The following is a 56,606-nucleotide window of genomic DNA, read 5'->3' on the forward strand; positions in this document are numbered from 1 at the left end:
GATCCCTCCTGTACTGAGAGCGACCTAACGAAGAAAACAATCGAATGATGTGGGGCAGGATGAAATCTGAAGATTGGAAGCAGCCGTCCACACACTGCTACAAGCATGGACGGCGAACTTATTTAGACAGGTGGAAGCGGCTTAGTTCAAGCGATTTGAGCCCTGTTTCCACAACGACCTTTTAGACTTATTTATAAAATCGTTCTAATCAATCCATCACGATCAATGACATGTCGTCAATACTGACGCTCTCCCCTGCGCCGTAGCCGATCAGCTGCGCCTGCACGCGCACCCGGTACCAGCCTACGGTGGAGGCGTAGTAGGTTCCGTGGGTTTCATTGCTGGACCAGTTGCCGAGGACGCCATTGCCTTTGCCGGTGCAGAAGGCGTTATCGCTGTTGGAAGGCGCAATGACAGTCACTACGCCGCTGGGGCTGGTGACTTCGATATTGATGTCGTACCAGGTCGAATTATCGTTGGATTGCACGGCGCATTCGCCGTTGAAGAAGATCGCCCGCGTGCCGGTAGTGCTGGCGTAGAACGACAGGTTAACCGGCAGATAGTGCGCTGCGCCGTTGGCGGTGACAACATGACTCAGATAGGTGGTGGAGCCTTCCACATCCGCATAACTGGCGGACGATGCAACGCTGATCGCCGCGCCCATGACGAGAGAAATGAGTGTTGTTTTCATGGTGAACCCCTATATCCATGGAGGTCGATATATATCGTCGAGGCGACTGAGCAGGTCATCATGGCCGTCTCGACGAGTTCCATCTCACTGAGCTGACCGCCGCGCCGGCTAACGCTACTTCCCTACCCGCGCGGCGTTGGTCTCATTCAGGATGTGTTATGAGTGTATGGAGGGGCGGTTTGGCGGGCAGTTAAATACTGGGAGGCGATTTTGTGACTTTTTATCTGTTTTTTTGGAGGAAAATTTTGCGCGTCATGGAACCGCTGTACTGACGCGCACAGAGAGTGAATCGTAACACAGCCAGGTTACACCACCGCCGCCAGCACGCCGCCAAAGGCATTCCTCAGCACTTTCATGATCGCGTTCAATGCCTTTTGCACCGTTATCAACGTAAGTTGGGTGATAGCGACCAGCACGGCTTCACAGGAGGTTCTTTGCATTTTGACCAGTATCTTCGCGGTCTTCGGCGAATAGCCCTGGTTCTTGTCCGCCTGATACAGCGCCACGTTCTGCGCCACATCCGCCAATTGCACGGACATCTTCCTGAATTCAGCGGGGGCGTATGATTTCACCGCCAGCCAGCCTTCTTTGAAGGAGGCTTCCGCCGCCTGGATAATTTTTTCATAGATATCATTCGCGTCTATTTCCATGGCTGTCTCCTTTTCTTTCAAGGGTTAGTTCTTCTCAGGATTAGTTCTTCTTCGCGTTTTCGACGACGGATACGGCGTTAATGGACTGGTTGGCGATAGCCAGCGCAGTCTTGGATGTCGCCGGTCTTAGGCAGGAAAGGTTTTTGGGACCGCATTTATCGCCGTCACGATGAATTTCTTCAATGAACTGCAGTTGGTCTTTCACCAGCGACAACAGCTTCTCATTACAGCCATCCGCATTGCCGTTCGCTTCCATGCCGCTCTGTGCGATTTCAGTAGGTATTTTGTCGCGCATCATGGTGGTCACCCGCTTGTAGAGCTTTTTCTCCAGTTTGCAGGCTTTGCCTTCCGACGCGGCGGAAGCGCGTGCGATCATGGCGTCCAGCTTGGATTCCAGCGCATTATAGGCTGGCCTGTTTTTCTCGTAGGTTCCCTCCGGCGTCCCCGCCAGATCCGCCATGTTCTTCACGTGGGTATTCAATTGCTCGGAAAGCTCCATGCTTCCCCTGTCTATAACCTCATCATAATCACTGACCAGTGAAAGCCCTGAGCAAGCGCTTAAAGCCAGCGCTAAAACGAGGGTAGCCAATGCCTTGTTCATGGTGGTCTCCTTTTCTCCGGGTCTTTTTGCAGGATTTGCGCGTGTGTTATGCCGGTTGCAGTTTGGCGTTGAAACGTTCACAGACGGCTTCGTTCATAAACAGACCGTGCTCGATGATCACGCCGATGGTGATCAGGTAGGCGGACAAATTCTCCGCGTCGGTGATGGCCTGCCCCAACGTCACGATCAATGGCGCGATCACCATGACGCTCAGAGGAATCGCCACTAGAAACTGATGTTTCATAACCAGACTTTGCGGGGAGGGAAAAACGGTTATGCGGATATAGACGCCGAGAAAGTAGGCGGCGAAAGGAATCACGCCCAGCAAGACCATCTGGGTGATAAAAGGCGTAAACTCGTTCATTGTCGTTCCTCCATCAGGATGGACTCGCCGCCGTCCTTACCGATGTAAACCCAGCCGCTCTTGTCGTTCGCAGCCCCGGGTTCGGCCTGCTCAACGTTGATCCAATACTGAGTCCCCGTCAGGGTGTTGATCTTTTTGACTTCTTTCACGACGACGCTGTCGTCTTTCGCCACGGAGCCTTTTTTGTCTCCGAGAATGTAGAGAAAGGTGCTGGGCGGCGAATCACGAACATTGGCGGGCGCGGACAATGAATAAGCGCGGTTAGCCTCCACTTTGGAAGGCTCCGTCGACCACACGACGGTTGAGATGATCAGCGCTGATAACAGACCTGTTTGTCGCATAGCTCCTTCCCTCCTGGTCCGATGTTTTAGGCAAGCGGCGAAAGCTCAGGGAATTCTATGTACAACTTTTATATTGTTTTCTTTGCGGCCAGTTTATGACGCATAAAACCAACCTGTCATCCGGGACATTAGGGCTAAACTAACGCTTAGATCGGTTTTTATTAATATGGCAATGATATTGACATGTTTTTATCTGGCGCATGGATGCGCCTGCGCGGCGGAGAGCCGCGGGAGACAGGGCCTGACATGGGCAGGCCCTGTCGTTGCAGACAAATAGAAGGTTGAAGACAAATAGAAGGAAGCTATTTGTCTGCCTGATTAATAGTTGCAGCTTGCGTCTATCGCGAGCAAGTGGGGGGAAATCTTCGGGGACGCGTTTTGCAGAGGGCTAATTCAGGGAATGAGCGGCGCGGGTTAGGCCGCTCATTTCTTCCATCACATTTCGTCCAGTCGATTGCCGTTCTGCGACATCAACATCGCCTCGTGCTCTTCCAGCTTCATCAGGTTCTCCAATAGCTCCTGAGTGGATGGCGTCGCCGCCTTGGCGTGCAGATAACGATACAGTTCAACAATATGCCGGTGCTTATCCATCACCGTTTCCATAATTTCCGCGGCATTCAGCGTTTCGTAATGGATTTCTCCATCGGCCAAGGGGTGAGTCGGATGCATCTCCAGATATTCGTAACACCAAGTGTTAAGAGCCTTAACCTCACTGGTTTGTTCGAAGCCGTTGATCACGTCGAAGAGCAGCGTTTCGTGCCGAGCCAGATAGTCCAGCAGCAAACGGACTCCTTCATTCTCATGGAGCCCTGCGGACTGAGAAAGGGATTTTGAAAGTCGTTGATGGTATTCCTTGGTCCAGTGCAGAACGTTTCTTAATGTCTCGGCATGCATTCAGAGCTCCTATCAAACTATTTCTCTTAGATTATTAATCTAATACTCAATAGAGAAATCTCAATGTCTCCGGTCATAAAAAACTCAAATCACCAGCTCTGATCGCAACGACCGCTTTTCTCACGATAGCCGCTGTCGCACTCCCAACCGTTGCCGGAGTTATCAAGATGCGCATGCTGGGGAAGTTTAATGGGACTACATGTGTCTCTGTCCGCCTTATAGCCGCGGGCGCATTCCCAGTCGTCGCCTTTTTCCGTCAGGAAGGCGTTTGCGGGCAGGTTGACCGCCACGCAACGATCACCATCCTCCTTAAAGCCCCGCAGACAGGCCCAGCCATTTCCATATACCTCATAGACAGGGTGACCATTGGCGGGAACCTTTACCGCCAGGCAGGCGTTATCCATTTCCCTGAAGCCGCGTTCACATTTCCAGCCTCTGCCATGGGACTCGTAGGTAGGGTACGCATTCGCCGGCACATGCACGGCCGCACACTGACCGTCCTGCTTTCTAAATCCGATCTCACAGCGCCAGCCATGAAAGGCGCTTTTATCCAAATAGCCATTGACTGGAACGGTAATCGCCACGCAGCTTTCGCTCTCCTTGTGAAATCCTCTGTCGCAGTCCCAGGAACGGCCGTAGGCGCTCAGGTAGGCATGTGCAGGAACCTCAACGGCGATACAGGATTTATTCTTCTGACGATAGCCACGATCGCATTCCCAGTTGTCACCATAAGGGAGAGGATGAGAGTTGGCGGGATGCCCGTCTTTAGCATTGGCGCCGCCGACAATGCAGAGCAACAATATTAGGCTGCTTACCGCGCTACGCCAGATCGAAAAGTACTTCATAAATCGCGTCCATTTAGTTTATGGACTCTTAGGAAGCCCTGATTCCTCCAAAATAGCACGCTTTCACTTGGACCGGGCGAATCATTTCAAGAGCGCAAGAAATTTAAGCCGTAAAACGAAAACGGCGCGCCACCGGGCAGTGACGCGCCAAAGGGGAGCTGATCAGAATCAGCGTGCGAGCTCGCTTGAATTACATAGACTTCAAGCCATCGTCCAATGTGAAGGTAAGATTGGTGACTGTGTCATCGTAGCTGTAGTCATCCACGCGTACGATTTCCATCTCCAGGTTACCGCCAAGGCTGCGTTTGGTGCGGGCGGACTGCTGCGCCATCTGCATCTCGTCGCCGTCCAGAGAGATCGGCGCACTGGCGTCGATGTTGAACTGACTGCCGTCGACCGTGGTGAACTTACCAGTCAGCGGCGCAATGAATCGGCGTTTGCTGATATTGCCCACCGCCCACTTCACGCCGCCGGCGCCGTATTCGTTCAACATCCAGTTCCAGTCCCACTGGCCGTAGTTCTGGATACTGCGATGCGCGTACTGGTCCAGGATATCTTCCGCACCGTTCAGATTGTTGCGGGCGCCAAAGGTATAGTTCTCCCAAGGGCGATCTGTGGGATGGTCGTTTCTGGCGTTGCCGCCCCAGCGCAGAAAGTTCTCCATGGCCACGTTGTATCCCAGCACCATTTCCGATTCATAAGGAATGTCGGCTTTCTGCTTGAATACCGTCAGAGTGATGATGCGCTTGGAGTTCGCCGGCATCAGCGCCCGATACTGCGCGGACTGAGTGACGGTTTCGCTGTTGCCGTTGGATTCGCTCCATCCCTGATTGGCGGTAAAGCCTGCTGTAATTTCAGTGCTTCCTCCGAAAATCTTAAGATCAAATTCATATGTGTTTTTGATGCTTATTGTTTCAGAGAAAGAATAATCTTCCTGTTTCGACCAGCTTTTCGTTTCGTCATATTGTAATGTGGCGACGGCGGTATCTTCCGTATCGCCACGGTTATATACCACCGCAGTAATGGTCTTTAACGGCTCGCGGTCATAGACCTGGGGATCGCCCAATTTAAGTGAGCCGGGGTTGGTATAAAACTTAAGATCGGATAGCGACATTTTTAAGCGCTTATCCGCCCAGTATCCTCCAGAGTAAGGATCACTGCCATTATAATTAGCTTGTAACGTATATTGTTGATCGCCATTGCGGGTAATACTGAAATCTTCACCCACATTCTGGGAAGCGGTTCCGCCGCACCAGCCGTAGCCCAGGAAGTGCGCCAGATAAGTCAAAGGAACATAAAAGTCCGGATCGCGAACGATAGTATCCTTCAAGGCGGCGATATCCTGGGCTGCGTATACTTTATCCTGATACTTGGGTATATCGTCATTCGCCTGAGCGGTTGAGACGGGCGCTAGCAGTGAAATCACGCTGGCTGCGAGCGCCGAGGGGACAAAAGATTTCGACAGGTAATGCATAATTAGGTCCTTATATTTATCATCGTCCTTTTATTCATTCAGAGAACGACCCACCAAAACGTTTATACATATCTATCATTGGGCCTATCCTGTTGGCTGGCTGATTAATACATATGGTTTATTTCAGCAATCATTACATCCAAATAAATAAACGCAAATTCAGTTAATCAATCAAAAAATAATCAGGGAATTAGCCTTTAGTCTAACACCTATTGACATTCAAAAATCCTAATTAAGCCACAACTAATTTACCAACAAGATAACTATTACAACTCAAATTATTTAACTTATTGAATATTCATAAGAATAAATTAATCATTGATCAATAAAACTTGTCCAAGCAGACAGATTCTGTTGATCAGGCATACCCATAGAGCAAACATTAAAATTTAAATTATCAATCACACAGAGCGGCGCACCGCCCTATGAAAAGCATTTCATAACAATATATAACTTGTTTCAATATGTAACTCGCCCGGCAACCGGTCACTTATTGATCCAGACGATGAAAATGAGAAGAATGCGACGATGATGAAATGATTAAGTTTCACTATTACGGGTGAGAAGCTCAGAGGTCAGTTCAGTGAGAAAAAGCAGGTTAGGTTAGAAGAAGATAAGAAAGAATAAGGAACGCTCGCCGTTGGAAGCGGGTAAGCAGGTCTCCTGGACCGCTTACACCTTAGGCTATCGGCACCCGGAGAACTTCAGCGCCGCCTTTCGTAAGTATTTCGGTTATTCGCCGAAAGAGCGTTAACATTCGGCGCTTTCCTATCAGTCCCCGCCACCGCCGCCTCCGTCGCCGCCACATCCCCCATCGCCGCCAAAGAAGCCGCCGCCGCCTCCGCCGTCGCGGGAGTAGCCGCGAGAGCCGTTGGTGGCTACGGCGGTTTTCAACGCAATAGAGATTAAAAACAGCGCAATCAGAACAGGACAGATGATGCTTGCAAAAACAGACTCGGACGTCAGATCCGTGAAATAGAAGGACAGACATAATCCAACTACGTTAACTACCCATGAAATCATATCGCCTCCACATAACTATCAGGTTGGCTGTGAGTCTAACTTTAAAACATATCGGCTTCCAGGTAACCAAGCGGTAAACAACAAGATTCCAAGGCCGCAATGGCGCACCTTTTCATGCGGCGCCCATCACGTCACCGCCCTTGCTGTTTCACCAACATCCCCAACTCCTGCAAAGTCGGCACTCCGCCGTCCGCTGATTTATAGATAATTTCCGCCGCCATCGCCGTCCCCCAAAGAGTCATGAGAATGAATAAAATGCATCCCTTCAACCAACTACTCTCCTTCGCCACTTCCCAAAGAACTCCCCGCCAGGGCGATATTCAGCGCGACGGTCTTGGCTTCGGCGTAGTTCATGATTTTACCGCCGGGTTGTGGCATGGCTTTTTCGTATTCGTCTTTGCTGCAATAGAGCGCCAATGCGAAGGCAATGAATTTTTCGGACAATTCCAGGGCGGCCAGGGCCTGTTTTACTTCGTCGCCGCTATAGTATTTTTTCTTGTCGTGCCGCTTTCTCAGTTCGGGTCCCAATACGCCAATATATTTCCGAATGGCGTCTTTTCTTTTTACTTTATCTTCGATATCCATTGATTACCTTGTCTGCTTGTCTACTACGCTTATGCCCTCACTAAGAGTAAAGGTCTTGGAGAAAAAGAAAAGGTTTATACCCGTCATTTCACCATGGCTTCGTTACGCGCAGGTTTCGTAATGCCTTTCAATATCTTGGGTAGCGCTTGTTCTACCGCGCTTAAATCATCATGTGGGACAATATTAATCAGGCAGACAAATAGATAGAAGGAAGGCTATTTGCCCGCCGGATTAACAGGCGCTATGCGGCTCTGTTCTTGTACAGCTCGTATATCTCGTTAGCTTTGTTGAGGCGCTCCTGATCCGCTGAGGAGCCTACCGCCGCCCGTTCGAAATCCTGCCTGAACACCACCATGGCGTCAGCCACCGAGTCCGTTTGCTTCAGCTTGCCGATCACCGCGCTTTCTGAGGTGGAAGACAACTCATGCTTCAGAAAGCCATAGTTGGCGGCGGCGCTGCCCGGGTCCATGCCGTTGTTCTCGGCGAAGGCGATGAGTCCATCCTTACGCGACTCGCCCCACTGCGCCCAGCCATAACCGGTGCTGTCCTGCACCCGGTCGTTGGTGGGATTCCCGAAAGCGCGCGGATCAGAAGCGCCCTGGCTGAACTGAGAGTACTGGTTAATGTGCGGGTTCATGCCGTCGCTCTCCATATACAGATTGCCGACAACGCCCGCCGCCTGCTCCGGCGTCAGACCAAAGTCCTTGATGAGATTATCCATCACCTGCATCGCCACCTCTTTGCCTTCGGAATCGGACAGACGTCCCTTGGGCATGGCGTTGCTCAGGGTTGAATCAAAGCTGATCGGCGTGTCCTGTGGATCAATTTCAGCGATTTTATTGGATTTATGCACGCCCAGATTCAGCGCAGGCGGATCGCTGACGCCGCATACGCCGTCAATGCCTCCGGTCTTCTTGTTTTGGGAATGATCGGAGGCTCCTTGTGAGCCGTCCGCATTCAGGATCATCCGTAGCTGCTGCAGAATCATCTCCAGCAAATCCTGCATGGCGCCCAGGTTGCCGCCGTTGCTTTTGACTTGATCGTATTGACGGTTGAACTCGTCACGATAGATCTCCGTCAACGCCGACACCTGCGAATCAGGACTTCGCTGGCTCAGGTCGTCCAGGTAGGAATTAAAGTCTTTTATATCCATCGCCTTTCCTCATATCTGTTTCTGATTAGCGGTTAAATATACGGGACGGGCGACGATTCCGACCGACAGAGGTCAATCAGGTTAAGGCGTTCAGGCGATCGGAATCTTGGAGCTCCCTCCACCTTGACTCAGTAACCAGGCGGAGGGCGAAGTTGCGGCGCGGATCATTGCGCCGCCGTAATGAGATAAGGGGAGATAAGACTATTGCAGCCAGTTGCGAATGGCGTCTTCGGACAGCAGGCCGCTGCGGCCTTTACGTTCGCCGTTGGAGGACACAAAGTAACTGCGCGGCAACTCCCCATACCAGGAGGGATCAATCGCCTGCCGCAGGCGCGCCGGAACCGGATCGGCGAAGCGCCAGTTATCGGCGGACTCAATCTTATACTGGGCCAGGGTTTCCCTGACCTGCGCTTCGGGCATGTCCTGATCCGTCGACACCAGCGTCACCGCCAGGTCGGGATCATCCTTCAGCAGACTGCCCAACATCTCCAGCTCTTTGTGACAAGGCGGGCAATCAATGGACCACAGCACCATCAGGTAGGGTTCGCCATCCCATTGTTGTTGAATGGCTTTGACGCTGTCCGCGGTGAACGGCTTGACCTCGGCGCTGGCGGCGGAAGCGATCATCCATGCCGCCAGCATCAGCAATACCCGTCGCATTACAACGACTCCTTATGCTTATGATGATCCCCGGCGTCCTTGATCGAGGCGCTGGCCGCCACTTCCGCGCTGGAGTCCAGCGGCGTCAAACGATAGCCTTCCTGCGCCGTCTGCCATGACAGATAAATCTTGGCGCCATCGTTGACCAGCAAGGGATGATCCGACGCGCCTTCGGTATTGACCACTTCGGCGGCGGCGCTCCAGGTATCTCCGCCGTCTTCGGACACCTGCATGAAAGTGCGGGTGCGGTCGTCAGCGAAGGCTTTCCAGGTGAGTACGACACGGTCGCCCAAGGCTTCAATCATCGGTCGCTCCGCGCCAGGGCCGCCGAACGCCATGGGCTTGCTGAAGCCGTCTTGGGTTGAGTGGGCGTAGAACAGTCCCTGACGGTTTTCTCCCGCGGTGAACCAGGCCAGATGTTGTCTGCCGTCCGCCGCCGCCAACGCCGGGCCGTGATGAGGACAGCCATCCAGCTTCCACTGATCGTCGCTGACCCGCTGCGGCGCGCTATGGGTGGTCAGGTCGCTGAAGCTGATCAGCGCATGGTCGCGCACGCCGCCGTCAAACACTTGTCGGTACAAAATTACCGGCAGTCCCTGTTCGTCCAGCTCCATGGCGATGCGGCAGCATTCGCAGGAGTGATCCGACAACTTGCGGCTGGCCTGAAAGGACGCGCCATTGTCCGTGGAGACGCCATAATACAGGGCCGCGCCGGCGTATTCCCTGTTAGCGGCTTTGGCGGCGACCAGATCCCGTTTGTCCACCCAGACCACAAAGATCTCGCCGCGGTCATTCACGCGAAATGTCGGAAAGCGATGGGCGATGACGTCTTTGTCGTCATTTACATTGATCGGCGCGCTGAAGGTGCGGCCGCCGTCCAAAGAGCGACTGAAGCGGATATGCCCGGTATAGGGCTTGTCCAGCTTACGGGTCCACAACAGATAGATTTCGTTTTTCGGGCCCAGCGCCAACTGCGGCCTGTCCTCGCCCTGATCGTCCACCGGCTCGGGGGTCGCATTCACCGCCTGCGGCGCACTGAATGTCGCGCCGTTATCGTCGGAATGCTGAATGTAGATATGACCGCGGGAATACCAGGTGATCCACAAGCGTCCATCGCGGCCAAACGCCGGTGTGGGCGACTTGGCGCAGTTCAGCGACGGCAGCGCCGTGGGGTCGGCGCAAGGACCTGCCGGCGCCGCGGCGCCGTGGTGGCCGCCTTTTTTATCGTCATGGCCGCCATGGGCGCTGACGGCGCCGGATGCGATAGCCGCTGTGGCCGCTATCACAGCGACCCGCAGCAGGCGCAGATTCAATATTTCCATTTGACCTCCGCATAATAGGTTCGACCCGGATACGGGTGATAGACGTAATAGCGTTCGTCGGTGAAGTTATCCACTCCGCCGGCGACAGAGAAATGCTCATTCAGGGCGTAAACCGCGCGAGCGTCGAACACCAGAAAGCTGTCCGTGTAGCCGAAGCCGCTGCGGTCGCCGTCGCTGTTGTCGAGGCTGTCATAGGGGTCGCTGGCGTAACGGACGCCGCCGCCGAAACGCAGCTGCTCGGTGGCCTGATAGCCCGCCAGCAGGTTGGCGCGCCATTTGGGAACCCGGGGAAACTGCTTGCCTTGCGATTCCGGCGACGCGCTGTTTTTCATGATTTCCGCATCGGTGAAGGACAGGTTGAAATCCAGGTCCAGACCCGCCGTCAGCACGTCTTTGAAACCGGTGACCACTTCCACGCCCCGTGAGCGCACGCGGTCGATATTCTGGTAGTTGGTGACGCCGGTGAAGACATTGGTCTGACGGTAGATGGCGTCGTCCACATCGTTTTCCCACAGGCTGACAGTCAACGACGCATCTTCAAAGTGGCGTTTCACAGTCAGGTTCTTGGCGAAGCTTTTTTCTTTCTTCAAATCCGGGTCAAAGCTGGCGTTGAAAGCGCCGGTATTGTCGATAGAGCCCTGGTACAACTCGCCCACGGTGGGATAACGATAGGCCAGCGCCAGCGACAAGGTGGCGCTCCAGTCCGCATTGGGGCGGTAGCTGAAACTGGCTTTCGGCGACAAATCGGATTCGCTTCTCTCTGGATAGGCCGCGCTCACGCGATCGGCGCCGAAGTCCCGCGCCAGCACGCCGTCATAGGCGCGCCACCACTCCTGACGGGCGCCCAGGGTCATGCTCCAGGCCGGCGCCAGCGTCCATTCATTCTCTACGAACAGCGCATGGGTGCGCGTAGTCCCTTCTGAATCTCCGCTCAGGCTGGCGATATCGTCGCTGCGCCAGTGCGAGGTATTGTAGCTGGCCTGATCCAGGCGATAGCGGTCGAAATGGTATCCAAACAGAACGCGGTCGCCCATCCAGCCGCCGTCGTGGCGATGAGCGAATTTAACATCAAAGGTTTCCCAGCCGGTTCCCTGATCTTCCGTCAAGGTTCCCGCGCCGTTGCTTTGCGCCTCTTCGTAGTTCGTGCCTGAGCGACGTTGCTTTTGCTCCAGCACATCATAAAAGGACAAAGCGGATTTGATTTCCCACCCCTGCCCCAGCGCGCCTTCCAGCTCAGCGCCATAGATCAGATCCCGCGCTTCGGATTCGCCCAGACGCTGACTGCTGACTTTATAGCTGGCGCCGTCGATGTCCACTTCGCCGTTGTAAACGGGCTGGCCGTCCGCATCGCGCAGATAGGTTTCCGGGTTGAGGTTATCTTCGTTGCGATCCAGATACGCCAGGGTCATTCTGGCCTGCAGACGGTCGTTGATGTCATAACCGAGTTTGATTTTGGTGACGCTTTCGCCGATGTCGCTGCGTCCGGCGGAGTTGTACAGATATCCGCCCGCCGGATACTCATGCGCGCCGTCCACAGGATTGCCTACTGGCGCGCCGCCGCTGCCGGAGGCGATGCCAAAGCTTTGCGGATGCCCTTCGTTCTGCAGCCAGTCCGTCGCCAGGAAATAGCTCCAGGGGCCCTGTCTGTCGCCAAAGGAAGCGTGGGTTTTGTAGCCGAAATAGGTGTCCTCGGTTCCGTAGGCGCTGAAGTCCTGCAGGAACACGCCAGCGCTCACCTGCGCCTCACGCTGTTCCGGCATGCGGCCGTGCATGATAACGGCGCCGCCCATGGCGTTGCCGCTGTATTCTGCGGAATAAGGGCCGTATAACACTTCGATCCACTCTATCTCTTCCGGTTGCATCAGCCCCCACCGCGGCGCGAAGTTGAAGCTGGAGCCCAGAAAGTTGCTCAGCATAATGCCGTCGCCCATCACCACCGCGCGGGCGGTCTGGGTGGTGTGCGTTTCGCGGAAGGACAAGGTGGCGTTGCGGTCGCCGATATAACGTTTGCGCACGACCAGGTTGGGCTCGTATTTAAGCGCATCGGATACCTCTGGACTGTTGATGTCCTCCAGTTTCTCCGCCATGACTTCCGTTTGTAAAGCCGTCGGCTCCTTCACCAGCGCGGGCCGTTCACCCACCACTTCCACGGTTTGCAATACGGTGGCCTCTTCCGCCGCCGCCCCCAATGGCAGCGCAAGGCTTGCTACAGCTCCAATCGCGCGGTTCAGGCGCATAACGTCCCCTTACTATAAATGTTAGAAAAAGGGCATAGTAATGAAGCCATTACGTGAGATGGATGCGGCAAAATGTCGCAGGGATTTTTAGCTAGTCCGGTTGGGTGAACAGGAATAGCTCAATTCCAATTCCCAACAGCGACCATTTTTCTTCCCGTGTATTCCAGCGGATTCATGCAATTTTATCGAGAGCCGGTGAGATCGTTACTATACTGACTCTAATGGCTGGGAGGAGAATCAATGCGTTATGCTCTGTGGCTCTGGTTTGCGCTGTTTACGCAGGGAGCGCTTGCGCAAACCTTAATTCTCGGCATGGAGGAGGCCAACAATAGGCCCTTTGAATTTGTTGCGGAATCCGGGGAGCTGACCGGCTTTCATACTGAGGTCGTCAAGCAGGCGGCGGCTGGTATGGGATGGAAAGTGGAGTTCGTGCGCCTGCCCTGGACCCGCGTTATTAAGATGCTGGAAAGCGGTGAAGTGAACGCCGTGACCTACATGGCGAAGTCCATTGAGCGGGAGAAATTCGCCCTTTATCTGCCCGACAATCTTCTGCACATTTCACAGAGCACGATCTACATTAAAAAATCCCGCGCCAGTGAAATTCTATACGACCCGCCACTGGAGCATTTCGTCTCTCGCTGGCGCGTCGCCGTCCCCACCGGCTATCACATCAATGACGAGGCGATGGCGTTAATCCGCAACAATTACCCACTGCAACAACGCACCGTCACCATGGCGCAACTTTTCCTTATGCTGGTCAACGACCGCTACGACGCCATACTGGGCGGCTCCAACGCCATGCTGCGCAGTAAAACCGCCATCGAAAATCTTGAAGACGTCGTACAACCGCTGCAAGGCGCCCTCTTCCCCTCCGAACCCATGTACATCGCCTTCAGCCGCCAAAGCGGCTCTAAACTCGCCTACGAATTCGCCATCGCCTATAAACAATTCCGCCAGCAACCGGAATACCGGGAAATCGCCGAGCGTTTTAACGTGATTGCGTGGTTGCCTGGCGAGAGGGATTTTGATTAGGGGGAGCACACGTCGTTTTGGGCGTTTTTTCCGCAGGTTTGGGGGCGCAGCTACCACATGTTTTTTCGTCGGCGTCGAATGTGTGGGGTAGATGAATGAGGCCTGTTTTGTATTGATCGCAAATGAAGCCAATAAACGCTTTGGCTCTGTCCCCTTCCGTTAGATTTCCATAAACTGATGAGCCTTTAGGGACAGAGGGACGATATTCGTCTGGGATCACCAGCGGCTCGCAACCGAAGTAATAAAACGTTTTCGCGATTAACACATACTTACCTGAGATATCTTCCTCCTGACACCCCATATGAGGCTTATCCTGCTTTATATCCCAGTGGCTAGGATTCTTGACCTGCCGATAGTGTGTGTAATCTTTTGGGTCGCCTGACGGCAGTAATTCGTAAATGTTATCTCCGGCTCGCTCTATCGCGCTCTTCGCCGACATATCTGGAATCTTATTCTGAAAGCGAGAGTCTTTATAATAGTCCCCGATGGATAGCCTCTCCGACACTTCCATCAAATAGACAAGTCGCTCGCAACCTACTGCATCGTGATTTAAAGCAACGGATGAAAAGCCAGCAATCCACGTTCCCTTCTCAACGTTATCGTTCATTCGTATATAGGGTTTGCAAGTCGCCAACGTCAACCACTCGCCAAATGGATTGGGCGCAAAGCCTGAATCGTGGGTCATTTTGTAGCTATACAAACGCATAAAACCTCCCTCAGCCAGTATTACCACCGTGTTTAAAAACTAGGCTAGAAAGAGGAATTGGCAAGGGTTTCAGGCCCGGAAAGTTGTTATGTTTGGTTGGCTTTTGCTACAGGACGAAACTGAGTGAGTATTGGCGTATTTGTGGGGTGATGAGAGGGAGCGCCGAGCGGTTATCGAGACCTAGTCGCCTCCTCCACCGCCGCCGCCATCTGACCCCATATCGAACACACCGCCATCCTGACGTGAACTAATGGCCAGGTCGAATCCCTGGTCGTCATTATCATCGCGGCTGGAGTTACGTATAGGACTGGCGCTGTTCAGGAAGCTTTTGAACGGCCATGGGATCAGCCGGTGCGGTATGGCTTCAGGCGAGTACTGGTTTATCAGATAGAGCGCCATTAAGGAGCCGAAAAGAGGAACAATGAGTATGATAAAAACCTGTAGCGCCTTTTGGCCCCGTTCCAATGTGTCATCGTTTTTCACCGCCACAATGGCCATTAACGCCAGCCACAGCCATGCGGCCACTGTTAGGCCAATCAGCGTCATTAATACGACCGCCATCATTCCTCCTCAAATCCTTATTCGCCTGATTTCTGGTTCGATTTCGAATAACGAGGTAAATCAGTGAAGTAGAAACAGATTAATCACCTTATAGGGATTTCTTACTGAATGCTAGCTGGCTGTGGCACGCGCTGCCCTCCAATCACTCGACAACATAACCTTCTAATTTCAAAAGCGCTTTAGGTAAAATGCAGCGTTTTTTTGATTCTAGAAAACCAGTAAAGAAAGGATTTTCGCCGAAAGATGGACCCATATCAGTTATATCAAGCGCACTCATGCGAGTTCTCAGACGACCTGAATTACTATCTGGATTTTTGCCGGGGGCATGCAACGCTTGAGTTGTTCGCCGGGTTTGGCCGGGTCAGCAACTTTCTGGTTAAACAGGGCGTCTCGTTAGAAACCGTCGAAATATTACCCTGCTACTCTGATCAGATAAGCCTGCCAGACGCCTCAAAGCACGTCGGCGATGTCCTGACATTTTCCAGCGATAAGAGGTTTGGTCGCATTTTCGCCGCCTATAACTCATTTTGCCTGCTGACCAGTGATGTAGACCTGCGCAACTTCTTCACCATGATAGACCGACAGTTGCAGCCTGGCGGCAAAGCCTCCCTCAGCTACTTTCATCCGGATTACTGGGATCAGGCGATAGATTATGAGTTCACGCTTAATGGAAAATCCGTGAGAGCGACGCCAGCTTTCGACCTCTCGCGCCGGGAGCAAAAACAAGGCGTTTGGACGGACCTTTACTATCTAAACGACACCGGCGATAAACCTGCTTTGGAAAAGAACGTAGTGGAGTGCAGCTATCCGGTTCGTATTGTTGAAGATGCAACCGACCTCCTTCCCTTCTTGCACGGTTTGGAACTTGAGTTTGTTGAAACGGTAGAGAGTTTTGGTAGGGAGCGAGTCGTTGAGCCGGGGTGGGTGGATTTTGTTTTTGTTAAGGGTTGATGCTGCCTGGGGAAAGTAATGAGAATTGCTGTGCCGTCTTGTTCGTATCACTAGCTGATAAGTCAACGCACCACCGAGATGGAGTAATAGTATGAGCGATTTTTGGCCACAGTTTTGTCCAAGCAACTGGTGTGACGAATATGGCGTCTTTGGAATTCCATTTACCAATGAAGTTTCAATTGGCTTCGTGAAAGTTATCGAGTCTGGCTATTCTTATCTGTTAACGAGCGAATTTGATGGCCTTGGATACAATAGAGACAGTCTCCTGAGTTCATCGATTGACGCTTTGGGAGACGATACGTCAAAAGTTCACATGAAGGTAGCAAGGCCAACAGGAGCGACTGTCGTCTGGCTGGAAGCCGAGGATAACTTTGCAGCTGTTCGCATGCTGCTGCCCGCGGTTCAAGCGTTCGTTAAAAAGCACGTGGGTGATGAAGTCCTTTTTACAATACCAAGCCGTGATTTGGTTTTGCTCTGGAATGCGGATGCTCCAGTTTCATTAACTAATAAACATCGCCTTGAGGCTCAGGAAGACTTTAAGAACGATGATTACGCATTAAGCCCAGATGTCTATAAGTTCACAGCACAATGGCCGTGTATGGCAGTTCGGTAAAAATTCGATAGCTGGTGGCGATTCAAACAACACGAGCAAGGGACCATAATGCGCCCCTCCAATTTTGAGGTTTCGAGATTATGAGCTTAAAAAATACAGATTTAATAGATGTGATTGCTCAAAGCCCTCACTTTGATGGCTACGATATTATTGCCGTTGACTCTGGTGATATTGTTGATGAGATTGAGCGTTACAATCTTATGATTAAGAAACTTTCGTCATATATGGAATACATAGCCAGTGGACAGGTATTGGAGAATAATCCGGATATGGAAGGAAAGAACTTTCGCTTGTGTGTACTTTGTAAAACTGAGCCAAATGAAGCAATGCTGCAAGTGGAGGCGCTGAAAACGAGAACAGAGCCATCCTTTAGATTTCCAGTATTGGTTACAACCCAACAAGCTTACCTTGAGAGTACATAACAAGTTGGTGAAGCACACTTCGATGGCTATCGCCACCTGAGCGGGACAGGGACGACTATTTAACCACCTTAAACGGATTTTTCTTTTTTCTTTTTTTGCCAGGCTTGTTAAACACCTTCCAAGCAAGAACCCCATCAAACTTCCAAACAGGGAGTAAATTTAAGATTATAAGTTTTACATTAACGGTAACCATGAACCAACAGAATGCGAATAATAACCAATTAGCTTTATTAAGTCCTACAGCCATTAATATCGATGACAGAACAAATAATATGAACTGAAATAAAACCCCTCCCCACGCCATAAAATATTTTCTTCTATCATTCTCTGAGTTAAAGCCATTACATGTGCAGGAACCATGTATAATACCGATACGCAACTCCAACACATTCAACCCCAAAAACTTAGCAACGACTGCGTGACCTATTTCGTGAAAAACAATCAACAATAAGTAAAAATAGAATATTGCAACTGTGTACTTAGCATTCGCAAAAAACAAAGAAAGAGGAAGCAAAAATACCGCCACCGCCAAGCTCGCATGTATTTTTATATCCGCCCCATTAATATTTGTTAAATTAAAATATTAAAAAAGCAAAAAACGTAAAATTTTATCGGATATAATCATAAACTATTCGTACCGCGTTACAATTTAGCAATATCATTAACCTTATCTGACAAGTTGAGAAAATCCTTTTGCAGTTGACTTTTAGACAATTTCTCATACTTAAAAGGCACAAACATTATTCTCGAAGCTGGCAAATCAATACTATATTTTCTATCGCCATATAAATTATAGCAGTCCCACTCATATTTCCTCAGCCAGCGGCGAATACGACTCACAGCGTTTCCAGTCTTTCTCTCTGGAAGGCCCTTCGACAGGCTCAGGGCGAACGGTGGAGTAGAAACCTCTCTACATTGTTCTATTTCTAGGAAAGGCCGTTAAGCCGCTCTACTTTCTCGCTCTCAGTTGACCCTAAGTCCCTAACCCTTTGGCTAATTCAAGTTGTAGCCATGTGTGCGGGACAACAAGACTTCCTTCCAATGGGTTTCGCGCGTAATAACTTCATTTTTATTGGCGTGCACATCCGCTACTTCAAGAATTGAAAAACGAAATGCTTCAGCGCTTTTGGCGCCAAGGTTGTTCAAGAGCGTTCGAAGTTCTACATTGTTGCCATGTCCCGAGGACGAGTACTGTGACCAGCGGCTCCATATACCGCCTTCTCCATACGCACAGCCAACATAAAGTTTGCCTGACATCGTGTCTGATATTACATAAACCCCAGAGACTGAGGAGAGCGCGCCTTTCCAAGATGGGATGCTCTGACGAATGACACAATCTAATTCCCGCTTAGACAAATTCACTGATTTAAAACCTGGAAACTCCGATAAGGTGAGTCGCTCTGATTTGAGTTCCGATACCAATAGATCTTCACTCCACCGCTCAGCCAACAAGTATGACGCCCGGAAATTTCGGCTAAATTTAACAACCAAGCGGCCGGAGAGCTCAGCACAGTATTGCACTTGCTCTAAGTCATAATAGAAATCATTGCTTTCTTTCTTGTACTCAACCCCTATTTGCTCGTATAGACCGCCAAAGACCCAGTTGTCCGTGCCATGAATGTTAATTAGAGAGACTACAAACCGGCGCTCAAAATTTCGTTTCGTTTGCCATCGCTGCCACTCCTCGAAATCTCCCGCAAGAAAGACATCAAGGGGATGCTCTTTTCCGTTCCACACGGCCATATGTAATTTACAGTCGGCTGGCGACAGTGTGGGGCTAAGCAACCGTAATAAATCAAATAGCTTGAACAAGTTTCTGCACCTCGTCAGCACTCGATCACCATCAACTTCGATAACATGTCTAGTTATGAGCAAAAGATAGCACACCCTCCAACGTCTGCTTCATTCAACGACAGTGCGGCTCAAGCGCTCCTCGCTCATAAGCCCTGAAAAGCCCTTCGACAGGCTCAGGGCGAACGGTGGTGGGGTTTGTTTTTGGGGATGGGGCTTTAGTTTGTGGGGTTGGGTTGATTGTCTAGCTTAGGTAGGCTTCGGTGGCTATGCGGTGATGATGAACATTGTTACAGCAATCAAGTACACGAGGGCTACGCCTTTGAATGATGTTTTTCTGAATAGGTATGCCAGGCATAGAGCGGTGAATAGTGGAAAAAACCAGTACACAAGCAGAACGTATTCAGTGACATGCGCAGCGATGGTTTCCGTATAGGACTCCAGGAAGCTAAGGCGATCAAACGTCCTCGACGCGCTTCTGGCCAGAATGAAGAAGCCGTGACCCAGAAGGAGTAGTCGGATGATTGTGACTGCGACGTTGCCTGCTGCTTGGTCCCATTGTTTGAGTTTGGCGATGGTTTGTTTTATTTCCAATGTTTGGTCTTACCTCGCTTAGCTTGGAGCGCACTGTTTTTTTTGGCGCTCTGGAAGGCCCTTCGACAGGCTCAGGGCGAACGGTGGTGAGGTTGTTGGTATTTGGGGGATGGTTCTTTGTTTGGTGGTGTTGGGTTGTTCGTCTAGCTGTGGTTGGGTTTCGGTTGTTATGGGGTGAGGATAAATATTGTTATTGCAATCATATGCACGAGGGCTACGCCTTTGAGTGATGCTTTTCTGAATAGGTGCGTCGGGCATAGTGCGGTGAGTACTGGAAAAACGTCTTATGCGATGAAAACGCTCTATGAAAAGTGTCCGGTGAGATTTGATCGGAACACCACTGACGGGCCTCTCATTCTCTGACATAAGAATTCCCTTTTTGGAAGAGCAGGACGCCAGGTTGAAGCTCATGCTGAGCTGAGCCGAGTCAATCAACCTCAGCGACCTGAGTCATTCAGTGATGGCCCGGGGCGACCGAGCCGCCTTGGCCGTCTGGCAGGACAATACTGACGTTCTGCATCATTCCTTGATCCTCATGGTCGAGAATGTGGCAATGCAGAACATATTCGCCGATATAGCGCTGGTAGCGGGTTCGCACCACCACGGTGTAGATACCCTTTGGCGCCTGGACCGTGGGAATAAGACTTTTCACCCACAAGGTATCCTTCCACACCCCCTTCAATCCCGGATATTGGGGATCTGCAGCGCCACTCGCGTCATCCACAGCGTCGGGAGCGCTGACATCCCGGCCGTTAGGGTCGAGAATTTTCACAATTTGAAAAGGATTGACATGGATATGGAACGGATGGCTGGCGTACTGGGATTCCAGCACCCATTCATCCACTCCCCCCAGGGTCAAAAGCCGGTCTACCCGATCGGGGTCGTAGGGATTCGGGTCGATGGGCATGCCAGGCTCGGTTTTCGACATCCCCGTAAAGTTGCTGACTTCAAACTTCACATCGGACGTGGTCGTATCAATAAAAAATGTCAGCTCCTGCTTACCGGTGACTTCACTCTCCGCAATATCCTGATGAGGCGTGAACCTGGTGAATTTCAAATCGTCCTGCAAGTCAGCCACAACGTCGTCGCGCACTGACGCCGGCATAAATTTATTCGCGGAAGCGATCAAGCGTTTCTTCAAGTATTCGTGAATGTCGTGAACTGTCTCCCCTGACGCTACCTTCACCATCCCCAAGAGCTGCCGGCTTTCCGCCGTCTGAGAAACGCTGGCCGCCGCCTGGGCCGAGGTATCGATGACACAGTAATTACCATCATCGGGGAAGACCACCAAGGCATCGACACGATAGCCCGGCTGCAAGGTAGACAGTTTGGTTTGCCAGGCTTTGGCGCGGGTCAGTCCATCATCGGCGATAACATGATAGGGAATAGCATCGCCTGTGCAGTTATCGTTGATGTAGCGATCGGCGTCCTTCGCTTTGAGGGTATTGAAGCTACTCTCTGCGATGCTCGGTTTTAATTTGCGGAATTCCAGACTGATGGTATCGCGCACGCCCGCATGAATCATCCGCCAGCGTTCAATCTCCCCCGCCTTGGCGGTGAAGATAGGTAAGATGACGCCATTGATGCTTGTGTAACGGCCGGAATCCCCCCAGGAACCAGGGCCGAATTGATCGTAGGATTCAACACCGTAGATTGGATTTTTGACGCTCGCTGGACAATCCCACAGGACATTGCCGTCGCTGTCCTCCATTACCTGGCCATTTTCCAAGCAGGCGTACTGTATTTGTTGCAACACCAGGATACGCTCCTGGAAGCTCTTTCCTTCGCTGTCTTTCAACAGCGTATCGATATCCCCATTGCTCGTTTTAGATGGCGGACGATCGCCGTGCATGATCAGTGCGCCCGCCATTCCACTGGAAACCTGTAATGCGGTTGATCCATGTAAATGCGTGTGGTACCAAAATGTTCCGGCAGGGTGATCAGGCGGAATATTGTATTCATACTGAAAACTAACGCCGGGATCGATTTTCAGCAGAACATTATCACTGTTTCCGGTGGGACTGATCCACAGACCGTGGGTATGCAAATTGGTCCCGTTAAAACAATGGGGATCATTGACGTCGCCATCGTGTTTGATACAGCTTGGATCAGCAGGTAGCTTATTATTCAACGTCACACGCACCGTATCACCGGGGGTTACCTCAATCGTTGGGGCGACAAAGGGACGGGTTGGACTGGTGTCGGTTCCTACATAACTGCGCAGGTGGACATTGTCATAACTAGCGGTGGCCGGATTGTACAAGCGACCGTCGGTATAGACGATATCGAGATCCAGATGTCGTTCAGTACCAACCCTGGGCGACCCTGACGTGGGGATCGACTTCAGGTTGGTGGTCGCCAGTGGAGCGCCCTTTTTGAGTTCAAGCACTGGAGGATTCGAGATGCTGCGCCGAGATGTTTCTGCATGAACAGGCAAAACGAGTGCAAGCAGAGTTAGATTTACCAGAATCCAAATAATCCGGGTTCGCAATAACAATGGGTTACCAATTGCCGTAGCCAGACTCCGCCGAACGATTCCACTCATGGTCGTCGCCTCCTTGGACGCATCCAGACAGATTGCAAATCACAAAGAGTGGCACGCGATCACTGCTCAAAGATTCGTGGCGCACAAATACAAAGATAGCAGTTCCACGAATGCCTGCATTGGATCACAACCAGGCATTGCCCACTTGGTATTGACCGGTTTAATAGCACACTTTTCTTATGCGCTTTGGGAGGCCCTTCGACAGGCTCAGGGCGAACGGGGACATAGTGTTAACGGGGACATGGTATTAACGGGGACAGGGTATTGGCGCTCTACGCCAAGGCTTATAGCGGCTCACGATTCAGCTGGTTTATCAGTGTGAGCCGCCTCTACCCTTCCCCCTCCAATAATCTTAGTAGCCGCCTCATGCACTCATCCAGTTGTTGGCGTTCTTCTGGGTTCAGGGGTTGCAGGATGTTGTGTTCGTTTTGTACGTGGGCGTCGACGGCGCGGTCGATGAGTTCGAGGCCTTTGGGGGTGAGTTGGACGAGTTTGCTGCGGGCGTCTTCTTTGTTGGCGGTGCGTTCGATCAGGCCGCTGGCTTCCAGCCGTTGCAGGCGGTGGGTCATGGCGCCGGAGGTGATCATGAGGGTTGAGAACAGGGCTGTGGGGGCGAGGCAGTAGGGTTTGCCGGAGCGTCTCAGGGTGGCGAGGACGTCGAATTCCCAGCCGGTCATGTCGAATTGACTAAAGGTGGCGTCCAGTCTCCGTTGCATCAGGGCGGCGCAGCGTTTCAGGCGTCCGATGGAGCCCATGGGGGTGACGTCCAGGTCGGGGCGTTCTACGTTCCACTGTTGCAGAATCTTATCTACAGCGTCGGGCGGGCGTTTTTCAGTCATCAGAGGCTCCATTTATTTTATCTTGATATCAAGATTTATCTATGCAAAACTGATTTTATCTTGAATTTAAGATAAATGCATTGCTTAGCCGTAAATCAAGGAACCTGATATGTACGAGACCGTAAAAGACCTTATCGAAAACCGCGTATCCACTGGCCGTTACGACGCGGAGAAATCCCTGTCTGAAGAGCAGATCACCGAGTTGGTGAGACTGGCCACCCGCGCGCCCTCCGCTTACAACTTTCAAAACTGGAAGTTCATCGCGGTGCGTTCGCCTGAGGCGAAGGCGCGTTTGCAGGCGGTTTCCTATGGACAGAAGCAGGTGGTGGACGCCGCGGTGACTTTTATTATCTGCGGTACGCTGGCGGCGCATGAAGGTCTGGCCAGTGCGTTGCAGCCTTCCGTCGCCGCGGGTTTTCTGCCGCAGGCGTTCAGTGACGGCTGGGTTGCGCAGGCCAGTTCCTCGCATGAAAACAATCCTGCACTGCAACGGGACGAAGCGTTCCGTTCCGCGTCCCTCGCCGCTATGACGCTGATGTTCGCCGCGCAAGGCATGGGGCTGTCCACCGGCGCCATGAGCGGTTTCGATCCGCAGGCGCTGGCGCAGGAGTTTGGGCTGTCGGAGCGAGAAGTGCCGGTGATGTTGGTGACGGCGGGTTATCCGGCTGAAGGCAACTGGCCGCAGAAGCTGCGTCGTCCTGTGGAAGAGGTGATGGCGTTGGTGTGATCTCAGCCTGGCAGGGACGCGCCTGCGCGGCGGCTAGCCGCGGAAGACAGGGCCTGACCTGTGCCCGACCTGTCGTTGCAGACAAATAGAAGGACGCGATTTGTCTGCCTGATTATTTGTCTGCCTGATTATTTGTCTGCCTGATTAATAGTCCCTTGAGTTTGTAATAGCCCGAGCCCCGCCTATATTTATAACACGAGCGTTTTGGCGTTCAGCTAAGGGAATTTATGTGAGCGGGAAACTCAATCATAAGGCCGGGGGGAGCGGCTTCAGGTCGGAATCCGACAGCCGGGTGCGCGCTATTGTCGAAGCGGTGGCGGATGGCATCATCACCATCGACAACCAGGGCGTCATTGAATCCTTCAACCCCGCAGCGGAGCGCATCTTCGGTTACGACGCGGAAGAAGCCGTCGGCCGCAACGTACAAATGCTGATGCCTTCCCCCTTTCGCGAACACCACGACAGCTACCTCGCCAACTACCTGCAAACCGGAAACGCGCAAATCATTGGCGTGGGGCGTGAAGTGCTTGGTCTGCGCAAGGACGGCAGCCTGTTCCCTCTCGATCTGGCGGTGACGGAAATGCAGGTGGAAGGCCGCCGTATGTTCACCGGCGTGGTGCGCGACATCAGTGAACGCAAAGCGTCGGAACTCGCCCTGCAGGACCGGGAAGCCCGCGTCCGCGCCATTGTAGACACCGTCGTCGACGGCATTATCACTATTGATGGCGCCGGACTGATCGACACCTTCAACCCCGCGGCGGAACGCATCTTCGGCTATGCCGCCAGCGACGTGATCGGCGTTAATGTGAGCATCCTGATGCCGGAGCCATATCACAGCGAACACGATGGCTATATCGCCAAATTCATGCACACCGGGGAGGCGAAGGTTATTGGCGTTGGCCGGGAAGTCACCGGCCGCCGACGCGACGGCTCGACATTTCCCATGGAGTTGGCGGTCAGCGAGATGACAGTCGAGGGCCGCCGCATGTTCACCGGCGTCGTACGCGACATCACTGATCGCAAACGCATGGAGCGGCAAAAAGATGAATTTATCGCTACCGTCAGCCATGAACTGCGAACGCCCCTGACTGCGATTGGCGGCGCGCTGGGCCTGGTGCTGGGCAAGCATGGCGGCGAGCTGCCGAAAACTGTCCTTAAAATGTTGAAGGTCGCGCATCGCAATTGCGACCGACTCACCCTGCTCATCAACGACATTCTGGAAATAGAAAAGCTGGAGTCCGGCGCGCTCAAGTTTGAGCTGGAGGACCAGGATCTGGCGACGCTGATTCAGCGCAGTCTGGAGGACCACAAGGAATTCGCCGGCAAGTATCAGGTAGAACTTCGCTTTTCCAATTCACCACCCAGGCCCTGGGTCCATGTCGATGAGCGGCGTTTCCATCAAGTCATGTCCAACCTGATCTCCAATGCAGTGAAGTATTCGCCTCGCGGCGGCGCCGTCGATATCGCCGTTTCCGATGTCGCCAATAGAGTGCGCGTTCACGTCAAAGATTACGGCAAAGGCATCCCCGAAGACTTTCATTCGCGCGTCTTCGAGCGCTTCTCGCAGGCAGACAGCTCCGATACCCGGGAACAGGGAGGAACCGGTCTGGGATTGAGCATCGCCAAGGCTATCGTTGAACACCATGGCGGCGAAATCGGCTTCTTCAGCAAAACCAACGAAGGCGCTGAATTCTACTTCGATCTCCCCATAAGGAGCCCCGAAAAGAGACCAAAAGTCAGCGCGCGCCCCTGCGCTCTGGTATGCGAAAAAGATAAAGTACTGGCCGATCTTCTGGCCAAGGCGGTGCGCGCAGAGGGACTGTGCTGTGAAGTCGCCTCCGACGCAACGAACGCGCTACGCTGCCTGGAAGAAAACCAATATTGTCTGTTGATTATCGACAGCGCCCTGTCCGATGACGGCGGTTTTACATTCATGAGAACCTTGCGTCATGTACCCGCCGCGGCGCAACTGCCAATGCTGGTGATATCTGACGACGGATACCGCAACGGAGCGGACCCCAGACTGGAACGCGGCGGCCTCGCCCCCCAGGCCTGGTTAAGTCGCTCTCATCCGGACCTGGCGCAGTTCCGCTCAATCATCCACCAAGTTCTGTTGAGACAGGAACGTCCCCGCATCCTGCACGTAGAAGATGATCCGGATCTGGTGCAAGTGGCCCGCTCCGTTCTGGAGGAGATCGCCGATATTCAGCAGGCGGACGCCTTGGAGCAGGCGCGCCGAATGCTGAAGGAACAGAAATATGATCTGGTGATACTGGATCTGGAGTTGCTGGACGGCCCTGGCGACGAGTTGGTGGATGAGCTCAAACCAGAAGAAATTCCCGTGATAATTTTTTCGTCTTACCCTGCCTCCCCGCAACTGTGCGCCAAAGTTCAGGCTACGCTGGTCAAAACCATGGCGGATAACGCCAAACTCAGAATGACAGTGCGTAATCTGCTGAGCGCGCGGGGGCGGGCCAGACCGCCGGACCTGGCAGCCACTTCCGCGCCTGAAACTGATCCAGTCCGTAACGCTGCAGCAGGTGACGCCAGTCAGGATGCTCATTAAGCGCATCCCACTGGGAGTCCATATAATCTCTCACGCCTTTGAGGCCTTTCGTCACCAACATCTTGCGCTCATACTTTTGATGCGGTTTTTCGGAAACATAAAGTTGCGCCCCCACCCGCTCGTTCGCCATTAAATAGAACAGCTCCTCACGGGGAATCATGGTCACATCAATACGGCGCAAGAGCAGTTTGCCAAAGTTACTGGAGAAGGAAGAGGCGTCTTCGCGCCTGATGAGCCCCTCCGCCACCAACTCGTCGATGCCGACATAGCGATGTCCCAGCACGCCGCCAAAACTTTTCCCTATCAAGGATTCCGGCCCGGTGTATTCCACTGGCTGCGTCTTAAGAGAGACAATCTCGTTGCGCCCCGGCGCCACACCCCGCGTCCAGTCGTAGCGCGTCTCATCCATATCGCCGAACCAGGAGGGGTTCACCCAGACCACCACCGCCTGATCGCCCCGCTCCAGATAACTGTCTATGCGTTTTCTGGGCAGGCTCTGAGGCTCAAAGCGCCATTTTCCGCCGCTGCGTTTGGTGAGTTCCGCGCACATAATGGTGGTCAGATCATAACCGTCGCCGTGCAGGTCATAAGGCGGCGAGGTGTAATAGGTCCACACCGGCGCGACCGTTTCCCCGCGGCTATCAGCTCCAAGCAACAGCCAGATCATCAACGCCAGCCCAAAACGACTTCGCATCGGCTATTCATCCTCCCCGGAATATCCGTCCTTGATAAGGTTATGTTGTCGAAGTGGTGATCAGGGTTATGGCTGCAAGCCATATTTTTCCAATAACGCGCGCCATTCCGCGTCCTCATTCAACGCGGGAAGCTGGGCGTTAATAAAGTCCCGCACCGCCGCCAGCTTTTGCGTCGCCAGAATTTTACGTTCGTATTGCTGATGGGGTTTTGAGGAAATAAACACTCTTTCGCCAAGATTGCCTTGCGAGACCATATGAAACAGTTCCCCGCGAGGTATCAGCATGGCGTCAAGCCGGTTGCTCAGCAGTTTATCAAGGTTCTTGGAAAACGACGTAGTGTCCTCCCGCTTGATGCGTCCGGCCTGCACGAGATCGTCGATGCCGACATAATGATGTCCCGCCACGCCGCCGAAGCGTTTGCCCGCCAGAGACTCCGGGCCGGTGTATTCCACTGGGTTATCCCGTTGGGACACAATTTCATTGGCCCCCCAGATAACGCGGTTGCTCCAGGCGTACTTGGTTTCTTCCTTGTCTTGAAACCACAGGGGATTCGCCCACAACACCAGCCCTTGCTCGGCGCCGCTTTCCAAGTAGTGATTAATGCGTTTACGAGGAAGATATTGGGGTTTGAAAATCCATTCACCGCCGCTCTTCGCCGTCAGCACCCGGCACAAGGTAGAGGTGAGGTCATCCCCTTTGGGGTCAATCGCAAACGGCGGCGAGTCATAATAGGTCCACACCTGAACCGTGGATGCAGCCTGAGCCAAAGCGCCGAATACAATGCAAAACAGCCCAAAGACAGCGGAAATCAAAGAACGTTGCATGCCATCCCCCCATGTCTGTTAAACCCAGTCAACGAATGGTGAAGCTCGAGCAATAAGTATAGATCAGGGAAAAGAAGTGAATTGGCGGCTATCAGGCTCTATCTGCTTCTACCCGTCTCAGCTAAGCGGCAGGCAAGGATGCAAAAAAAAACCGCATGGGCGAAAGCAGAGCCGCATGCGGGGATGAAGCGAGGTGAAGCTGACCTGCTCTCATCCCTGAGGGCGGGCCGCAAAATTCATTGGCGGTTGGCTCCGCCGGCTGATCCAGGGAGCCGCTTACAAGACGCTGGAATTAGAATTTGTAGCCAACGCCGACCATGTACACCAGCGGATCGATATCCACGTCGGTTTTGATCTGCGCGCCGGAATCCAGGTCGATGGTGGCGGTGGTGTCGATGCCGATTTTCCAGACCGCGGCGTTAACCACCAGGTTATCCGTCAATTGATAGTCAACGCCCAACTGGAACGCCGCGCCGAAGGAGTTGTCCAGCTTGATCTTGCCGTCGCCCATGGCGCCTTTGAAATCCGACGTCAGCTCTTCGTCGAAGAACAGGGTGTAGTTCACGCCCACGCCCACATAAGGCTGGAAGGCGGCGCCGGCTTCCATCGGGTAGTACTGTACGCTGACGGTGGGAGGAAGGTGCGTGACCTCCGCGGTTTTCAGGTCATCGCCCAGACCATGGGCGGTTACTTCATGAGAAAACGGCGTCGCCGCCAGCACTTCCAGACCGATATGCTCACGCAACATGTAGGTGAAGGTCAGACCCAGCTGTGTATCGTTATCCACTGATACGCTGGTGCCGTCTACGGAAGTCCCATTCACGCGCAGGGTTGAGCTGTCATCCTGGGGGTCCACCATCGCAGCGCCGACGCGCAGCACCATATCTCCCGGCTGGTGCGCCATCGCGGAGCCCGCGCAGACCAGCAGTCCCAGAGCCAACATAGATTTACTTAGCTTATGCATAACATACCCCTACTCTTCACATTCAACTGCAAAATTAAGAATTGATGACGGGGCGGGAGTCTATGCCTTTGCCGGCGAAGAATTATGATTTGGATCAAGTGATTAGGGGTGGCGGGGCGCAGCCCGGGTCAGCTTTGACCCAGATCAACGGACGCATTCTTTCCATCCATCGCCCGGCAGATATCCCGTTATCCTGCGAGAGCGTCCCGCCAGAGCGAGGTTGAATCAATGTTCGACGATATTGGCCATGCCGACGAGGCGCGCGGACTTCACGCGCCTCTCCCTCACAGAGGGGTTAATAGATCTTATCAACGCCGCCTTCGTTGACAATTAACACTTCAACCCGACGGTTATCGGCGCGGCCTTCCATTGTGTCATTGGTGGACACAGGACGCTGCTCGCCGTAGCCCATCGCGGTAATTTTATCAGAAGGTATGCGGCCGATTTCGTTCAGCATTTTGGCCACTTCCTCCGCCCGTTGTTGCGACAACCCCTGGTTCAGCTCGGTGGAGCCGCGATTATCGGTATGACCGGACACCACCACTTGCGCGTTGGGGAACTCTTTCACCGCTTCGATGATTTTATTCACCAGGGCGAAGTTTTCTCCCTGAATTTCGCTTTTGCCGGAGGGGAAGTTAAAGCCGTGGGCGCGAATCAGCACGTTGTCTTTCTGTCTGTATACATCCGCTTCTTTGTCCGTGAACAGAGATTGCACCACGGCGAATTTCGCAGTGATGGCCTGCTTGCGCTGATCTTCCCGCTGCTGCTGCGCCATCAGTTCGTCTTTTTCCGACGCCACTCTCATCTCACGGGTCTTGGCGTTTTCCAGCGCCAGCAACGCGGAGTCACGATCCACCATCAGCCCTTGAATATTCGCATTGACTTGACGCACTACTTCCTTGTTGGGCTGATCGAAAGGCAATTGTTGGTTAATCGGGCCAACGGCTGTCGCCAGTTGTTGCTGATACCACAGCACTTTGTCTTCTTCGTCGAAGTCGGATTCATCGAAGTATTTGACGGTGTCGGCGATGTATTCCGCCCGCATGACGTTCCACAGGGATTTCTGCGCATGGCTCTGCGCCCGCTCTGTATCAGTCCTGTCCGCATCCAGGGTTTTCAGAGCCAGCTGATATTCTTCTTGCGCCATTTCCATGGTTTTTGGCGCAAGATCGTCGATGTCGCGGCTTCTGGCCGATTCCAGCGCGTCACGGGCGCGGTCCACAATATTGCCCTTGAGCGCGTTCAGCTCCGCTTGCGAGTACAGGCGCGCCACTTCCGCACGACCGGCTTTGGCGTCTTCGATGGCGCCTTTTTCAATCATTCCGGTGAGCTTGACGAGGCTGTCCTCCGCTTTCATGAACTCGCCGGGGATGACTTTGTCCGCATTGGCTGACAAAGCTTTTTGACGGGCGTTGAGAACATCTTCGAGGTTATAGGCGGCGACATCCGCATTGGTGCGGGCTTCGCTGATAGAGGCCAGTCCCTGTCTGGCGATGCCGGTGGCTTTGGCGTTATCGGCCTGGGCCCACTGCAGCGCATCCTGGTAGGACTTTCTGGCCTGGCTGTAGCGTTGCGGCGACAATACGTTGAGATTCTGTGATTTCCCCTGCTCGACCTGATCCCTCAGTTCTTCCAGGGCGGGATATTGCTGGTAGGCGGCCTGCTCAGTGAGCGCGGTCTGCGAAGCGCAGCCTGTGAGCGTTACGGCGGTGATTACTGCGGCGAGATAGGCGTCTACTCCTTTCATTCTGAAGTCTCCTTACGATGGTTGGATACTTACATCGTGTTGACTGGCTTTTGACGGCTTGAAACCAGTTATACGGTAAGTAGATGCAACATAGATTTATTTTTTTTCGATTCTCCTGAACATCCTTGGAGGGTCACAGCACAGAGTAGTCAAGAAAGTCAGGAACCGCCATTAATTGCGGCTCCGACGACTTAGCGAGTTGAACTTTGGAAGCGCCTTGCCGCCTCCTTCGCGCATGGCCAGGATGCCGTGCTCCTGGTTCACGGCGCTCACCAGCTGATCGTCGATAACCCGCCCCTGCCCGTCGCACACCACACCATAGAGTTGCTCCACAAACAGGCGCGCAATGTTGGCGTTAAAGCAGGTCTTGCCCACCGCCAGAAACGGTGTGTCGATCGTATTCAAACCCTCTGCAGGCGTTGCGTTCACAAAATTTTCCCGCTGCGGTTACTTATTCATCACTGCGCGTAGTTGACTGGTGCGTCTACTCATCTACGTATCCACTCATCTACGCACCTACTCATCTCTACGTATCTACACATCATCGCCTACTCAACGTCGCCATATGCGCTGGCCAGCACCACCACATAGCCATCCGGGTCGCGCAGCCAGATTTCACGATGCTGCGCGCGAAGGTTCAGTTTTGGCCCTTCAAGGATGTCCGCCTGCAGCTTTCTGGCTCGCGCCACCGCCGCATCAAACTCATCCACCTGAAACCATAACAGCACGCCGTACCCATGTGGCGCGGCGTCCGGGTCGCCCAGGTTAGGATGATCGTGGGCATGCCAGGCGTGCAGCTGCATGAACATGTCATCGCCGCGCATTAACTGTTCATATTCCGGGCCGCCATGCCCGCTCCGGCAATCGAGCAATGTCTGATACCAACGACTGCTGGCGGCGACATCGCGAACGGCGATAAGCGTTTGTGATTTCATCTTTCGCTCCTTGTGCATCCATCATGTTATTAACGTGGCGCGGATAGCAGCACGTCAAGAAAACGATATGAATTATTTATATATCATCCAGTTACATTAATTTATTAAAGTTACACATTAATAAAAATCAAACTGGTAAACGCGCATCGCGCACGGTCAGATGCACAAACTCCAGTTTCTGTAACACTTGCGGCCCCAGCACGAATGGATACGCATGGGCATGGCCCATACTGCGGTTCAGGCTGTTGAGGGCGAAAGTAAGGGGCAGCCAGTGGTCCACCAGCACGGAGAACACCGGCTGATTGCAGGGATCGAAGTCATGGCGCACGTCCAGGTTGGCGTCGTCGCCAGCGCGGGGATGTATCATCAGGCCGAACTGATAGGCCGTCTCCAAAGTGTCGATCATATGCAGATAATGCGCCCAGGTTTCCGCCCAGTCTTCCCAGGGATGGCTGCTGGCGTAGGCGCTGACGAAACGCTGCGTCCAGTCTTCCGGCGGCGCGGACTGATAATGACGCTCCAGAGCGTCGCTGTAATTCAGGGTTTCATCGCCAAATTGGCGGCGAAACGCTGGTAAACGGTCGCTATCCCGTATCAGTTTATCCCAGTAATAATGCCCCGACTCATGGCGAAAGTGGCCCAGGATTGTACGATAGGGCTCCCCCATCTGCTCCCGCATGCTGACCCGCACCGCCGGGTCCGCCTCCGCAATGTTCAGGGTGATGACTCCCTGCGCATGGCCCGTCAACACCCTGCCTCGTTCATTGAAGCTGGGGTCAGGGTCCGCCAGGAAATCAAACGCCAGTCCGGCGTCGTCCTGGCTGCGAGGGGTCAATGGCAGGCCCAGGCGCATCAGCGTAAACACCAGACGGCGTTTTTCCGTTTCCAGCGTGCGCCACAAAGGAAGATTTTCCACAATGCTCAGGTCAGGGATGGTGCGGTTGAGCTGGCAGGCGGCGCATAGCTCGGCGGGCCCGTCGGCGTTCAGCATCCAGTTGCAGGCGGCGTGGACAGCGTAATTGGAGCACTTTCTATACTGCCCATTAGCGTCCCCCACGCGCCGCCAAAGCCTGTCTCCATCAGGCGTAAACGCCGCCATGACCATCTCACCGGGTACGAACCCCAAGGTTGCGCCGCAACGGGTGCAGGCGACGTTTTCAAAATAGACGAGATTACCGCATGCCGGACAGGTGAATAGTTTCATAAACGGCGAGGCTCCCTGCGACCTTCAGTTGATGAGTCAGCGAAGATTCCGGGCACGCCCCAAACCCCGGCGCGCTGGTCCAGTATAACTTTTTAGCTTTGCAGCGCCTGCATAATGGTGGGCCTGAAGATGAATGACAGCGAGATAGACAAGCCGGAACGGCTCAGCCCGCGCCGCAGAGAGCGGCCTCAGGCGAGGCTCATTTCATCATAAATCGGCTGCGTGTCAATAAGAGCTTTGAGCGCCTCAATAGGTCAGCTGGTCGCCGCCTCCAGCGTCTCATCCTCGGTCCCCTGCTCTGAATAAGCCGGGAAACGATCCAGCTCTTCCATCGCCCTCACCTGCGCGACGTTTTCGGGACTCACCAACACCTCCACGCGCACCAGCCCCAACGCTTCCAGGCGCTTGGCGTAGTTGGCCAGCACATTCTTTTCAATCTGGCCGATTCGGGTGTTCGACAACCCTGTGCGTCGCACGATCAGCTTCCTGCGAACGTGTTTAACCAATAAGTCATGCGCGATAATACGATTGGATTCGGCCAGTTCCATGCCGGAGATGGCGATCCGGAATTGTTCTTCTGTCATGGGAGCGATTACCACCTGGATCTAAAAAGAGATGCGTCCTTAAGCTTGATTGATGTCTCGGCGTCGCCGTTGCTATCAAAACGGCAATATACCTTAAGCTTATCAGAGTTATAAATGGGGATTATTGTTGTAGTTTAAAGTATTAAGATAAATCAATTGCGTTACCCGGTAACATATTAGAAAATGACCAAAATTCAAACAGGTTGCCGCGATGCGAAAAAAGTACGACATTCAAGCGCTGGATTATGAGTACGCCAAACGCTGGATCGACAATAAATTCCACGACGCCTCTTTCCCCAGTGAAACCGACGCCGCCCCTGAGCGCCGCAGACGCGCCGGCAGGGAGCTGGCCCGGGCCGCCAGCCATGGCTCCTTGAACGCCTGGTGCGAGAAGTGGATGTCCTCACGGGAATGGAGCGCCATGAAGAACGCCATCCGCGCCGCCCGTCTGCGCCGGGAAAAGCAAAGAGGAACCGCCATCCCCACCCGCGGCGTCGACCTGAACGTCATGGCCCACCAGATCGTCAGCGCCCTGGCCAAGGCTGAAGGCGTGACCATTAGTGAATTGATAGAGAGGAAGTTGAAGAAGGATTATGCAAAGTTGAAGAAATCTCGCAAAGCCTGAAGCTCTCCCTGCAGCTCGCTTTTCAAAACCCGCCGCCTGCATTCCGCCGCCTCTACGCCAACGCCAACCTGAGCAGACTTGACGCATCACCAGATGTGCGGCTATGGGCTACCTCATTTCGCGTTTTATTAAGCGGCGGCTAGCCGCAGCAGACAAATAGAAAGAAGCTATTTGTCTGCCTGATTAAATTACACATTCCAAGTGGAAGAACCCAAGAAGAGAGACTAGGGTTTATTACAGAAATCAAAAGCATGCAGTCAGGTATTACAACGAACATTCACAAGGGAACTTCATGGACGACCAAACGCTTCACCATCATCAAGAAAAGTCCGTTGCAACGTTACTTGTAGAGGCGCTAAAAAGCAGCCCACAACCGTATATTCTGACCTACCTGAACAAAGGCGGCGAGCTTGGGGAGACCCGATATACCCCGAGCCAGTTGTTGGCCGAGAGCGCCCAGTACGCCGAACGCTTGCGCGCAGACATGAACGGCGCCCGCACAGCTTTGCTCTCAATGGAGCCGGGCTGCCATTTTGTCATCGCCCTGCTGGGATGCATATTTTCCGGCATTACGGCCATCCCCGTCCCGGCGCCTCGCTCTCCCAAAGAAATGGTTCGACTACAGGCGATCATGAGTGACAGCCATACGCGCCAAATTATTTGTGACGCGAATACACTGGCGTACTTTCAAAAAGAGACTTCAGACGATGATCGACTTCAGTTAATTCATATTTCAATCGACGCAAACGAAGTCGACAGTCGGGCGGGCGCTTTCATACAGGAACCAACGATCACGCCTTTTATCTCTCCACATGAGCCCGTCATCATTCAGTACACCTCCGGCTCGACCAAAGCGCCAAGAGGCGTCAAAGTCTCGGAGAGAAACATTCTCGCAAACCAGCGCATCTCCGCGGAGAAGTGGCGCTTCGCCCCAGAAAAAAACATGTTGTCCTGGCTGCCTCATTACCATGACATGGGGTTGTTCGGGAGCATTATTTACCCGCTTATGACGGGCATGCAGTGCATATTGATGAGCCCTGTCGACTTTATCAAGCAGCCGCTGCGCTGGTTGTCCGCCGTCAGTAAGCACCGCGCCGCCATCAGCGGAGGCCCCGCTTTCGCTTATCAGTTATGCCTGGATATAGCGCCGGATGACTTTATCAGGGGACTGGATCTCTCCTGCTGGCAGGCGGCGTATTGCGGCGCAGATTATGTGCCGCACCAGCTACTTGAAAATGTCAGGAAAAGATTCAGCGCAGCGGGTTTACACTCTCGCTCCGTCCTGGCTTGTTACGGTCTCGCCGAAAGCACACTGTATGTGGGGGGGGAAAAGATCTGGGAAGACTTGCCGGAGGTGTTCGCCCAGCGCAGTAATCCACTCACTACCTGTGAGGGCTGCTATCTCGGGCGGACATTTGATCACATAAGAATACTGTCGAGCGAGGGCGGGAAAGAGCAACCGCCCGGAGAAACCGGAAAGATCTATATCAGCAGCGATAGCGTTACGGAAGGCTACGTCAACGCGGAATTGCCTGTATTCGAGGAAAACGGAAGAACTTGGCTGGACACAGGGGACATTGGCTTCATCAAGGATAACTTCCTGTTTATCACCGGTCGTGAGAAAGACATGGTGGTGATTCACGGAAAAAACATATTCACCAACGATCTGGCGTTGAACGCAGCGAACACTATCAACACGCTGAACCCCAACGCCTGTGTGCTCTACAAACGGGAGCCGGACCATAGGCTGACGATGTTGATAGAAACCAAGAACAAGACCGCTGAGTTCGATGAAGAGCAAGTCGCCTTGATCAAACGGCAGGTGTTTGATGAGTTCGGCGTCAGTCTCATGGATGTCTCTATTCTTCCAAGAGGCTCAATGCCCCGGACTTCAAGCGGCAAAGTACAAGCCGATCTGGTTCGGCGCAGCTACGCGGAACAAGCAGTATGAGGCCTCCGACCGTCCAGAGTCAGGAGCTGGCCCTTAAGCTCTTAAGCCATAAAAAACTGGCGGCGTTTTCCATTGAAGATTATGTGGAAAAGCTACACCAGGAGAGCGGAGAGGACTTCTCCTACCTTATCCAGGTCACGCGCGCCATGCTGTCCTTCATGGAAGGAGCGTCGCACCTGGCGTTGAAAAAGGTCGCGCTCTCGTCTCTACAGCACGGGCTGATCATCATGGACAAGCTCTGTCTGCACGCTGTTACGCGGGAGCGTCTGCAACAGCTGAAGCTTCAATCGCAGGTAGATCTGGTCAACGATCTGTGCGATCCCCTTTTCACCGACATGATCAGCATCCTGTTTGGGCTTGATATCCCTGATCGAGCGGACTTCCTCGCCCTGATTGATAAAGCCGCCGCCATCACGGAGCCATTATTACCAATAAGACGTTTAAAAGAAGTGCAAAACGCCTTTCTGACATTGCGCGACATGATAGGCGGGCAATGGCGAACGCTGAGGCCCGGGATATTATCCGCCATGCAGCAGCATGGCGACGGACTGGGTCAGGAAGAGCTGCTTATATTGATGGCGACTCTGGTGATAGCTTCGCGTACGACCACAGAGACGCTGGCGGGCGTCATGCTGGAAAACAGCGGGAAAGACGGCTGCCGACATGGGTTGATGGGCGACCCGCAATGGGTGGAAGAGCATATAGAGGGCATGATCAGACTGTGCGCCTCTACGGAATACCTCACCCGTGTCGCCAAAGAGTCGGTCCAGATCGGTGACCTGCCCCTTGCAGCGGCGGGTCAGGTATTTATCCACGCCCCTTCCGCCAACCGCGACCCCAGCTACTACCCCGACAATCATTTTTCAGGATTGGAGCGCAGTAAACATTGCCGCCACATCGCCTTTGGCGGCGGCAGTCATCGCTGTCCCGGGGCGAATCTCGCAAAAGTCACGCTCAGCGCCGTAATTCCGATTATTTATTCCACTCTGGAGCGTATCGACATAGATCCAAAGGCCGTGCGATACAAAAACTCAACCTTCGCCAAACGACCAGCGAGTATTCCCGCATATGTTTGCTGACGAACCAACGCTTGTACGCAGAAGTAAGTTCGAAAACAAAAACGGCATCGTCATCCTGGACAACTATCACGACGCTGCGATGGTGTTATCAGACAAAGCGTTCCACGTTCCGGATCTGCCTGGCTTCCTGCGCAAACTGGAAACCCACGCCACGGTGGATTTGCGCTATCTGAAGCTATATGTCGATAACTCGCCTTTCTTTCTGGAAGGAGAAAAACACAAACAGCTGAGAGACATCTGCCTTCGCTACCTCAGCGGCCAGGGTCTGAAAGAGTTGGACGACGTTATTTCCTCCCAGACCGGCGTCATCCTGGAGAGCTTACCGAGCGCCCCTTTTGACGCAATCACTTTGATAGGCAAACCTGTCTTCACCCTGATTATCAAACCGATTCTCGGGCTACGCCCCGCCGAGAGCGATAAATTCGATCGCCTGGCTATGGTGCTGCAACGTCTGATAGAGCCCATGCTATCCCTGAACAACCTTGCCAGAATTAATTCCGAGCTGGAATGGCTGACCCATCAGATTCAGCGACAGTTCGAAAAAGAACCCTCGCCGGGCGGTGTATTGGCGAGGTTAATGGCGGATGAGGAAACACCGCTTTCGGGCGAAGAAAAGATCGCCCTTGTCATCACCCTGTACGCCGCAGTGGCGCCATTGGCGCAAACGCTGTGCAATATGATCGACGTTCTGTACCGAAATGGAGCGCCCGCCCCTTGCGAACCAGCGCAATTGCTGGAACAACTGCCTTTCTACATTCATCAGGGCGCCGCCCCCCGCTTCATACACCGGGTCGCGTCAGAGTCCCGCAGAATCGGCGGAGTCGCCATCCGTCAAGGCGACACGGTGATGATCGACATAGCAAGAGCGGCCCTGACGGAAGCAGGCCCGCCAGGACAACGTTTAAGGCACTACAGTTTCGGGCATGGCGCGCATTTCTGCATTGGCGCGCCATTATCCAAACGCATTGTCAGCGAGTTTATTCCGCGATTTTTTCAGCAGTTCCCCAGTTTACGAGTCATCGAAAAGCAGTATGACGAGAACAATCATATCGCCAGAGCATTAACTTCGTTAATTGTGAGCCCAGATCCATGAAACTAGAAAAAGAATATATCGTTAGCTTTATTCTTGATCGCGCCTCTGAACTGACCAAAACGTCCCGCGAACAACTTATTGGAGACACGGCATTAGCCTCAATTGGGGTGGATTCGTTATACGCCGTCTTGATTTGCGGGCGGCTGGAGGATCATTTCGGGATTGAGATTGAACCAATCCTGATGTTCGAGCACCGCACCGCCAATGAGGTCGCTGACGCATTATTAAAGATGGCGCAGCCCGTATGAGTCGCTACTACATTGGTCTGTCCACATCTGGCCATGACCCTTCTTTCTGCATCGTCAACAGTGACGGCCAGGTCCTCTTCGCTGAAGCGACCGAGCGGTTTTTACAGGACAAAAGAGCCTGGGGCGTCATGCCGGACCATATCAGCCACATTGAAAGCGTCCTGAAACCCTTGATTTCCAAGGATAATAAAGCGGAATTTATAGTCGCCACCAGTTGGAAAGCCGTCAAGGAAGAATTGCCGGTGCAAATATCCGACGCACTGCTACCCGCCTCCCTGGGAGAGTGGATTCGCCACCAGCAGGGCTATGTGCAAGCCAGAGCCGGCAATCATTGTAGAATGGCGCTGGGAGAGCGGATGCTTGGCGATGTGCGCCACTATGACCATCACCTGTGTCACGCCGCCAACGCCTTGTATTCTTCGCCCTTCACTGATGGCCTTTGCCTGGTGCTGGATGGCGAGGGCGAAGTGGGCGCCGCCAGTTTATTTGAGTTAAACGACGGCGCACTCAAGAGAGCCTGGCGCTCATGGGGACCAGGCAGTTTAGGCGCTCTCTACGGCTGGTTGACCGAATTATGCGGGTTCAGCACGCGTCATGGAGAAGAGTGGAAAGTGATGGGTCTGGCGGCATACGGTCAGGCGGACGAGCATCTTGTCGCCGACATCAAGTCCATTATTCAGGTTGATTCGGGCCGCCTGCAATTATCTGACAAGGAGCGGATAAGGGAGGTCGTGACATCCTTGCAGCGTCTGGCCAGAAAGCCTGAAGACTCCATACTAAGTCAGGCGCGACTCGCCATGTCCGCGCAACAGGCTTACACAGAGCTTGTCGACCAGATCCTTGATGACATTAAGACACAGTACCCCCAAGCCGCTAACCTTTTGCTATCCGGCGGGTGTGCGCTCAACTCGCTCTACAATGGACGCATCCGGCGACAACATGGGTACGAACAGGTCCATGCGCCGCCCGCCCCAGCGGACGACGGTAACTCTCTTGGCGCAGCCATTCTCGCATGGGCCGAGGACAACAGCGCCTCCCGACTGCCCAGTGGCTATCTCTCACCCTATCTCGGATCAACCATAGCATCATCGGATATCGAAGCGGTTGCACGATACTCCGGGCTTACGGTCACCACACTCCCCGATGAGCATGCGGAATTGGTCGCCAATGAACTCGCTTCAGGAAAAGTCATTGGGGTAGCTCGCGGCAGAGCGGAATTCGGCCCCCGCGCACTAGGAAACCGGTCGATCCTGGCCGACCCCAGAAGCCCTGAAATGAAAGACAGGATTAACGCGATCATTAAAGGACGAGAGTCTTATCGTCCGTTTGCGCCCGCGCTCCCTGAAGAACTCATTCAGGACTGGTTCGATGATGCGCACCCGTCCCCTTACATGTCATTCGCATTGCCCTGGAAAAAGGAAAAACGCGCTTTCGCGCCCGCCGTCGTACACAATGATGGAAGCGGAAGACTGCAAAGCGTTTCTCCCGCCCGATCCCCCTGGTTTCATCGTTTATTACACGCCTTTGCAGATATAACCGGAACGCCTGTTCTCTTGAACACCAGTTTCAATGTGATGGGCAAACCCATTGTCCACTCGGCCCACGACGCCATTTCTGTGCTGATGACCACAGGCTTGGACGCGGTTCTCCTGGACAATCATTACATTCAGAAAAAGAGGTAGGCCGGACGAGATGAAAATCTCCTACCTCACCTTCTACCTGCTGGTGTTTCCGGCGATCTTCTGCCTCTTCTCCTTGTTCAGAAAAATAGCCCCCGCCTACGCCCGACTGAGCGTCGCCTTTGCGTCGATGTTGTTTCTCGCCTTCGCTGACTTGGTTTCGCTCGCCATTCTGCTCGCCGTCGTTCTGATCAACTTGAACCTGATTCGGAGCATGGAGGCCAATCCTCACAGGAAAAAGCTGTATAAACTGGCGGGAATTACAGTGAGCCTTGCTCCGTTGATCTTCTATAAGCTGTTCGGAGGTAAGGTTCACTTCGACAGCGGGCTTGCCCAATCCCTTTTGCTCCCGCTGGGTCTTGCGTTCTACTCACTGCAACAGGTCACCGCGATTGTCGACTCCGCCAACGGGCAGGTTAAGTCTATTCAAGTAGGCGACTATCTGTTCTTTTCTTTCTTCTTCGCCACACTCACCTCCGGCCCCATCATCACCTATAAAGACATGATGGGACAGTTGCGGCAAGGGGCCTCGCCTTCCACCTACAACACAGATTTGGGAATCAGCCTGTTTATTCTCGGCTTCGCCAAGAAAACACTGATCGCAGACCCAATAGAAAGCATGACAGGCGCTTTATTGCAGGTCAGTAGAATCAATCCGGAAACCTACTTTTCCCTAACGGAGCTTCTATATATTTTCTGGGGCGGCATGCTGAGCTTCTACTACGTTTTCTCCGCCTATTCAGATATGGCCATTGGCATCGCCTTATTTTTCGGCGTCCGCTTGCCCGTCAACTTTAACTCGCCCCTAAAAGCCAAAACCCCGCAACAGTACGTCATGTCCTGGCATATGAGTTTCATGGCGTTTGTCAGACAATATGTCTTTCAACCGGTTTATCTCCTATTGAAAAAAGCGCCTGTCAAAGACCTCAATACGCGTTATCTCTTAGCATGGGCCGGGGCTGTCTTTTGCTCTTTTGGCGTAGTCGGCGTCTGGCATGCGCCAGATATTGTCACTGTGGCGATCAGCCTGTGCGTCGCACTCACCATTGTATGCGTTGAATCGTCATCCTTATTACTCAGAAGACGCAAGGTCCCCTCATCACATTTCCCCGGCATATTCTCAAGAGTAATTTTGCTCAGCTTTATTTGCCTTTGCGCGATTAAGTTCACTCATCCTGATTTTGAGATAGTCCGCGCATTCACCGACATGCTTGCGCATAATCCAACCCTTTTCGTATCTGACAGGCTTGCCTTCCTCTCCGACTATCTTCATGGCGAATGGATCGAGTACTACAGCTTTTTCCCAACGCTCACAACCGTCAATCGTTATGAGATTGCGCAGCCGACGCTATCGCCGGATCTCAGTATGCTTCACATTCTGATCGTTACCGCGATTACCTTTTGTTGCCCTAACTCTATGCAAATATTTGGGTTGCTGGAGGAAAAAGGGACGTCCGATGTTACGCCGCGCTGGAGTAATCGCTTGCGCGCCGCCATAGCTGCGGGCGTCTTGCTGTGTCTGTCCCTATCCTTCGCCAATAATGGCTCCAGCTTCAGTTATGGCGGGTGAGCAGTGACCCGTTATATGAAGTGCATCGCCTGTGTCGTCGCCCTTTTTTACGCCGTGGTCATTCCTGTAAACATCTTTATGGACCCGCTGGGTTTGGGTTGGGTAACGGAGGTGACGGACGAACCTGGAATCTATGATGAAATTAATACGCGACTGGTTTTCGAGGACATACGCGCCGCACTGACCAAGACCTCCGCCGCCAAAGTGCTGATCGGATCGTCCCGGGTGATGAGAGGCTTCGACACCTGCGCTCTTAACTCCATTCTTAACATAGGCGTCAGTACTATCACTTCCGCGCAGACAGAATACCTTGTCGATTATGCGGTGCGTCTGAACAAGTTCGACGTCATTCTTGTGGAGGCACTGCCTTACACGCCGCCGGAGAATATCTTGTCCGCCCAAAAAGGCCTTGTCGCCAAATTGATCAGCCTGAGAACGTTCTTCTTATCTTTTAAGGCGCTGAGAGACAAATTCAGTCCCAAACCTCTTGCGAAGTTTGATTGCAGCCAGTCCGGTTCGGCTGGCTCTTTCTTTACTGAAGTGAGCACGCTTGACAAAAGAGTGTATCGACAATATCGCTATATCTCGAGGTATGCGAGCAACATTGCTCTGGAGATCAAACGGATTCAAAGAAAGGCAAGTGCGCAAACCAAGGTTATTCCATTTATTCCACCAGTCCATCCAGACTTATTGAGCCCGGAGGAGGTCGACCAATTACTGATGGAAATAAGCGGCATGCTGGGTGAGAAAAACAGCCTGGTGTCATACTCAGAAATATATGATCGCGAATTTCTGGATAAGCCGACACTGTGGCAGGACGCCAATCATTTCAGCCCCGAATTAGGCGCAAGCTACCTTCAGTATCTTGTCCAAGTCAGCAAATCCGAGGAAAGGCATCCTATGCGCGGTCACGACACTATAAAAATTAACTACACTAATTCTTATATCAAAATCCTGTGAACCCCACGCATACCTGAGCAGCTAGCGCCGATATGGATACTCTAACTTTGCAGCCGGCCTCAAAGCAGCGCGCCCAGTTACTGCTGTGCGCTTTGCGCACGCTTACCTTTTGCCTTTCCTTTAGTTGTATTTCAGTATCCGCCCAGGCTGGTGAAACCATTTCCATCGCTACTGGCGAGTATATCCCCTGGACGTCGCAGAAAGGCCCCCATGGCGGCTTCATAAGCCATGTCGTTACGGAGGTTTTTAAGCGCCAGGGGATCGACGTCACTTTCGAATACTACCTTTGGGCCCGCAGCTATGAGCAGGCGAAGCAGGGCCTGCATAACGCCGCATCCTATTGGGCGTGCAGCGAAGAGCGGAAGAAGGATTTTTATTGCAGCGAGCCTCTGGCGGAGGAGGACACTGTCTTCTTTCACCTTAAGACCACTCCGCTGGAAAAATGGAACGCCCTCGACGACCTGCGTCCTTACAGCATCGGCGCCACGATTGGTTATACCTATACCAAAGAATTCTGGGCGGCGGCGGAGTCCGGGATGTTGCGAGTCAGCACCGTCCCGGAGGATGAACAGAACTTCAACATGCTGGCGCTGAATCGCATTGACCTGTGCCTGATGGGCCCGGTCGCCGGTCTGACATTGCTGCGCCAGCAGTTTCCCAAAGCCATCAGGGAATCCATCACTTACAACCCCAAACCCCTCGTCACCACTCATCTGAGCCTGCTGTTTCCCAAGGCCCACAAGGATTCCTTGCGTCTGATGTTGATCTTCAACGAGGGGCTCCGGCAGGTCCGCGCCGAGGGGCTCTATGATCGTTACATGACGGACCTGCTGGCTGGAGAATACGATCCGAAAAACTGAGCGGGTCAGCCCTGTCTGTAACGGATATCCCTGTAAAACTCATGGGAGTCCGCATCAATTTCATCTCCTGCGGCGAACAGCGTTTCCTGTTCTCGGTCCGTCAGCGGGATATCTACATAAGCGCCTGATGAGGGCTGAAATCGCGTTGTACAAATCATCCACTCCTGACTCTGGTTCTTCAGAAATCCCCGTCCGGGATGGTCGCCGCAAAGCCAGCGCTGGCATTCGCTGCAGGCATTAAAATACTCGCTGTTGTCGTTCAGAGCGAAGAACACCATGTTATCCAGCGCCTCGCCATAGGCCATCGCAAGGTATGCCGCGCGGTTTTCCGCACACCCGCCTGTTCCCCAGTCTGTCGTATTCAATTCCGCCATGTTGTAGCCGACATAGCAGCGGCCCGTTACTGTGGAAACGGCGTAGCACATGGTAAAGCCGCGCTTGTTGGTGTTCGCTTCCCGCACACGACGCTTGTACATACGCTGGGCGATCGCTTCAATGATTTGCTTGTGGGTTTTGGCCATGGGACACACTCCTTGCAGTGAGAAAGGTTGCTCCTTCGGCGTCAACGAAACAGCATGAGCCGATTATCATTATAGGCGTGAATGAATAAGCGAAACCTTCAAGAAAAGATCATATTTTGTACAACCCTATTATCCACACCGTAATAACTACGACTCCCCTCGCCAAAGCCGCCCAAGCCAGCGCCCGTGGACTATACTCCTTCCAAATAAGAACAATTCGGAACGGATACGGCAGGAAGCAAAATGGACACGACATTAGAGTTTGCGCTCAAATTCTGGTTTTTAGCCCCTCTTGCAGGGATTATCGCCTTACTGCAAACGCCTTGGTTCAACCGTCTGATACAGCGCATCACTGAACAGCAAGAACCGCCGGCGCCGTCTCCACTGCAGGTCATGAAGGTTGCCGGCGCCACCCCACCCAAGCCCACTCAAAGAGTGAGAATATGCCCCCAATGCGGCGCCAGAATGGTCAGTCGCAGAGTCAAAAAAGGCCCCAGCGCCGGCCGCGAGTTCTTCAGCTGCAGCGCCTATCCGAAGTGCACCGGCGTGCGGGCGGCTTAATGGTCAGCACCGCAAAGCTGACCTCGCCTGCGCCTGAATAAACCCGCAAATTACACGGCGCTTTCGTCACAAACAGCATGTGGATTTACCCGATTCGACGTTAATTGCCTGGCGCACCACGGTTTCTTAAACTACACGGAATATGCGGCTGGTCATGCGTGCGGCTTCGGCGATGGGAGCCTCTTCGCTCCCTAAAGAACTCCGCCCAGGTTGCCGCACATCCCAGGCTATCAACAGGAGAACACTTATTGTCCGACACCCTATCTGAGCTGCTATTCAGCCCAAACCCCATATGGCATTACTTCTGGATAGCCTGGATGCTGGTCTTGTTTTCAGTGTTGCTCATTCAGCTTCCACTGGCTTACTTCGCCTTGGTCAGACCTTTCGACAAGAAGTTCGAAATGAAAAATATCATTCTGGAAAGGGGGATTTTCTATGGCAGCTTTATCGTCCGCCTGACCAACTACGTTCACGGCATTGTATTTGAGCCTTATCGCGGCAAGCTTTCCAACCCGATCGCCAAAAGGCTCATTGATGGCAAGTTTGCATATCAGGATCGGCTGTATGAAAAGAGAATTAATATGCGATCCTCCGCCAGCCCCCTTCAAATAGTCCTGAGCTACATTTTAGTAGCCAGCACTATCGTGATGGTCGGCGGCATGATTCCGTTGCTTATCCATAACTTTATTCTCTACCCTGACTTCGCTGCAGCGCATGGCGGCTAAAGTTCCACTACCTTCATGACGACCTCTGTTACTCTGCATTTGTATCGAAGTCCGCACATTAGTTGGGTCCGTGCCGGTTGTATGACCCCATGCCGCCGCATATTTTGACAGGAGTAACGTATTGGCTGACGCCCCACCTGAGCTGCTTCTTAGCCCAAACCCACTATGGCATTACTATTGGGTATCTTGGGGGCTGGTTTTATTTTCAATATTATTAGTCCAGCTTCCTGTCGCCTATTTCACGCTCGTCAGGCCCTTTGATAAGAAGTTTGAGATTAAGTATTACACGCTGGAAAAAGGGATTTTCTATGTCAGCTTTTTGATGCGACTGTTCAATTACGTGGCGGGGATATTGGTGCAGCCTTATAAAGACAAGCCTTTGAAAGGTCTCGCGCAACGATTTGTGAATGGACGTCTCGGCTATCAGGAGCGCGTCTATAAGAAGACCGTTAACTTTCGCGCTCATGCCTCCGGGTTTCAAATCTCGCTGTGCTATATCATGCTGATCAGCACAGTTATATTGTTTGTGGGCGTCATCCCCTTACTCATACATGACTTTATTCTCTACCCTGACTTCGCCGCAGCCCGGAATAATTAGTCGCCAGACCATTTTGAGTCACGAGAGTTGTCCATGCCTTCACCTTCAATGCTCTTTTTAAGCCCCAACGCCTATTGGCATTACGGGTTGCTTATCTGGGGGCTGGTCATGTTCTCAATTCTGCTTATTCAGTTGCCTGTGGCTTATTTCTCCATCGTCAGGCCTTTCGATAAGAAGTTTGAGATTCGGCAATACACGCTGGAGAAAGGGATCTTCTATCTCAGCTTCCTGATTCGACTATTCAACTATGTGTCGGGCATTTTGCTGCAACCTTACAAAGGCAGGCCCCTTAAAGGGCTCGCCAAAAGGTTTGTGGAGGGGCGCTTCAATTACCAGAAAAGCGTTTACAGGAAGAGCATTAACTTTCGCGCTCACGCTTCAAGGTTTCAAATCGGTCTCTGTTATGTCCTGGTTGTCAGCACCGTCATTATGTTTGGCGGGCTGATTCCGCTGCTTATCCATAACTTTATTCTCTACCCGGATTTCGCCGCGGCGCGCGGAGGATAAGTCTCCTGCGCCCTGGAGGCGCGCTTTATTTACCCGGCATTTTCATCACAAATTGCGTGTGGTTTTGTTCTGAGTTGGCGGCGATGCAGCCGCCGTGGGCTTCTACGATGGATTTGACGATCGCCAGTCCCAGGCCGGCGCCTTCGTCGGTGCGGCAGCGGGAGTCGTCGACGCGGTAGAAGCGGTCGAACACGCGGGACAGGTGTTCCGGCGGAATGCCGGGGCCGGGGTTGGCGACGCTGACCACGGCGAAGCCGGGAGTGTCGCAGAGGGAGACGGACACCGTCCCCCCTTCGGGGGTGTGGCGTATGGCGTTGGACAGCAGGTTGCTGACGGCGCGGCGCAGCATCATGCGGTCTCCCCGCACTTTGCGACAGCGCCCCTTCAGCGTCAGCAATACGCCCTGGGCTTCCGCCCAGGCTTCGAAGTAGTCAAACAGATCCTGCACTTCCTGGCGCAAGCTTACCTTTTCTGGCGACAGGCGTCCCAGACCACTCTCCGTGCGCGCCAGCAATAACATATCGTCGATCATTTTGGAGATGCGCTCAAACTCCTCCAGACCGGAGTACAGCACCTCCCGATATTCCTCCACGCCCCGTCCTTTGCTCAGCGCTACCTGGGTCTGGGTCATCAGGTTGGTAACCGGCGTGCGCAACTCGTGGGCGATATCCGCCGCGAAATTGGACAGGCGCTGATAGGACGTTTCCACGCGCTGCATCATATCGTTGAAAGACGCCGCCAGCTCCACCAGTTCCACCGGCGCTTCATCCAGCTCCAGGCGCACATGCAGCCGGTCCGACGACACCCCGCGAATGCGATTGCTGACCCGCCGCAACGGCGCCAGCCCCCTGCCCACGCCCACCCACACGCCGCAGATACCCACCAGCGCCGCCAATAAAGTGGACGCCCACAAGGTATGGCGATAGCTCTTCATGAACTTCCGATGGGCGCTGATTTCCAGGGCCAATGTGACGAGATAGTAGGAGGACGGAGCCGCTTCGGGAGCGCTCAATTTCAGACGAATTCCCCGGTACAGATTCTGACCGTCCCGCCACATACGCAGATTATCTGCGGTAATGACGGTGCGCACTTCAAGATCTCCGGGAGAACCTCTGCCCCGGAACTCAGGGGAGGCGTAAATCACTTCGTTGGAGGGCTTGCTGAGTTTACAAATCACGCCGAGACGACCCGGCAGGGCGCGATCCAGCTTGCGTTGCAGCATGCCCAGATCTTCAGCGGGCCAGTGTTGGAACAACATGTCCTCCACCACCGCCGCCGCTTCCTTCAGCACCGCGCCGTCCTGCTCCATGAAATGCTGATCAATAGTGCGCTCGATCAGCCAGCCGAACACCAAAAACACCGCCAGTATGGCCACGCCCACCAAAGCGGTGATGCGCACCGCAAGCGGCAACGGCCGTTTAGTGGAACTCATTGCGCACATCCAGCCGATAACCCATGCCCCTTACGGTCTGAATCAATTTAATGTCATGGCCGTCGTCCACTTTCATACGCAGGCGACGCACCGCCACATCAATGACATTGGTGTCGCTGTCAAAATTCATATCCCACACCTGAGAGGCGATCAGAGACCGCGGCAACACTTCCCCCTGCCGCCGCACGAACAACTCCAGCAAGGTGAACTCTTTCGTGGTGAGCTGTATCTCCGACCCTCCCCGACGCGCGCTGCGGCGGGAGATATCCAATGTCAGATCGCCTACGCTCAGCTGGTTCCCACTCAACGGAACCAGACCCCGCCGCAGGATATTGCGCACGCGCGCCAGCAGTTCGGAGAAGGCGAACGGCTTCACCAGATAATCATCGGCGCCTGACTCCAGTCCCTGCACCCGGTCCGACACGCTGTCGCGGGCGGTCAGAAACAGCACCGGGGTAGCGTTGCCCGCTTCCCGCAATGACCCCAGCAGACGCCAGCCGTCCAGGTCCGGCAGCATGATGTCCATGACAATCAGGTCGAAATGCTCGGTCATGGCCAGATGTCGGCCATCCAGGCCATTGGCGGCGGTATCCACGACAAAGCCCGCTTCCGTCAGGCCTTTCCGCAGGTATTCCCTGGTTTTCGCTTCGTCTTCCACGACCAGCAGTTTCATGTTGGGCCTCCGGGCTGCCTGGGGTTGTCGCATAGGGGGTGTTTGAAGAATCGAGCCGCGCGTGCGGGCGCGGCGGCGCAAAGATAACCCGTGACGCCGTGCGTAAAGATGACGCGCGCATTACGACCCTGTAATCCATGCGTCATGCCGCGGTCAGCGCCGACGCGACATAGTGTCGCCATCCTTTTCGAATTACCGGCGCAGCCGGCCTGTTGCGAGGGAGTTGCCAGCAGCGGAAACCAAAAGGATTCGGATTAAGCCGGGCCAAACCCGTAGCGAAAAATACTGTCCGTAAAGGTTTAACGAGATACACCCTGTAACTGGAGAATTGAAACGATGAAAACCAAAGCAATGATTTTAGCGACGCTGATGGCGACCAGCTACGCCATGACTACCAACGCCAGCGAACAAGGCGGCGGCTATCTGTGGGAGAAGAAAGCGGAGCAGAAAGAGCAGTCCGCCGCCAAATCCGGCGACTCCACTGCGAGCCAGATGGGCCACACTGCGGTGCAGCACAAACGCTGGTTATTTGACGACGCGCCCAGCAGCGACACGCAGTCTTAATACCCTTTCCAAAACCCTTAGCATTAAGAGCGATCAGACATCACATAACGGTTCCACCTGAGATGTCCACTCAGTCGGGGGCTTCCCAGCCCCCTTTTTTTGATCGGCTTTTGATCGGCGGCGACTAGCCGTTGGAAGGCGCCGCAATCAGCGCCAGTTTCTCCGTCAAATCCTGCAACGCCTCCGCCGCCACCACAAACGGCACATGCAGCCCTGACATCATCAACCTGAATTCCGCCAGCGAGAAGTCGTCTCCCTCTTCCAGTTGCTCTTTGATCAGCTGCAACATAGGCAGCAGTGAGATTTGCAGACTGGTCAGATTAAGCCCGCCCACTCCTTCCCGAGTCGCTTTCTTTTGCTCCCGAATGATCTCTCGCCAGGGGTTATTACAGGCAAGATCCTTGATCGCCTCCAGCACGTCCTGTTCTGGCCCGGAAGTAGTATCAGCCACTGTCCAGGGTGCGCTATCCGCAGTGGAAAAGTTATAATTACTGGTAAATATATTCATTTTTTTCAATATATTGGATGATATATTTAAAGTCAGCTCTAGTATTTGCGGCGACAGTGCTGAGCCTCCCGGACGCGCCACAATACGGCCTCCTACCTCTTCTTCCAGCCTCCAGGCCAGCCAGGGTCCCTGTGCGACCTGTCTGGCCGCCACTTCCCGCAAGATGGGATTAGCCGCAAACATCTGCGGCTGGTCCAATAACACATTCCAGCTGGCGCTCAGCATGGGCGGGAACTTCACGCCAGACAAAGACATGAAAGGCGTTTCTCCCTTCAGCGCCGCCAGGGCGACGCCCAACGCCAGAATATCCGGATTGTCCACGCCAAGCATCCCGGCGGTGTTATGGATCACCGTTTTCAGCAAGTCCTGATTGGGGCGTGGGCTCAAAAGCAGCAAATGCGCGGCGAACAGACCAAACAGCGGATTAAAGAATTTGTCCTGCAACAGAGCGTTCATTTCCTCCCGGGTAATGGCCTGGCGTCCCTGCAGTAAGGCGTAGCGGGCGATCTCCGTGAGCCGCAAGTATCGTCGCAGCTCATAGTGGGACAAGCCCATCCCCGAAGGAGTCATCAGCATGGCGCGTTCGCTGAAATCCTGATATTCCAAAGCGCCATCATCCTGGAGATGAAAATAAGCCTGAGTGCGCCACCCCGTCACAACATAAAACGGCGTTAACACCGTTTCTTCCTTCTCATTCTGATAGCCCAACAAGTAGTATCCGGCTTTCAACTTCAGATTGACCGCGATCAGCCCCAGCTCCGGCAGGCGGATTTCTTTGCGGCGAAAATCAGGGAGCTGGTTACCCATGGCGTCCCGTAGTTGCAGTCGCTCCATAGCTGAGCGCAAACGGTCCGCGCTCCGCCCCTCGTCGCCATCGGGAGCCGCATCCAGACGCAGGCTCAGCAGCAGGCCGCCCTCCAATCCCAGCCCTACATCCTCGGGTTCGCTCTCCACCAGATCGAACAGCGCCGTCTGTTGTCGCTTGCTCCAGTCGCCGCTCTCCTGCAACGGCGCCGGATTGGCGAATTCAACGGCGTTCAGCGGCACCGTCAGCGTATTCGTTTGCGGCTCCACCATAAACAACGACTCCGTACTGCCACCGCCAGCCAGCGCGCGCGCTTTATACAATCCCGGGGGCAAATCCACCTTTAATGCGCCAAAGCCGCTGGCGACCACCTGAAAGGCGCTGTCCACCACTTCTATCTCGCCCTGACCATCGGCGATATTGACGGTAACGGATGCTTTAGAGTTCGACATCGTCACCTCCGGTCTCAAATTTCTGTTGAATCGATGCGCCGCCGGTCGCCATCAGCAGTGAGACCGGCAGCGGCAACTCAAATTCTCCGTCGACGACAGGGATCGCCACTTCCTCCCCGCCACTGTCTCCATTCTGAAGACTTCGTCTAACTTTCACCTGGCTTCCATCGAGGGTGAGTTCAGCGATAACGTCAAACTGGCCGTTGACGATCCTGACTTTCTCACCGTCGCCCCAGTGCTTCACTTTAAAGCGTTGCGACTTCAATTTAGCGGCCTTGCGCTGAAAATAGATTTCGCCAATGGACGGAACCACTACCTCCGGCGGGTCCGCCGGCCGTCCTTCGCAGAGAATGCGCCATTGGCTTTCCAGATAGTTTTTCACCGCCTGGGAAGGCACCGCCGTCTTCCCCCACTCCGCATGCTCCAGCGCATCCAGGAACGCGTGGGTCAGCAGGCCGTGCACTTCGCCATTACGGGCGACGATGGCGCGCTCCTGCGCCTTGCCTCCTCGCGGCGCCCCATACAGTTCAAACAGCTTTGGCGAGACGCTGGCGCCGATATTGGTGGGTTGCGGCAGGGGCGGCGGCATAGGTCGTTGCGTCAGCTTGGCGTCGCGGCAGCAGTCCATGATCAGCACGATCTCAGAAAACAGGCCCTGATCCTTGGTCCATTGCGCAAAATAGGTGCCGTAAATATTCCAGTTTTCTATCGGGCTACTATTGCCGACAAATAAAGCGGCGTGGGCCTCACGGCGATACTTTTGGCAAAAACCGTGACCGGAGAAATACAGATAGAGTCGGCTGTCGCGATAGATGTATCCACTGCGGTCCGGTTTGCTGACCAGTTTCAGGAACTTCTTGAAGAAGTCCTGAAACAGCGGCGGCAGCGTGTGGTCATCATCGTCCCCGGCGACGGCGCCTGCTGATAGGTCCGCTGGAGTCATCCCGGTCTCGTCGGAGACGATTTCAATGACATGCGTTGCGGGCACATCGCCGCCAGTGGGCGACGTCAGCCAGTCGCGCATCAGTTTGACGTCCCGAACCGGCCCCTGCAGATCAGGCAGGCGCTCAGGGTCGCCGTATCGGCTGATGCCCACCAGAATAGCGTAATCGTCACTGGCCATATCGTTTAAAACCCGTGTTGAAGGATATGCGCCACGCTCGCCATGGTGCTGTCGTCGGCGTCATCGAAATCCCCATGTTTACGGCCGTCGCTATTGCGGCCATCTCCTGCTGCGCTGGGCGACCATATGAGGCTGTTGGGGTATTTGCCATAGAACTCGCGACAGGCCTGGATGTTGGGAAACATATCGGCGTTATAGACGTCGCTCTCACTCAGATAACGCTGCATGCCGACCAGCGGTTCGTCCGGTTCGTTTTCCAGCATGCCGGAGACGAAGTACAGCAGTGAGCTGCGGTACAGAATGGGAACCAGAATATCTCCTGCCTCGCGCTCATCGCACATGGCGAACTGGCGGAAGTGACTGATCCTGCCGCCGTGTTCAGCGATTGTGGCCGCCATCAAGGCATGAGTGACGGCCGGCGCCTCAAAGACGACGTCAAATTGCTGATTGGGCAGCAGACGGGCGGCGCTTTTCAGCAGATGACAGATATAAATCGCGCCGGTGCTGTGCCCAACCAGAGTAATTCTGGGCGGCGACTGCACGCCTTCCAGCTCCTCCTTCAGCGCCAGCAAAAAGGCATGGCCGCCGTATTCATTGCCTTCGGTGAAGGCGTCGGCGGTGTCTTTCTTCATCCTGTCCCACCAGACCGAGCGCCCGATTTTGTCGATATACAGTTCCCGCAAGGCCTCCTCCACCAGAGTGACGTAAGCGCCATGGGCCCGTCCCGCGCGGTAGCGACGAATAACACGCAGGACGATGGTGGCGACCACCTTGGCGACTTTCCACCAGGCGATGGCGCCGAATCCTCGCGTGGCGTCCGTGGGGTGAGGTTCGAACAGGCGGTCCGCCGCTTCCTTGCTGATTTGGGAATTGGCCGCGGCTTTTGTACCCTCGCCTTTAGTCGCCGGCTGCAGACTGTTTCGGGGATGAAGGCCGTTATACACCTCCGTCACCGCTTCTTGAAAGACAGGGTCCCCTTCAATGCTGTCGGCGATCTCCGCGCGCAGTTCATCTTCATCCAGCGCCACACTGCGGGTATTAATCGCGATAACGGCGTCGGACAGGTCGGCGGATTGATGCAGCGCGTCAGGAAGCGTTTCTCTGCGCCCGGCGAACCAGTCGTCAAACTCCTGCTGCAAGCTGACTTCGTTGAGCCCCACCCCGCCTGCGCCTTTTACGCCAACGCCCGAGGGGAGTTTCTTCAACACCCACTCCGACGCTTTCTTCACAAATTCCTTGAAGATTTTTTCGTTGGCGATTTCCTTCAGGTTGTTCATGGGCGCTTCAAAAAAGCCCGACTCCCATACGAAGAAGATGGGATACGCCCCGGCTTTAGCGGCGTACAGGGGATACAGACGTTGCTCCGCCGTCTCCCTGGCGCTATTTTCGCTGACCAGACCGCCGTGAAAATGAACAACGATTCCCGCCGCCGGATTCTTTTGCAGCGCCTGCCGCAAGATGTTGCGCACGTCCGCCGCCGAGGTATTGGAGGCCGGTTGTAATCGCCCGTCCGCCAAGTGAATGATGTGATTTTTGGAAATGAACATGCGCACCTCCTTCAAGCTGACCCTGCCATGACATGTTCTCTGAAGCCGCCACCCGTAACAGCGAAGGTTCATCCCGCATCGGCGGCTGACATTCCCTTCGCGTCCATCGCTACAGCCCGCAAATACGTCCGGCGCGCCCAGGAAAGGCGTTAAGTTTCATTATAGTTGAAGAAGTCATACTACGAAGGGGGATTGCGCTCTTTCAGGCAGCGACTTTACGCCAGGGCCCGGCGACGCTTATGCGCGGCCAGGCCCTCTTGTTCGAATCGTTTTCGGAAGGTTTGGATAAGGGCGAAAATTATTAATATGGCAATGATATTGGCATGTTAATAATCAGGCGCATGGATGCGCCTGCGCGGCGGCTAGCCGCGGGAGACGTGGCCTGACATGTGCAGGCCACGTCGTTGCAGACAAATAGAAGGAAGCTATTTGTCTGCCTGATTAATACTTCACCTGCGCGCTGTAATTCACCGGAATCCACTCAAAAGCGCCGCCGTCACGCTGTACATGGCCAACGCCGGGGAAAGGTATGTGCGCGGCGCCCACCAGATATGCGCCTTCCACCGCATCGTTGAAGGCGGCGAGTCGTTGCCGGGCGGCTTCCGGCGAGTTGACGTCGAAATCGATGGTGATTTCCGGTCTGGCGAACTGGATGTCCCGGATATGCAACAGATCCCCCAGGAAGCGGATGCGCTGGCCCTGGCTTTCCACTTCGTACACCGTGTGTCCGGGCGTGTGGCCATGGGTGGCGACGGTTCTCACGCCGGGAAACAACTCGCCATCGCTGTTGAATGTTTTGACTTTATTGGCTTTCAGATAGGGGCTGACGGACTGTTCCGCCCAATCGAAGCCGCGTTTCAGCGTCTCATTCACCTTGGCCTTGTTGTCCGGGTTCAGCCAGAAATCGACATCGTGTTGATCCACATAAACCGTCGCGTTGGGAAACATCATCTTGCCGCCGCGAGTCAGACCGGAGGAGTGATCGCCGTGAATATGGGTCAGCAGTACTGCGTCGATCTGCTCAGGTTGATATCCCGCCGCCTGCAGGTTATCCGCCAGGTGACCGCCTTTGTCGCCAAAAATATCCCCTGCGCCAGTGTCCACGATGGCCACATGCTCGCCAGTGTCGATGACAAACGTGTTAATGGAAGTTTCCACCTGCGGCCCCAGATAATGGCGCGCCAACAGTCGCGTCACCTCTTCCGGCGTGGTGTTGTTCATCAGCTTGGTGAAGTCGACCATCACCGAGCCGTCGGAAACCGCGGTGATCTTGAAATCGCCCAGTTTAAAGCCGTAATGACCGGGATTGCTTTGCGCCGCGACGACATTTTTGCTGGATGCGGTATCAGCGGCGGACGCTGCATAGGCGAATGGCGCGGTCGTAGATCCTCCTGCGGCCAATAAAGCGGCGCTTAGAAGCAGGGTGCGCGCCAGGGGTGTTTTTTGAGCTGTCTGTAAAGAGCGAGAAGATGGGATGTACATAGTATTTCCTTAGATATTTCTACTCTGGCTCGACGTTGTGGTCATTGCCTTTGGTTGGACGCAATGATTCAATAGACCGCATCATCATTCAAATCGATCATTCTGATAATGAATATCACTGAAAGAGATTTTAGGGGCGTCGACCTCAACTTGCTGGTCACGTTGCTGGTATTGCTGCGCGAACGTAGCGTCACTCGCGCGGCGGAAAAAATGCATTTGGGGCAACCGGCGGTGAGCGGGGCCCTATCACGGCTGCGAGAGTTATTCGACGATCCCATTCTGGTGCGCACTGCGCAAGGCATGACGCCTACAGTGAAAGCGCTGCAGTTGGAAGCGGAGTTACTGCCGGCGTTAGGTAAAATTCATTCCGCCTTGTTCGAGCCCTCAACCTTCGATCCCGCCACCAGCGAGGGCGTCTTCACCGTGGGCATGGCGGACTGGGTGGAAGTCTGGCTGGGACCGCGCCTGATCGCAAAGTTGCATGAAATGGCGCCGTCGATCCGCCTCGCCATCAAATCCGTCGATCCTTTTCAGGGTCCCGCCATGCTGGAGCAAAATGGCATGGACCTGGGCGTTTCCTGCTTTATCGACGGCGGACCTTCCTGGATGCTGCGCAAACGCCTTTGCTCCATGGGCTTTCTTTGCGTTTACGATCCCAGTCTGGTGTCCATCACGGAGCCCCTCACGCTGGAGCAATATGTCAGTCATCCTCATTTGATGGTGACCTACAAAGGCGCTTTCGAAAGCAATGTCGACATCGCTCTGGCCGAAAAGGGGATGCGGCGCACCGTTCAGTTTGCGCTACCGCGTTTCTCCACCCTGCCCCCGATCCTCAAGCGCATCCCCGTTCTCGCCACCGTGCCCAAGGTGGTCGCCAGTTGCATGTGCGCCGCCTCGGGACTGCGCGCCGCAGCGCCGCCGCTGCCGTTGAAGGAAACCAGCGTGGATTTGGTATGGCGCGCCACCCGGGATAAAGACCCGGCCCTGCGCTGGCTGATGGCGGTGATAGAGGCGTGTCTGCAAGAGGCTATGGCGCTCTCAAACAACCTCTAACTAAGATCCTAAGCGTTTGTTTTTAGTGATAACTTTGCCTGTTGCCAGGGAGTTGGAAACAGGCGTAGTATGAGTTCGTCCCCCTTATCATACGTCCTGTCTCGCAACGTTAACGTCGCCTGACGGGATCGCCGCAACGTCGTCGATAGACTTCCACGCATGCGCGTTATGTAACAGGCGGGACGGCTCACGGAGCCCGTATATCGCTGCCAGAAACATGGATTGCAAAGGAAGGAACTCGATATGTGGCGAAATCACCCTTTTGCCTTCGGCATTATCGCGATCACCGTCGCGGCGATTCTGTTCGGCGTCGCCGGCGCTCTCGCCAAAGTGTTGTTCCATGCGGATATTTCGCCGCTGGATTTAACAGCAGTGCGCTCTATCGTCGCCTGCGCCGTTTTCTCTCTCGCCATGCTGCTCACTCAGCCAGGCGTTTTCCGGATCAAAAAATCGGCGCTGCCGCTGCTTATCGCCACCGGCCTCGCTTTTACCGCCGTGAACATCACTTTTTACTACGCCATCAGCATGATCAGCGTGGCGGCGGCCATCACACTGGAATATACCGCGCCATTTTTTGTGCTTTTGATCAGTGTGGTTTCCGCCTCGCGCCGGGTTGACGCCCGTGATGTGGGCATTGTCGCGTTGAGCGTGGCCGGCTGTTTTCTGCTCACTGGCGGCGAGGCGGAGCTGTTCTCGCTCAATGCTGGAGTGTTGGTGGGGTTGGCCTGCGGACTGGCCTTCGCCGTCTTCAATATGCTGGGCAACGCCTGCAAGCGGCGCGGCGTTGGGGCCACCACCGTCACTCTCTACGCGTTTCTGATCAGCTCCGCGTTATGGCTGGCGGCGCTGC

59 protein-coding genes and 1 pseudogene (1 of these 60 cut by a window edge) are annotated in these 56,606 nt (G+C 53.9%); 23 read left to right on the forward strand and 37 right to left on the reverse strand.

From position 1 onward, the window contains the following. Window positions 1–208: 208 nt before the first annotated feature. The 8 genes from HCH_RS15955 to HCH_RS15990 all read right to left on the reverse strand — a co-directional run bounded on the left by HCH_RS15955 (window position 209) and on the right by HCH_RS15990 (window position 5,860). Complete coding sequence (locus tag HCH_RS15955; RefSeq protein WP_011397366.1) at window positions 209–691, reverse strand: hypothetical protein; 483 nt, start codon at window positions 689–691, stop codon at window positions 209–211. A gap of 305 nt (window positions 692–996) precedes the next feature. Next, entirely contained in the window at window positions 997–1,341 is a 345-nt protein-coding gene (locus tag HCH_RS15960; protein WP_011397367.1) for a hypothetical protein, read from the reverse strand. Window positions 1,342–1,381: 40 nt separating this feature from the next. Beyond that, the gene (locus HCH_RS15965; protein ID WP_011397368.1) at window positions 1,382–1,942 is read right to left on the reverse strand and encodes a hypothetical protein; all 561 of its coding nucleotides are present in this window, start codon (window positions 1,940–1,942) and stop codon (window positions 1,382–1,384) included. A gap of 46 nt (window positions 1,943–1,988) precedes the next feature. Beyond that, window positions 1,989–2,306, reverse strand: coding sequence for a hypothetical protein (locus HCH_RS15970; RefSeq protein ID WP_011397369.1), 318 nt, complete (start codon window positions 2,304–2,306; stop codon window positions 1,989–1,991). Continuing rightward, complete coding sequence (locus HCH_RS15975) at window positions 2,303–2,647, reverse strand: hypothetical protein (RefSeq protein WP_011397370.1); 345 nt, start codon at window positions 2,645–2,647, stop codon at window positions 2,303–2,305. The genes HCH_RS15970 and HCH_RS15975 overlap by 4 nt, the downstream gene beginning before the upstream one ends. Before the next feature lie 435 nt (window positions 2,648–3,082). Beyond that, window positions 3,083–3,541 carry a hypothetical protein gene (locus tag HCH_RS15980; protein WP_011397371.1) on the reverse strand — a complete coding sequence of 153 codons (459 nt, stop codon included), beginning with the start codon at window positions 3,539–3,541 and terminating at the stop codon, window positions 3,083–3,085. Between the two features lie 89 nt (window positions 3,542–3,630). Continuing rightward, a complete protein-coding gene (locus tag HCH_RS15985; protein WP_011397372.1) occupies window positions 3,631–4,386 on the reverse strand; it encodes a hypothetical protein in 756 nt (251 codons plus the stop codon). 190 nt (window positions 4,387–4,576) lie between these two features. After that, window positions 4,577–5,860 (reverse strand): aerolysin family beta-barrel pore-forming toxin, encoded by a 1,284-nt coding sequence (locus HCH_RS15990; RefSeq protein ID WP_011397373.1) that lies wholly within the window; start codon window positions 5,858–5,860, stop codon window positions 4,577–4,579. A 640-nt stretch (window positions 5,861–6,500) separates the two neighbouring features. Here HCH_RS15990 and HCH_RS33190 point away from each other — a divergent pair. After that, a complete protein-coding gene (locus HCH_RS33190) occupies window positions 6,501–6,614 on the forward strand; it encodes an AraC family transcriptional regulator (protein ID WP_011397374.1) in 114 nt (37 codons plus the stop codon). A gap of 17 nt (window positions 6,615–6,631) precedes the next feature. On the opposite strand, the gene HCH_RS15995 is transcribed toward HCH_RS33190, so the two are convergent. The 7 genes from HCH_RS15995 to HCH_RS16020 all read right to left on the reverse strand — a co-directional run bounded on the left by HCH_RS15995 (window position 6,632) and on the right by HCH_RS16020 (window position 12,840). Further along, window positions 6,632–6,883, reverse strand: coding sequence for a hypothetical protein (locus tag HCH_RS15995; protein ID WP_011397376.1), 252 nt, complete (start codon window positions 6,881–6,883; stop codon window positions 6,632–6,634). 131 nt (window positions 6,884–7,014) lie between these two features. Next, the gene (locus HCH_RS34265) at window positions 7,015–7,152 is read right to left on the reverse strand and encodes a hypothetical protein (protein ID WP_011397377.1); all 138 of its coding nucleotides are present in this window, start codon (window positions 7,150–7,152) and stop codon (window positions 7,015–7,017) included. Between the two features lie 4 nt (window positions 7,153–7,156). After that, the gene (locus HCH_RS16000; protein WP_011397379.1) at window positions 7,157–7,468 is read right to left on the reverse strand and encodes a DUF6559 family protein; all 312 of its coding nucleotides are present in this window, start codon (window positions 7,466–7,468) and stop codon (window positions 7,157–7,159) included. Window positions 7,469–7,709: 241 nt separating this feature from the next. Then, a complete protein-coding gene (locus tag HCH_RS32435; protein WP_011397380.1) occupies window positions 7,710–8,621 on the reverse strand; it encodes a phage tail tip lysozyme in 912 nt (303 codons plus the stop codon). Between the two features lie 201 nt (window positions 8,622–8,822). Next, window positions 8,823–9,281, reverse strand: a complete 459-nt coding sequence (locus HCH_RS16010) for a TlpA family protein disulfide reductase (protein WP_011397381.1) — start codon at window positions 9,279–9,281, stop codon at window positions 8,823–8,825. Next, a complete protein-coding gene (locus tag HCH_RS16015) occupies window positions 9,281–10,603 on the reverse strand; it encodes a sialidase family protein (protein WP_011397382.1) in 1,323 nt (440 codons plus the stop codon). The genes HCH_RS16010 and HCH_RS16015 overlap by 1 nt, the downstream gene beginning before the upstream one ends. Next, on the reverse strand, window positions 10,591–12,840 hold the full coding sequence (locus HCH_RS16020) for a TonB-dependent receptor (protein WP_011397383.1): 2,250 nt from the start codon (window positions 12,838–12,840) through the stop codon (window positions 10,591–10,593). Before HCH_RS16020 ends, HCH_RS16015 begins: the two co-directional genes overlap by 13 nt. A 240-nt stretch (window positions 12,841–13,080) precedes the next feature. On the opposite strand from HCH_RS16020, the gene HCH_RS16025 reads away from it, so the two are divergent. Further along, window positions 13,081–13,872, forward strand: coding sequence for a substrate-binding periplasmic protein (locus tag HCH_RS16025; protein WP_011397384.1), 792 nt, complete (start codon window positions 13,081–13,083; stop codon window positions 13,870–13,872). On the opposite strand, the gene HCH_RS16030 is transcribed toward HCH_RS16025, so the two are convergent. Both HCH_RS16030 and HCH_RS16035 read right to left on the reverse strand, forming a co-directional pair. Continuing rightward, window positions 13,829–14,578, reverse strand: coding sequence for a hypothetical protein (locus HCH_RS16030; RefSeq protein ID WP_011397385.1), 750 nt, complete (start codon window positions 14,576–14,578; stop codon window positions 13,829–13,831). The two genes, HCH_RS16025 and HCH_RS16030, sit on opposite strands and share 44 nt — an antisense overlap. Before the next feature lie 180 nt (window positions 14,579–14,758). Further along, entirely contained in the window at window positions 14,759–15,139 is a 381-nt protein-coding gene (locus HCH_RS16035) for a hypothetical protein (RefSeq protein WP_011397386.1), read from the reverse strand. 243 nt (window positions 15,140–15,382) lie between these two features. On the opposite strand from HCH_RS16035, the gene HCH_RS16040 reads away from it, so the two are divergent. From HCH_RS16040 to HCH_RS16050, 3 genes are all read left to right on the forward strand, one after another. Beyond that, window positions 15,383–16,090 (forward strand): hypothetical protein, encoded by a 708-nt coding sequence (locus HCH_RS16040; RefSeq protein ID WP_011397387.1) that lies wholly within the window; start codon window positions 15,383–15,385, stop codon window positions 16,088–16,090. A gap of 91 nt (window positions 16,091–16,181) precedes the next feature. Next, window positions 16,182–16,703, forward strand: a complete 522-nt coding sequence (locus HCH_RS16045) for a hypothetical protein (RefSeq protein WP_011397388.1) — start codon at window positions 16,182–16,184, stop codon at window positions 16,701–16,703. Window positions 16,704–16,783: 80 nt separating this feature from the next. After that, window positions 16,784–17,125 (forward strand): DUF6572 domain-containing protein, encoded by a 342-nt coding sequence (locus HCH_RS16050; protein WP_011397389.1) that lies wholly within the window; start codon window positions 16,784–16,786, stop codon window positions 17,123–17,125. Between the two features lie 55 nt (window positions 17,126–17,180). On the opposite strand, the gene HCH_RS34270 is transcribed toward HCH_RS16050, so the two are convergent. The 5 genes from HCH_RS34270 to HCH_RS16075 form a co-directional block, all read right to left on the reverse strand. Then, a complete protein-coding gene (locus HCH_RS34270; protein ID WP_011397390.1) occupies window positions 17,181–17,651 on the reverse strand; it encodes a M50 family metallopeptidase in 471 nt (156 codons plus the stop codon). 116 nt (window positions 17,652–17,767) lie between these two features. After that, on the reverse strand, window positions 17,768–17,965 hold the full coding sequence (locus HCH_RS33850; protein ID WP_011397391.1) for a hypothetical protein: 198 nt from the start codon (window positions 17,963–17,965) through the stop codon (window positions 17,768–17,770). A gap of 153 nt (window positions 17,966–18,118) precedes the next feature. Continuing rightward, entirely contained in the window at window positions 18,119–18,937 is an 819-nt protein-coding gene (locus tag HCH_RS16060) for a GIY-YIG nuclease family protein (protein WP_041599624.1), read from the reverse strand. Window positions 18,938–19,964: 1,027 nt separating this feature from the next. Beyond that, window positions 19,965–21,899 carry a multicopper oxidase family protein gene (locus HCH_RS16070; RefSeq protein ID WP_202945257.1) on the reverse strand — a complete coding sequence of 645 codons (1,935 nt, stop codon included), beginning with the start codon at window positions 21,897–21,899 and terminating at the stop codon, window positions 19,965–19,967. Between the two features lie 485 nt (window positions 21,900–22,384). Further along, a complete protein-coding gene (locus HCH_RS16075) occupies window positions 22,385–22,894 on the reverse strand; it encodes a MarR family winged helix-turn-helix transcriptional regulator (RefSeq protein WP_011397395.1) in 510 nt (169 codons plus the stop codon). A 109-nt stretch (window positions 22,895–23,003) separates the two neighbouring features. Between HCH_RS16075 and HCH_RS16080 the strand changes: the two genes are divergently transcribed. Together HCH_RS16080 and HCH_RS32440 are read left to right on the forward strand one after the other, a co-directional pair. Next, window positions 23,004–23,621 carry a nitroreductase family protein gene (locus HCH_RS16080; RefSeq protein ID WP_011397396.1) on the forward strand — a complete coding sequence of 206 codons (618 nt, stop codon included), beginning with the start codon at window positions 23,004–23,006 and terminating at the stop codon, window positions 23,619–23,621. A 229-nt stretch (window positions 23,622–23,850) separates the two neighbouring features. Next, a pseudogene (locus tag HCH_RS32440) lies at window positions 23,851–26,004 on the forward strand (PAS domain S-box protein); the annotation flags it as partial. Window positions 26,005–26,053: 49 nt separating this feature from the next. Here HCH_RS32440 and HCH_RS34790 read toward each other — a convergent pair. From HCH_RS34790 to HCH_RS16125, 8 genes are all read right to left on the reverse strand, one after another. Further along, window positions 26,054–26,881, reverse strand: a complete 828-nt coding sequence (locus HCH_RS34790; protein ID WP_011397398.1) for a hypothetical protein — start codon at window positions 26,879–26,881, stop codon at window positions 26,054–26,056. A gap of 66 nt (window positions 26,882–26,947) precedes the next feature. Beyond that, on the reverse strand, window positions 26,948–27,706 hold the full coding sequence (locus tag HCH_RS16095) for a substrate-binding periplasmic protein (RefSeq protein ID WP_011397399.1): 759 nt from the start codon (window positions 27,704–27,706) through the stop codon (window positions 26,948–26,950). Between the two features lie 292 nt (window positions 27,707–27,998). After that, window positions 27,999–28,670: an OmpW/AlkL family protein gene (locus HCH_RS16100; RefSeq protein ID WP_011397400.1), complete on the reverse strand. Its 672-nt coding sequence runs from the start codon at window positions 28,668–28,670 to the stop codon at window positions 27,999–28,001. A 295-nt stretch (window positions 28,671–28,965) separates the two neighbouring features. Beyond that, a complete protein-coding gene (locus HCH_RS16105) occupies window positions 28,966–30,417 on the reverse strand; it encodes an OmpA family protein (RefSeq protein WP_011397401.1) in 1,452 nt (483 codons plus the stop codon). A gap of 171 nt (window positions 30,418–30,588) precedes the next feature. Continuing rightward, window positions 30,589–30,846, reverse strand: a complete 258-nt coding sequence (locus tag HCH_RS16110) for a hypothetical protein (protein ID WP_011397402.1) — start codon at window positions 30,844–30,846, stop codon at window positions 30,589–30,591. A 119-nt stretch (window positions 30,847–30,965) separates the two neighbouring features. Beyond that, a complete protein-coding gene (locus HCH_RS16115; protein WP_011397403.1) occupies window positions 30,966–31,352 on the reverse strand; it encodes a VOC family protein in 387 nt (128 codons plus the stop codon). Between the two features lie 127 nt (window positions 31,353–31,479). Beyond that, the gene (locus tag HCH_RS16120) at window positions 31,480–32,556 is read right to left on the reverse strand and encodes a zinc-binding metallopeptidase family protein (protein ID WP_011397404.1); all 1,077 of its coding nucleotides are present in this window, start codon (window positions 32,554–32,556) and stop codon (window positions 31,480–31,482) included. Window positions 32,557–32,810: 254 nt separating this feature from the next. Further along, window positions 32,811–33,140 carry a transcriptional regulator KorA gene (locus HCH_RS16125; protein ID WP_011397405.1) on the reverse strand — a complete coding sequence of 110 codons (330 nt, stop codon included), beginning with the start codon at window positions 33,138–33,140 and terminating at the stop codon, window positions 32,811–32,813. Between the two features lie 211 nt (window positions 33,141–33,351). Between HCH_RS16125 and HCH_RS16130 the strand changes: the two genes are divergently transcribed. The 9 genes from HCH_RS16130 (at window position 33,352) to HCH_RS16170 (ending at window position 43,205) form a co-directional block, all read left to right on the forward strand. Then, on the forward strand, window positions 33,352–33,765 hold the full coding sequence (locus tag HCH_RS16130) for a hypothetical protein (protein WP_011397406.1): 414 nt from the start codon (window positions 33,352–33,354) through the stop codon (window positions 33,763–33,765). A gap of 292 nt (window positions 33,766–34,057) precedes the next feature. After that, window positions 34,058–35,716 (forward strand): AMP-binding protein, encoded by a 1,659-nt coding sequence (locus HCH_RS16135; protein WP_011397407.1) that lies wholly within the window; start codon window positions 34,058–34,060, stop codon window positions 35,714–35,716. Beyond that, window positions 35,713–36,795, forward strand: a complete 1,083-nt coding sequence (locus HCH_RS16140; RefSeq protein WP_011397408.1) for a cytochrome P450 — start codon at window positions 35,713–35,715, stop codon at window positions 36,793–36,795. Before HCH_RS16135 ends, HCH_RS16140 begins: the two co-directional genes overlap by 4 nt. Next, window positions 36,785–37,888: a cytochrome P450 gene (locus tag HCH_RS16145; RefSeq protein WP_041598712.1), complete on the forward strand. Its 1,104-nt coding sequence runs from the start codon at window positions 36,785–36,787 to the stop codon at window positions 37,886–37,888. Before HCH_RS16140 ends, HCH_RS16145 begins: the two co-directional genes overlap by 11 nt. Beyond that, window positions 37,885–38,136, forward strand: a complete 252-nt coding sequence (locus HCH_RS16150) for an acyl carrier protein (protein WP_011397410.1) — start codon at window positions 37,885–37,887, stop codon at window positions 38,134–38,136. The genes HCH_RS16145 and HCH_RS16150 overlap by 4 nt, the downstream gene beginning before the upstream one ends. Then, window positions 38,133–39,818 carry a carbamoyltransferase family protein gene (locus HCH_RS16155; protein ID WP_011397411.1) on the forward strand — a complete coding sequence of 562 codons (1,686 nt, stop codon included), beginning with the start codon at window positions 38,133–38,135 and terminating at the stop codon, window positions 39,816–39,818. The genes HCH_RS16150 and HCH_RS16155 overlap by 4 nt, the downstream gene beginning before the upstream one ends. Before the next feature lie 10 nt (window positions 39,819–39,828). Beyond that, a complete protein-coding gene (locus tag HCH_RS16160; RefSeq protein ID WP_011397412.1) occupies window positions 39,829–41,385 on the forward strand; it encodes an MBOAT family O-acyltransferase in 1,557 nt (518 codons plus the stop codon). A gap of 3 nt (window positions 41,386–41,388) precedes the next feature. After that, window positions 41,389–42,345: a hypothetical protein gene (locus HCH_RS16165; protein ID WP_041598713.1), complete on the forward strand. Its 957-nt coding sequence runs from the start codon at window positions 41,389–41,391 to the stop codon at window positions 42,343–42,345. A gap of 32 nt (window positions 42,346–42,377) precedes the next feature. Continuing rightward, a complete protein-coding gene (locus HCH_RS16170) occupies window positions 42,378–43,205 on the forward strand; it encodes a substrate-binding periplasmic protein (protein WP_011397414.1) in 828 nt (275 codons plus the stop codon). Window positions 43,206–43,210: 5 nt separating this feature from the next. Here HCH_RS16170 and HCH_RS16175 read toward each other — a convergent pair whose 3' ends face one another. Beyond that, entirely contained in the window at window positions 43,211–43,726 is a 516-nt protein-coding gene (locus HCH_RS16175) for a hypothetical protein (protein ID WP_011397415.1), read from the reverse strand. 243 nt (window positions 43,727–43,969) lie between these two features. Here HCH_RS16175 and HCH_RS16180 point away from each other — a divergent pair, with 243 nt between their 5' ends. From HCH_RS16180 to HCH_RS16195, 4 genes are all read left to right on the forward strand, one after another. Beyond that, window positions 43,970–44,287 (forward strand): topoisomerase DNA-binding C4 zinc finger domain-containing protein, encoded by a 318-nt coding sequence (locus tag HCH_RS16180; protein ID WP_011397416.1) that lies wholly within the window; start codon window positions 43,970–43,972, stop codon window positions 44,285–44,287. Window positions 44,288–44,535: 248 nt separating this feature from the next. Beyond that, the gene (locus tag HCH_RS16185; protein WP_011397417.1) at window positions 44,536–45,012 is read left to right on the forward strand and encodes a hypothetical protein; all 477 of its coding nucleotides are present in this window, start codon (window positions 44,536–44,538) and stop codon (window positions 45,010–45,012) included. A 121-nt stretch (window positions 45,013–45,133) separates the two neighbouring features. Further along, on the forward strand, window positions 45,134–45,610 hold the full coding sequence (locus HCH_RS16190) for a hypothetical protein (protein WP_011397418.1): 477 nt from the start codon (window positions 45,134–45,136) through the stop codon (window positions 45,608–45,610). Window positions 45,611–45,643: 33 nt separating this feature from the next. Beyond that, window positions 45,644–46,117 (forward strand): hypothetical protein, encoded by a 474-nt coding sequence (locus tag HCH_RS16195; RefSeq protein ID WP_011397419.1) that lies wholly within the window; start codon window positions 45,644–45,646, stop codon window positions 46,115–46,117. Window positions 46,118–46,142: 25 nt separating this feature from the next. On the opposite strand, the gene HCH_RS16200 is transcribed toward HCH_RS16195, so the two are convergent. Further along, the gene (locus HCH_RS16200) at window positions 46,143–47,549 is read right to left on the reverse strand and encodes a heavy metal sensor histidine kinase (protein WP_049780970.1); all 1,407 of its coding nucleotides are present in this window, start codon (window positions 47,547–47,549) and stop codon (window positions 46,143–46,145) included. Next, window positions 47,536–48,222, reverse strand: coding sequence for a heavy metal response regulator transcription factor (locus tag HCH_RS16205; protein ID WP_011397421.1), 687 nt, complete (start codon window positions 48,220–48,222; stop codon window positions 47,536–47,538). Before HCH_RS16205 ends, HCH_RS16200 begins: the two co-directional genes overlap by 14 nt. A gap of 336 nt (window positions 48,223–48,558) precedes the next feature. Here HCH_RS16205 and HCH_RS16210 point away from each other — a divergent pair, with 336 nt between their 5' ends. Beyond that, window positions 48,559–48,786 carry a hypothetical protein gene (locus HCH_RS16210; protein WP_011397422.1) on the forward strand — a complete coding sequence of 76 codons (228 nt, stop codon included), beginning with the start codon at window positions 48,559–48,561 and terminating at the stop codon, window positions 48,784–48,786. 124 nt (window positions 48,787–48,910) lie between these two features. On the opposite strand, the gene HCH_RS16215 is transcribed toward HCH_RS16210, so the two are convergent. From HCH_RS16215 to HCH_RS16230, 4 genes are all read right to left on the reverse strand, one after another. Continuing rightward, the gene (locus HCH_RS16215) at window positions 48,911–50,551 is read right to left on the reverse strand and encodes a hypothetical protein (protein WP_011397423.1); all 1,641 of its coding nucleotides are present in this window, start codon (window positions 50,549–50,551) and stop codon (window positions 48,911–48,913) included. Further along, window positions 50,538–51,674 carry a caspase family protein gene (locus HCH_RS16220; protein ID WP_011397424.1) on the reverse strand — a complete coding sequence of 379 codons (1,137 nt, stop codon included), beginning with the start codon at window positions 51,672–51,674 and terminating at the stop codon, window positions 50,538–50,540. The genes HCH_RS16215 and HCH_RS16220 overlap by 14 nt, the downstream gene beginning before the upstream one ends. A 5-nt stretch (window positions 51,675–51,679) precedes the next feature. After that, window positions 51,680–53,221, reverse strand: coding sequence for a hypothetical protein (locus tag HCH_RS16225; RefSeq protein WP_041598714.1), 1,542 nt, complete (start codon window positions 53,219–53,221; stop codon window positions 51,680–51,682). A gap of 441 nt (window positions 53,222–53,662) precedes the next feature. Next, entirely contained in the window at window positions 53,663–54,703 is a 1,041-nt protein-coding gene (locus HCH_RS16230) for an MBL fold metallo-hydrolase (protein ID WP_011397426.1), read from the reverse strand. A gap of 108 nt (window positions 54,704–54,811) precedes the next feature. Between HCH_RS16230 and HCH_RS16235 the strand changes: the two genes are divergently transcribed. Together HCH_RS16235 and HCH_RS16240 are read left to right on the forward strand one after the other, a co-directional pair. Next, window positions 54,812–55,756, forward strand: coding sequence for a LysR family transcriptional regulator (locus HCH_RS16235; RefSeq protein ID WP_011397427.1), 945 nt, complete (start codon window positions 54,812–54,814; stop codon window positions 55,754–55,756). Between the two features lie 243 nt (window positions 55,757–55,999). After that, on the forward strand, window positions 56,000–56,606 hold the 5' portion of the coding sequence (locus tag HCH_RS16240; protein ID WP_011397428.1) for an EamA family transporter. Its footprint extends 365 nt past the window's final position; only the first 607 of its 972 coding nucleotides appear in the window; its start codon is at window positions 56,000–56,002; its stop codon lies off the right edge, out of view.

Source organism: Hahella chejuensis KCTC 2396, assembly GCF_000012985.1.
Classification (GTDB): domain Bacteria; phylum Pseudomonadota; class Gammaproteobacteria; order Pseudomonadales; family Oleiphilaceae; genus Hahella; species Hahella chejuensis.

Excerpts from the sequence above, each read along its gene's own strand:
- HCH_RS15955 (WP_011397366.1), bottom strand. The coding sequence starts at position 691 with ATGAAAACAACACTCATTTCTCTCGTCATGGGCGCGGCGATCAGCGTT.
- HCH_RS15960 (WP_011397367.1), bottom strand. The coding sequence starts at position 1,341 with ATGGAAATAGACGCGAATGATATCTATGAAAAAATTATCCAGGCGGCG.
- HCH_RS15965 (WP_011397368.1), bottom strand. The coding sequence starts at position 1,942 with ATGAACAAGGCATTGGCTACCCTCGTTTTAGCGCTGGCTTTAAGCGCT.
- HCH_RS15970 (WP_011397369.1), bottom strand. The coding sequence starts at position 2,306 with ATGAACGAGTTTACGCCTTTTATCACCCAGATGGTCTTGCTGGGCGTG.
- HCH_RS15975 (WP_011397370.1), bottom strand. The coding sequence starts at position 2,647 with ATGCGACAAACAGGTCTGTTATCAGCGCTGATCATCTCAACCGTCGTG.
- HCH_RS15980 (WP_011397371.1), bottom strand. The coding sequence starts at position 3,541 with ATGCATGCCGAGACATTAAGAAACGTTCTGCACTGGACCAAGGAATAC.
- HCH_RS15985 (WP_011397372.1), bottom strand. The coding sequence starts at position 4,386 with ATGAAGTACTTTTCGATCTGGCGTAGCGCGGTAAGCAGCCTAATATTG.
- HCH_RS15990 (WP_011397373.1), bottom strand. The coding sequence starts at position 5,860 with ATGCATTACCTGTCGAAATCTTTTGTCCCCTCGGCGCTCGCAGCCAGC.
- HCH_RS15995 (WP_011397376.1), bottom strand. The coding sequence starts at position 6,883 with ATGATTTCATGGGTAGTTAACGTAGTTGGATTATGTCTGTCCTTCTAT.
- HCH_RS16000 (WP_011397379.1), bottom strand. The coding sequence starts at position 7,468 with ATGGATATCGAAGATAAAGTAAAAAGAAAAGACGCCATTCGGAAATAT.
- HCH_RS32435 (WP_011397380.1), bottom strand. The coding sequence starts at position 8,621 with ATGGATATAAAAGACTTTAATTCCTACCTGGACGACCTGAGCCAGCGA.
- HCH_RS16010 (WP_011397381.1), bottom strand. The coding sequence starts at position 9,281 with ATGCGACGGGTATTGCTGATGCTGGCGGCATGGATGATCGCTTCCGCC.
- HCH_RS16015 (WP_011397382.1), bottom strand. The coding sequence starts at position 10,603 with ATGGAAATATTGAATCTGCGCCTGCTGCGGGTCGCTGTGATAGCGGCC.
- HCH_RS16020 (WP_011397383.1), bottom strand. The coding sequence starts at position 12,840 with ATGCGCCTGAACCGCGCGATTGGAGCTGTAGCAAGCCTTGCGCTGCCA.
- HCH_RS16025 (WP_011397384.1), top strand. The coding sequence starts at position 13,081 with ATGCGTTATGCTCTGTGGCTCTGGTTTGCGCTGTTTACGCAGGGAGCG.
- HCH_RS16030 (WP_011397385.1), bottom strand. The coding sequence starts at position 14,578 with ATGCGTTTGTATAGCTACAAAATGACCCACGATTCAGGCTTTGCGCCC.
- HCH_RS16035 (WP_011397386.1), bottom strand. The coding sequence starts at position 15,139 with ATGGCGGTCGTATTAATGACGCTGATTGGCCTAACAGTGGCCGCATGG.
- HCH_RS16040 (WP_011397387.1), top strand. The coding sequence starts at position 15,383 with ATGGACCCATATCAGTTATATCAAGCGCACTCATGCGAGTTCTCAGAC.
- HCH_RS16045 (WP_011397388.1), top strand. The coding sequence starts at position 16,182 with ATGAGCGATTTTTGGCCACAGTTTTGTCCAAGCAACTGGTGTGACGAA.
- HCH_RS16050 (WP_011397389.1), top strand. The coding sequence starts at position 16,784 with ATGAGCTTAAAAAATACAGATTTAATAGATGTGATTGCTCAAAGCCCT.
- HCH_RS16075 (WP_011397395.1), bottom strand. The coding sequence starts at position 22,894 with ATGACTGAAAAACGCCCGCCCGACGCTGTAGATAAGATTCTGCAACAG.
- HCH_RS16080 (WP_011397396.1), top strand. The coding sequence starts at position 23,004 with ATGTACGAGACCGTAAAAGACCTTATCGAAAACCGCGTATCCACTGGC.
- HCH_RS34790 (WP_011397398.1), bottom strand. The coding sequence starts at position 26,881 with ATGCGAAGTCGTTTTGGGCTGGCGTTGATGATCTGGCTGTTGCTTGGA.
- HCH_RS16095 (WP_011397399.1), bottom strand. The coding sequence starts at position 27,706 with ATGCAACGTTCTTTGATTTCCGCTGTCTTTGGGCTGTTTTGCATTGTA.
- HCH_RS16100 (WP_011397400.1), bottom strand. The coding sequence starts at position 28,670 with ATGCATAAGCTAAGTAAATCTATGTTGGCTCTGGGACTGCTGGTCTGC.
- HCH_RS16105 (WP_011397401.1), bottom strand. The coding sequence starts at position 30,417 with ATGAAAGGAGTAGACGCCTATCTCGCCGCAGTAATCACCGCCGTAACG.
- HCH_RS16115 (WP_011397403.1), bottom strand. The coding sequence starts at position 31,352 with ATGAAATCACAAACGCTTATCGCCGTTCGCGATGTCGCCGCCAGCAGT.
- HCH_RS16120 (WP_011397404.1), bottom strand. The coding sequence starts at position 32,556 with ATGAAACTATTCACCTGTCCGGCATGCGGTAATCTCGTCTATTTTGAA.
- HCH_RS16125 (WP_011397405.1), bottom strand. The coding sequence starts at position 33,140 with ATGACAGAAGAACAATTCCGGATCGCCATCTCCGGCATGGAACTGGCC.
- HCH_RS16130 (WP_011397406.1), top strand. The coding sequence starts at position 33,352 with ATGCGAAAAAAGTACGACATTCAAGCGCTGGATTATGAGTACGCCAAA.
- HCH_RS16135 (WP_011397407.1), top strand. The coding sequence starts at position 34,058 with ATGGACGACCAAACGCTTCACCATCATCAAGAAAAGTCCGTTGCAACG.
- HCH_RS16140 (WP_011397408.1), top strand. The coding sequence starts at position 35,713 with ATGAGGCCTCCGACCGTCCAGAGTCAGGAGCTGGCCCTTAAGCTCTTA.
- HCH_RS16145 (WP_041598712.1), top strand. The coding sequence starts at position 36,785 with ATGTTTGCTGACGAACCAACGCTTGTACGCAGAAGTAAGTTCGAAAAC.
- HCH_RS16150 (WP_011397410.1), top strand. The coding sequence starts at position 37,885 with ATGAAACTAGAAAAAGAATATATCGTTAGCTTTATTCTTGATCGCGCC.
- HCH_RS16155 (WP_011397411.1), top strand. The coding sequence starts at position 38,133 with ATGAGTCGCTACTACATTGGTCTGTCCACATCTGGCCATGACCCTTCT.
- HCH_RS16160 (WP_011397412.1), top strand. The coding sequence starts at position 39,829 with ATGAAAATCTCCTACCTCACCTTCTACCTGCTGGTGTTTCCGGCGATC.
- HCH_RS16170 (WP_011397414.1), top strand. The coding sequence starts at position 42,378 with ATGGATACTCTAACTTTGCAGCCGGCCTCAAAGCAGCGCGCCCAGTTA.
- HCH_RS16175 (WP_011397415.1), bottom strand. The coding sequence starts at position 43,726 with ATGGCCAAAACCCACAAGCAAATCATTGAAGCGATCGCCCAGCGTATG.
- HCH_RS16180 (WP_011397416.1), top strand. The coding sequence starts at position 43,970 with ATGGACACGACATTAGAGTTTGCGCTCAAATTCTGGTTTTTAGCCCCT.
- HCH_RS16195 (WP_011397419.1), top strand. The coding sequence starts at position 45,644 with ATGCCTTCACCTTCAATGCTCTTTTTAAGCCCCAACGCCTATTGGCAT.
- HCH_RS16200 (WP_049780970.1), bottom strand. The coding sequence starts at position 47,549 with ATGAGTTCCACTAAACGGCCGTTGCCGCTTGCGGTGCGCATCACCGCT.
- HCH_RS16205 (WP_011397421.1), bottom strand. The coding sequence starts at position 48,222 with ATGAAACTGCTGGTCGTGGAAGACGAAGCGAAAACCAGGGAATACCTG.
- HCH_RS16210 (WP_011397422.1), top strand. The coding sequence starts at position 48,559 with ATGAAAACCAAAGCAATGATTTTAGCGACGCTGATGGCGACCAGCTAC.
- HCH_RS16215 (WP_011397423.1), bottom strand. The coding sequence starts at position 50,551 with ATGTCGAACTCTAAAGCATCCGTTACCGTCAATATCGCCGATGGTCAG.
- HCH_RS16220 (WP_011397424.1), bottom strand. The coding sequence starts at position 51,674 with ATGGCCAGTGACGATTACGCTATTCTGGTGGGCATCAGCCGATACGGC.
- HCH_RS16225 (WP_041598714.1), bottom strand. The coding sequence starts at position 53,221 with ATGTTCATTTCCAAAAATCACATCATTCACTTGGCGGACGGGCGATTA.
- HCH_RS16230 (WP_011397426.1), bottom strand. The coding sequence starts at position 54,703 with ATGTACATCCCATCTTCTCGCTCTTTACAGACAGCTCAAAAAACACCC.
- HCH_RS16235 (WP_011397427.1), top strand. The coding sequence starts at position 54,812 with ATGAATATCACTGAAAGAGATTTTAGGGGCGTCGACCTCAACTTGCTG.